Consider the following 56331-nt stretch of genomic DNA (forward strand, 5'->3'; position numbering starts at 1 on the left):
GAAGTTCCAAAAGCGGTAAGAAATCAAGTAAAATCTTAACGAATGTGACATTCAGCGCTCTATTGCCCAATCTTGGTCAACTGTTCGCCGCAGCATGAACACAAAATTGCCACAATCTCCACCTGTGATAGAACCGCCCATCTGACATGCTGATACCAGTGCTGGAACGTCTGTGGACGATTCGTTCAACTGTTTGACAAAGGGTTTACAGCGCCTCGCCCTTTTCCAGCAACTCATCCAGCAACTCGCGATAAATCTCGTTGCTGTCGCCGCCCCCAAAACTCAGCGCGCCACCGGAATATGTCTGACCATACGTGCGTGCGACGTTGATGGTTTGGATAAAAGCCGACAGTAACTGATCCTTCTCAAGTGAGCTGAGCGGATGGATGAACACGCCCCACAACCTGCCCTGCGCCACGGCATAGCGGGCGTCCAGCGCAGTATCGAAATTGGCCTGCATCAGCCGCATCAATTCATCCGCCGCAAGACCTTCGGCCGAGCGGATGGGCACCATGGCGCGCATCCGGTTGGCACCGGGGTCGGCGATGACGACAATCGGAATGTCATCAATGATGAACTGGATGGCATTGCCGGCGGCTTGCGCTTCGGGATCGATGGCGCGGATGATTTCGGCCATGCGCACCATTGTCATCGGCGGTTCGAGCGCGTCCGGGGTCTCGTTTTCCTGAGCGGTGGCGAGGGTTGCGCAGGACAAAAAAGCCGCGGTCGACGCCAAGATGCGTAAAAATCGCAGGGGCATGGGCAAAACCTTTCGTAAGACACCGAAAGGCTAGGCCAACCCGCTTGCAAAATCCACGCACCCTTTGGTGATCAATCCGCGATCACCCGAAGCAATTGCCTCAGACGGCAGCCTTAAGCACGTCCACCAGATCGGTGCGCTCCCAGCTGAACCCGCCATCTGCATCGGGGGTGCGGCCAAAGTGGCCATATGCCGCCGTACGCTGGTAGACTGGCCGGTTCAGTGACAAATGCTCGCGAATGCCGCGCGGTGTGAGGTCCATGACCTGGGCCACGGCTTGCTCAATTGCGGCATTTTCGACTTCAGCGGTGCCGAATGTGTCGCAATAGATAGACAGCGGCTTGGACACGCCGATGGCATAGCTGAGCTGGATCGTGCATTTGTCGGCCAGCCCGGCAGCGACAACATTCTTTGCCAGATAACGCGCCGCATAGGCGGCAGAACGATCAACCTTGGTCGGGTCCTTGCCCGAGAACGCGCCGCCGCCATGCGGGGCAGCACCACCATAGGTGTCGACGATGATCTTGCGGCCTGTCAGACCTGCATCACCGTCAGGGCCGCCGATGACGAACTTGCCCGTCGGGTTCACGTGCCATTCTGTCTCGTCGGTCAACCAGCCATCGGGCAGGACTTCGGCAATGTAGGGCGAGACGATATCGCGGATATCATCGCTGGTCAGGTTTTCATCAAGGTGCTGAGTGGACAGAACCAGAGACGAAACGCCCACAGGTTTGCCATCGCGGTAGATCACGGAAAGCTGGGATTTCGCATCCGGGCCAAGGGTCGGTTCCGTGCCGTCCTTGCGCACCTCCGCAAGGCGGCGCAGGATCGCGTGTGCATAGTGGATCGGGGCTGGCATGAGCTCGGGCGTCTCATTTGTGGCAAAGCCAAACATGATGCCCTGATCACCGGCACCTTCGTCTTTGTTGTCCGCAGCATCCACACCCTGCGCGATATGGGCGGACTGTTCGTGCAACAGGTTGGTGATTTCGCAGGTCTTCCAGTGAAACTTGTCCTGCTCGTACCCGATGTCCTTGATACAGGCGCGCGCGATCTCGTCGATCTTGCCCATATAGTCCTTCAGCTTGTCCTGATCGCTCAGTCCCACTTCACCGCCGATGACGACGCGGTCCGTCGTGGCAAAGGTTTCGCACGCCACGCGGGCTTCGGGCTCTTCTGCCAGAAAGGCGTCCAGAACGGCATCGGAAATGCGGTCACAGACCTTGTCAGGGTGACCCTCGGAAACGGATTCCGACGTGAAGGTATAGTTCTTGCGGGACATAAACGCTCCATTCAAAAGTGCATCCGCCACGTCAGGAAGCCGTTGTGGCGGGATTGGACGCCCTTACGCGCCCGGCTTACGCTCGTCAATGCCCAACGCCCGACGTGCGCGCGCGCGCCGCAACACTGTGACCATCAGGCCCAAAAGCAGCGCCAATGCCCAGGGAACATCCCCGGTCCGTGCATAAAGGGTCACTGCCCCTGGCGCGGGCAGCGCGGCATCAAGGTAGCCTGCAACGTTCAGCCCCAGCGACGCGGTCACGCGACCTTTGGGATCGATCACCGCAGATATTCCGGTATTGGCCGCGCGCACCATCGGCAGCCCTTGTTCGATCGCGCGCATGCGCGCCTGCGCAAAATGCTGTTGCGGCCCGGAGCGCACGCCGAACCACGCGTCATTGGTCAATTGCATGAGGAAGGCAGGACGTTCCGGCGCGCGCCCGACGTCGTGGGCAAAAACGGCCTCATAGCAAATCAGAGGCAACGCCGTGCCCATCGCCCCGAAATCCAGCAATTGTGGTCCCGGCCCGGCTGCATATCCACCCTCTGCCCGTTCGGCGAGGCCACCCACATTGATGTGACGAAACAGCCATTCCGCAGGCATGTATTCGCCAAATGGCACAAGGTGATGTTTGTCATAGGTCTGAACGATCTGGCCTGCCTCATCGAGCACGATCAGACTGTTAAAGTAATCTTCATCCTCGCGGCGCTGAATGCCAAGCACCACAGGCACACCGCGCGCGGCCTCACCGATCACGTCAAAGACGACCTGCGCGTTTTCCGCCAGATAGGGCAGTGCCGTTTCGGGCCAGATGATCAGATCAGGCGTGCCTGCAGCGGCGGTAAAATCGATCTGCCGATTGACAAAGGTCGGGATATTCTCCGGATCCCACTTTTCGTCCTGCGGCGCGTTGGGCTGTATCAGGCGAACGGTGTGCCCGCTGTCAGACACCGGGCGATCCGCGACAGGAACAAAACCGACGGCGGCGATGATGATCACTGGCACGGCCCACACCGCTTTGCCCCTGGGCACGGACATGGCAGCGGCGATAAGCGCCATTAGTATTAATGTCAGCCCGTGTGGTCCCAACCAGGCAAGCCCCTGCCCCGCCCAGACATCGATCAGTGCCTGAACCGGGGTTGCCCACGGAAAGCCTGTAAAGATGTAGGCGCGCAGCATCTCGGCGCTGGTCCATGTCAGGGCAATAATCCACGCTTGTCCCCCCGCCCACTGCGCCAGCGCCAAGGCCCCGGCCCAAAAGCTGCCCAGCAACAGCGCGAGCAAGATCAGCGCGAACGGAGCCATCCAGCCCGTGGTTGCAGCATCGACCTGAAAAGGTTCGGTGATCCACGTGAGGGTCAGCGCGAAGTATCCAGCGCCAAGCGCCCATCCGCGCAACAGGGCTTGGCGCACCGTGGATGCGGTCCCAAGCAGAACAAATCCGGCGACCAGTGGTACAAAGATTACAGGGCCAATCGCAAATGGATCGTGGGCCAGCGCACCGGCACCCCCCAATGCGAGGGCCAGCAACATCAACGCCCATCGCGGAAGGGCCGCGATCCGGGCCGTCAACAGGATCATTCCGCGGCGTCCCGCCCCTGAAGTCGCACGCGCAGCCGCTTGATCCGGCGCGGATCGGCGTCGATCACTTCGAATTCCGGCCCGTCGGGGTGCTGCACAACCTCGCCGCGTCCCGGCACCCGTCCGGCCAGCATGAACACAAGGCCGCCAAGCGTGTCGATTTCCTCTTCGTCCACATCATCATGGGTGGTCAGGGATATGCCGACTTCTTTCTCGAAATCTTCCAGCGGTGTCTTGGCCAGCGCCATGAAGCATCCGGATTTTTCGCGGGTGAACATGACGTCATCATCAACATCATGTTCATCTTCGATCTCGCCAATGACCTGTTCGATCAGGTCCTCGATCGTGACCAGACCGTCCACGCCGCCATATTCATCGATGACAAGGGCCATGTGCCGCCGTTCCGTCTGCATCTTGGTTAACAGCACACCAATGGTCATGGACGGCGGAACAAACAGCAAGGGGCGCAGACCCGCACGTAGATCGAAACTTTTGCCACCGCCGTTAAAACCGTGGTTCAGCGCAATATCCTTGAGGTGGGCAAAGCCGATGGGAGTGTCCAGCGTACCCTCGAACACCGGCAGGCGCGTCAGCCCGCTTTCCTTGAACACGGCGACCAGTTCATCAAGGCTGACCGTGTCGGGCACCGCTGTGATGTCGGCCATCGGCACGGCCACATCCTCGACCCGCATACGACGCAGATTGATCATGCCATGCCCTTGGGGGCGCGGGCTGCTTGGCGTCTCGTCTTCGGTCGCCTCTTCAGACGGGGTAAGCGCGCCAATTACACGCGCAAAAAAACCACCACTCTGGACAGGTTGATCCTTGTCCTTGTCATTGTCTGACTGCGCGCTCAGCGCAGCGCCAGACGATCCGTCGTTTTCGCCCATTGGCTCCTGTCCAGTTCACGCGGTTCCCGGATTCGGGTTCCTGTCGCTGCCGTCTAATATGGGTCAGGGACCCCCATGATGCCAAGTAGTTTGACTTCAAGTGTTTCCATCCGCGTGGCGTCAAGGTCACGGATATGATCATAGCCCAGCAAGTGTAAAGTTCCGTGTACGATCAGGTGTGTAACATGATCGCGCATCGGCTTGCCCTGTTCGGCGGCTTCGCGCGCACAGGTGTCATAGGCAATGGCGATGTCGCCAAGGCTGATGGTGCCGTCCGGGTCCGGTTCGGGGTGGTGCGGAATACCGCCGTCCGTTTCCGCAGAAAGGTCCGCCTCGGGCCAGCTCAACACGTTGGTGGCGCTTGGTTTGCCGCGAAAATCTGTGTTCAGTATGGTGATGTGAGCATCATCGCAGCCGAGGATCGCAACCTCGATCCGTGCGGGGTCAAGATCAAGCCCGCGCAGCGTCGCCGCGACTGCCTGTTCGGCCAACGCCTCAAGGCCAAAAGCGGCCCAGCGTTCATCATCAAGAATCACTTCAATCATGGCTGCGCATACCGCGCCTTGGACCGAGAGTCAGCCGGTTGAGGCGCATCAATACAGGCACACGGGTGCGTATTGTTTCGACTTCCGCACTTATTCGGGGAAGATTTATCGCGATGGTAGAAAGCTGCCAGAAAATGTGGCGATTTTGAGAATTCAATGTGGCAGCATTAATAAACGTTTGTTAATGATTAACGCGAATTTAGATACCAGAATTGGAGTTCGGTAGTGATGAAAAAACTTATTGCAATGACGGCAACAGCGGTTGTCCTGTCGGGGGCGGCGTATGCGGCACCTGTTGATCTGACGGGTTGGGCCGAAAACGGTCGTCCAAACAATGGCGCCGGAACGTGGACTGTTCAGCCAGGCAACGACTCTGTGATCCAGTCGCGCAACGGCAATCCCACGGTTTTCTACGATGCAACCGTCGCAGGTGCCAACGCCCAAGGCAAACAGCTTAGCGGGTCGATCGAAGTCCTCACCGGCGGTGACGATGATTTTATCGGCTTTGTGCTTGGGTATCAGGCGAACGAGATCAACAGCACCAACGCCGATTTTTGGCTGATCGACTGGAAACAGAACGACCAGAACCCGGCCGTTGACGGCCTTGCGCTTAGCCATGTTTCCGGCGATTTGACCGGAACAAGTGGCTCAGGCACAGGCGGTTGGTGGAACCACGCCGCACCGATCAACGAAGTGGCGCGCGGAATCAACCTTGGGTCGACCGGCTGGAACGATCTGCAAGAGTACAACTTTGATCTGACCTTCACCAACAACCTCATCGAGGTTTTTGTCGATGGCGTTCTCGAAATCAGCTATTCGTCGGCAACCCATGGAAGCCTGTTCACCGACGGTGCGTTCGGCTTTTACAACTTCTCGCAGTCGCAAGTTAAGTATGCTGGGATCACAGAAGACACACTGCCCCCCGTGCCACTGCCCGCAGGTCTGCCCCTGCTGCTGGCCGGTCTGGGTGCCTTTGGTCTGATGCGTCGCCGCCAGGCCTGAGCGATCTGAGATCATGACATTGAAACGGACGCCTCTCGGGGCGTCCGTTTTCGTTTGTGCTCAGCCTGCCTCGGTATCGGCCTCGTAGGCCTCGATGATGGCGGCGACCAGCGGGTGACGCACCACATCCTTGGATGTGAAGTAGTTAAAGCTGATCTTGGGCACCGATTTCAGCAACCGCTCCGCATCCCACAATCCCGAAGGCACGCCGCGCGGCAAATCGATCTGCGTGCGATCCCCGGTGATCACCATGCGCGACCCCTCGCCCAGACGGGTCAGGAACATCTTCATCTGCATCGTCGTCGCGTTTTGTGCCTCATCCAGCACCACATAGGCATTCGACAGCGTCCGCCCGCGCATGAAAGCCAGCGGGGCAATCTCGATGGTCTTTTCCTCTTTCAACTTGGCCAGCTGCTTGCCCGGCAGAAAGTCGTTCAGCGCGTCGTAAAGAGGCTGCATATAGGGATCGACCTTTTCCTCCTGCGTGCCGGGCAGAAAGCCGAGGCGCTCTCCCGCCTCAACGGCAGGGCGACACAGGATGATCTTGTCGACATGGCCCTGGATGAACATCGACACGCCCACGGCCACGGCCAGATATGTCTTGCCCGTGCCCGCCGGTCCGATCCCAAAGGCGAGTTCATTGTCAAACAGCGACTGCACATAGGCCTTTTGGGCATCGGTGCGCGGTTCAACCAGCTTTTTGCGGGTCTTGATTTCGATCCGGTTGCCAACAGGCATCTCAAGCTGATCCCCATCGCGCGTGCCGGTGTCCTCTTCGGATCCACCCATGCGCAACTCGCGGTCAACATCTGCCGGGCCCACATCCTTGCCCCCTTCGAGGCGCAGATACAAGGCTTGCAGCACCTCCTTGGCGCGGGACTGCGCGGCCTCTTCGCCCAGCAGCACAAGGACGTTTCCGCGTCGGACAATTTGTATGTCCAGCGCCGTTTCGATGGCTGTCAGGTGCCCGTCATAGGGGCCACATAGATCGATCAACAACCTGTTGTCTGGAAATTCGATAAGAGCTTCGGTCAGGGTGACTGTGCTCAAGTGCAGGCTCCTTTCGGATGAGTCTGTGTGATGGTGCCAAGCCTACGCGCGGGCGACAAGGGATGCGCGCATAAAACAATTAAAAAACCGCGCGAGAAGGTCCCGCGCGGCTCTGTTTGAGGTGAATTTCACCAATGTCAGTGATGCGGCTGTTCGACCGGATGGACCACGTGGCCATGTCCTGCCGTATTGCGCACGGCCACCTGTTCGGTGCGCACATTCGCTGGGCGGCGTGGCACGCGATCCCGAACACCTTGGGTGCCTGAGCGATATGGCCCAAGTACGGTTCCCGGTGCGGCGGCGTCGCTGCACACAGGCAGACCTGACACCGGATCAAGGCGGTTGGACGCACGTGCCTCAACCCCGTCATCAATGTACCACGTCTGGCATCCGTCCGGCGTGATCGCGATGCCTGCATTGTCATTGCGCGATGCGGTGGAATCGACACCCCGGTCCGCTGCGATGGCAATATAGTCGTCCGGGCCGGAATAGGCTTTCAGACCTGTACCTGGTTCTGCACAGGCAGTCACCAGACCTGCGGCCATAGCGAGGGGAATAAATGTTCTGAATGCCATGTTTACCACCTGTAGCAGATTACTTCGACGCGCCGGTTCTTCTTCATCCCGGCTGCCGTTGAGTTGGATGCGCGTGGACGCGTCTCGCCGAACCCGATCTCACGCTCGATGACGGCCCCGACGGAGCGGCCAACATTGGCCACGGCGCGGGCGCGGTGCTCGGACAGGGTTTGGTTGTAGGCGTTGGAGGCACGGCTGTCTGTGTGGCCGTAGACGGCGTATCCAAACACCCCGTTTTGGGCAAACACCTTGCGCAGACGCTCGCGGGCACTGGCGTTCAGGCGCGAGCTGTCCGTGGCAAACATCGTGTCCGCATCACCAACAAAGCATGTGTTCTGACGCACGCAGACCGGCTTGCCCGTCTTGGGATCAAGGCGGTTCACCTGAACCTGTTCGATCCCACCATCGGCCATCCAGTGCATGCACCCATCAGGGTCAATCCAGATCCCCCACTGAATGCGGCCGGACTGTTCGCCCCGCGCTACATTTTGTGCGGACGCACTGTCGCTCAGCATGCCAAGCCCGCAGGCTAGCGCCAATGCGAATTTGAGCATCCCATTTTGTCTAAACATTCACTGACCCCCTTCACCGGCGCGCTCGAATTCATAGGCACGAGCACATCACTGTGTGTTTCTGCGTTCAGGTGTCCCGATATATTGGCAGCACGGCACACCCGCCTCATGGCGCCAAGTGTAGCAAAGAAAACGCGGCTGTGAAGAGAAAACCACCATATATCGTGGCTATGTTCAGGCTTTCAACAAAAACGGGCAGTTAACACCTGATTTTGCGGTTGGGCTCAGGTGTCCACCAACACGCCGGCAAGCGAATTTGTCCCGGCAGAGATGATTCTTACCGGGGCGATATCACCGGCAGACACGTCCGCGTCATCCACGTGGACCGCGTGCAGATACTCGCTTTTTCCGCCCATCTGGCCCGGCAGACGACCGGGTTTTTCAAAAAGAACACGCACCGTGCGGCCGACCATGTTGTCCTGAATGGCGCGTTGCTGTTTCGTGATCAGCGCCTGAAGGCGTTGCAACCGGTCATCCGCCTCGGCGGGATCGACCTGTGCTCGCTCAGCCGCAGGCGTGCCGGGCCGGGTCGAATATTTGAACGAATAGGCATAGCCGTAGTTCACCGCCTCAACCAGATCGAGGGTGGCTTGAAAGTCCGCCTCCGTCTCTTCGGGGAAGCCCACGATAAAGTCGCCGGACATCAAAATATCGGGGCGCGCCGCGCGGATGCGTTCGATCAGGCGCAGATAGCTTTCGGCTGTGTGGCTCCGGTTCATACGCTTGAGGATCTTGTCGCTGCCCGATTGCACGGGCAAATGCAGGTAAGGCATCAGCTTGGAACAGGTGCCATGCGCCTCGATCAGATCGTCACTCATATCGTTGGGGTGTGAGGTGGTGAAACGGATGCGTTCCAGCCCGTCCACCTTGTCCAGATCCCAGATCAATTTGGCCAGCGTATAGTCGGACCCGTCCGCCCCCGCACCGTGATAGGCATTCACGTTCTGGCCCAGCAGAGTGATCTCGCGCACGCCCCGTTCGACCAGATCGCGCGCCTCGCTCAATATGCGGTCGACCGGGCGGCTTACTTCGGCGCCGCGCGTGTAAGGCACCACGCAAAAGGCACAGAACTTGTCGCAGCCTTCCTGCACCGTGAGGAATGCCGTTGGCCCGCGAGCAGCCTTTGGGCGTGATTTCAGCTTCTCGAACTTGTCTTCTTCGGGGAAATCCGTGTCGAGCGCCTTCTCGCCTGCGCGGGTCTTCGCCTCCATCTCGGGCAGGCGGTGATAGCTTTGCGGCCCGACCACCAGATCGACCATCGGCTGACGGCGCATGATCTCGGCCCCTTCGGCCTGCGCGACACAGCCTGCAACACCGATCTTGAGGTCCGGTTTCTCGGCCTTGAGACCCTTAAAGCGCCCAAGCTCGGAATAGACTTTTTCCGCTGCCTTTTCGCGGATGTGGCAGGTGTTCAGCAGGATCATGTCCGCCTCGTCTGCCGACGTCACCTCGACATAGCCCTGCCCGCCCAGCGCCTCGGCCATGCGTTCACTGTCATAGACATTCATCTGGCAGCCATAGGTCTTGATGAAGAGCTTTTTCGGCGTCGTCATGGGGGTATCCGGGTATCAGAAGGGTTGAGAGGGCGATCTAACAGCGCCACCCCTCTCTTGCAATGCACCGCAGATTAACCGAATGAAAGGGAGAAGCCGCGAAGATCACAAACCTGATGCACTTTGACAGCCTGAGCACAATGATCAAGTCGACCGCCGCCGTGCCTCCTCAGGGCCCGTTGGCGCTGGTTCTGGTCGAGGATGAAGTAGAGGTTGCCACCACCCTGCGCCATCATCAGCAGATCGGGTTCAAATCCCTGATCGCCTGCATGCCCGCCGCCTTCAGCCTGCCCCGCGATCTTGAGGATATCGTGATCCGGGTCGATTACGACATGACGGCACCCGCGGCGATGGAGAATGCCGTGAACATGCTGATCACCGCGCTGCCCACGGGGACGTGGATGTATTACTGCTACAACGCCGAATACCTTTTCCATCCTTTCTGCGAGACGCGCACCGTTGGGGAGATGCTGGCCTTTCACTCTGAAGAGCGGCGTGATGCCATGCTTACCTACGTGATCGATCTATATGCCGACGATTTGGCCGAGCATCCCAATGCCGTCACATTGGATCGCGCGCATCTTGACCGCTCGGGTTATTACGCGCTGGCCCGCCCGGATGCGAAGGGGCATCCGAAGGAGCGGCAGTTGGATTTCTTTGGTGGCCTGCGCTGGCGCTATGAGGAACACGTGCCCGCGTCCCGCCGCAAGATCGACCGCATTGCCCTGTTCAAGACCAAGCCGGGGCTGATGCTGCGCGAGGATCACACGTTTTCAGACGAGGAATACAACACCTATGCCTGCAAATGGCACCACAACCTGACCTCGGCGATCTGTTCTTTTCGCACCGCCAAGGCCCTGAAACTGAACCCGGGCAGCACCTTTGATATCGACACCTTCAAATGGCACAATTCGGCCCCGTTCGAGTGGCATTCCCGGCAGTTGCTGGACCTTGGACTGATGGAACCGGGGCAGTGGTTCTGAGGGGTGTCCCAGCGTGGGACAGGCCCCGGCCCACCAAAAATCAATGGGTTACAGAGGCCGGTTCATCACTCGTTAAGGAATGATCCGCCCCGAACCAGCGCGGGAGACGTGAGACAGGGCTCCGTTTTTGCCGATCTGTTGTCACGTCCCGAGTGGCCCGAAGAAAACGAGAACGACACCCGCAAACGGCCTTGGTTTGGGCCAACGCAGGGTTTCGTCAAAACGCGTGCAGCGACGTGACCCGGCGCATGCACATCCGCGACGCCAATCCGTACTGTCGGGCACGCCTGTACCTTAAGCGTCAATCATCCCGTCCGGGTTCGTTCGGATCACTGGAGAACAACGCGATTTTGTTGCCCTGAGGGTCGCGAAGATAGCCCACGTAAAAGTGCGGCCCATATGAGGCGCGAAACCCCGGTTGACCCTCATCAGACCCGCCAGCGGCAAGCGCGGCGGCGTGCAGGTCACGCACCTGCGCCTGGCTGCGCGCCTCGAAGGCGACCATTGCGCCATTCCCGGCAGTGGCGGGGCGACCATCAAAAGTTGGTTTGACGTAGAAATCCGGCAGCATGACGGACTGACCGGGCGCGACGGGCAGAACATAGCTCAGACCCTCCGGCCCCTCCTCTAGCCCGTAATCGAGGGCGGGCAGGAACGCCGAGTAAAACTGTTTCGCGCGTACAATGTCGTCTGCACCAACTGTGACATATGCAATCATGGTCTCGTGGTCCCTTCCGGCCGTCTGGGCCTTGCCGGTGGAGTACTGCAGCATTTCTGATCGACACACAAATGTGCAGGGTCAGGGTGCGTGTCCCGAATGTTTTGATCAAGGCATCATTGCCCGCCTGCTGTCACGACGTATCATGTGTCGTGCGGCCTGATCACAGCCGAAACTGATGGGGTTGTGATCGTGACCAGACAACCGGAACAGTGTGCTCATCCCTGCCAGTATTTCCCAAAATCCCGGTTCCGGACTAGGATGATCGACACCGGTGCCATTGCGGGAGGGGAAGAATGGTCGACACAAGTGATTTCGAAAAGATGGAGCGCGACGGCTGGGGCAGCGCGTCCATTGCCAAAGGCTATGCCGATGGGTTCGAGATGGCCTCACGTCTGGTCGCGCAAAAGCTGGCAGATGCTGTTGATGCAGGGCCGAACACAGAGGTGCTTGATCTGTGCACCGGGCACGGCGTCGTCGCAAAAGAAATGGTCACAAGAGGTGCCAGCGTCACCGGGTTGGATTTTTCGGAGCCCATGATTGCGCTTGCCCGCGCTGGCGTGCCCGATGCCCGATTTGTTCAAGGAGACGCGATGGCGACGGAATTTCCCGACAAGAGTTTTGACGCCGTGACCATCGGCTTTGGTGTGCCGCATTTTCCGGACACGGCCCGAGGATTGGCAGAGGCGGCAAGGGTTCTGAAACCGGGTGGCAAAATCGCATTCTCGATCTGGCACGGAAAGGGATCGGACGGATCGTTTGGCTGGCTTTTCGATGCGGTCGGACGTCTGGCCGATGCATCGATCGCCTTGCCGGAGGGGCCTGATGCCCATGCGCTTGTCGATATGTCCGTTGCCCGGCCAACGGTCGAAGCCGCGGGTTTTGACGATGTCACATTGATCGAAGTTGCGTCCCAATTGTGCGTGCCCAATCCCGAAACGCTGTTTGATGTTTTCGACGGTGGCGCGGTTCGTGCAGCGTCGTTGCTGAGCCGACAACCGGCCGCGCGACGGGATGCCATTCGCGATGATCTGGCCGCGCGCACGCGGGCGGAAGGGGTGAAAGGCGCGCAGGGGTATATCGTCCCTGCACCATCAGTGGTGATTTCTGCCGTGCGGATCTGACATGCTTTGATCCGAGAGAGGCTAAAACGCCCGAAGCGGTGGCCAGCATCGCGCACGCCTTTAGCACAATATCGGAAACCAGTCCTCGCGCAGCCGCTGACCGGCCTGCATCCCGTGCCCGGGAAACGGCGGCGATGTCGGCCCGGGCCGCGTCACATAGCGCGCGTCATCCCCCACCAGCCGCAGTGAGAACGCCCGCCGCCGTGCATCGCTGTGATTGCCGCGTGCGCCGTGCAGGGTGCGGAAATGGAAGGCGACGGCGTCGCCCGGTTCCATCTCGTATTCCACGATGCGCATCCCTTCGGCCTCGGGGTCGGGCACGGGCATGTAATCCCCCTCGAAAAACGCCGTTTCGGAGGCCCAGCGCGTGGGCAGCACATCCTTGGGCCAGAGATGCGAGCCTGCGACACAGCGCAAGGACGCCGCGCGCACCGGATCGAGCGGGGACCAGAAGCTGATCGTGTGTTGCCCTTGCACGAAGTAATAGGGCGCGTCCTGATGCCATGGGGTGGCCATCGAGGTCCCCGGTTCTTTCACCAGCACATGATCGTGGAACATCTGGACGGACTGCGAACCCATCAGGGTCGCCGCAACCTCGGCCACTTGCGGATCGCGCACGACAGGCTGAAATTCGGGGATGCGATCCCAGTTGCAATAGTCGTCAAAGAACAGGCCCGTGTCCCCTGCCCGGTCGTTGGTGGAGGCATAGGGGCCGGGATCAGCCATGTTGCGTGCAATACCGGCGCGCAGGGTTTCGATGTGGTCAGCAAACAGCCCGCGGATCAGGACGACACCGTCCGCTTGATAGGTGGCCGCGTCCTCATCCGTGACGCGCGCCATGGATCAGCCCTTGCGGCGCAGTCGGATCACGACGTCGACCGACGCAATCTCGGCCCCGGCGGGCGCATCGGGCAGTTGCGCGATCACCAGCTGGTCTGACGGTGCATCCGTCAGCTTGGCCTCGTCTTCCCAGAAGAAATGGGGGTGGTCATGGGTGTTGGTGTCAAAGTAGCTTTTGGAGCCGTCCACCATGACTTCCTGCATCAGCCCGGCGTCGCAAAACGCGCGCAGGGTGTTGTAGACCGTGGCCAAGGACACGCCATCGCCTTGGGCCTTGGCCGCCTCGAACAGGCTTTCTGCGGTCACGTGGCGGTGCTGGCCATCGCCGATCAAGAGCGCGGCAAGCGTCACGCGCTGGCGCGTGGGGCGCAAACCTGCCCCTGCCAGCCATGTGGTTCCGACCTCGTTCCGATCCTGTAGCATTGCTATCCTCACCTGTTCCCTCATGCATATAAAGGTTCAAGCCGGTGCAATTCAATTGCAAATCAGGTCAGGCGCATTATGCCACGCGCCGCTCTGTTCCATTTTTGTCATGCTGCGGGAGGGCCATGGCCCCTTTGGGCGCGCCGCCACACGCCCTTGCACATATTGTCCGCGCGATGCTAGACGAAACCGAACCCGGCCCGCCGGACAGTTGCGTGAAGACATGAGGCCGAGGATGGCAGACTACCCTACAAGCTTTGACAAAGAGGGCTTGCTGAAATGCGCGCGCGGAGAGCTGTTTGGCCCCGGAAACGCGCAACTGCCTGCCCCCCCGATGCTGATGATGGACCGCATCACCGACGTGTCAGGCGATGGTGGTGCCCATGGCAAGGGCCACATCACGGCGGAATTCGATATCACCCCGGATCTGTGGTTCTTTGAGTGCCATTTCCCAGGCAACCCGATCATGCCCGGCTGTCTGGGTCTTGATGGTCTTTGGCAGCTGACCGGTTTCAACCTTGGCTGGCGCGGCTGGCAGGGGCGCGGCTATGCCTTGGGTGTGGGCGAGGTCAAGCTGAAGGGCATGGTGCGACCGGACCGCAAAATGCTGACCTACAAGATCGATTTCACCAAGGCGATCCAGACCCGCCGCCTGACCATGGGTGTTGCCGATGGCATCGTCGAAGCGGATGGCGAAGTGATCTATGAGGTCAAGGACATGAAAGTCGCGCTGAGCAAAAGCTGAGCCGGGCCGCACGTCCATTGGTGCGCATGTATTACCAGCTTGCATTGCTGCCGCGCGTGTCCACATGCACAAAGCTCTGATAGCGCCCGATCCCGCCTAGGAACAGCCCGCCGTTTCGCATTGAAACGACCCGCCCGTGCCATTGGGAGGCCTTCTGCCCGTTGGAAATCTTGATGTCTGCGGCGCGGAATTCCATGTGCTGGCTGGCCGACACGCCGCCGATACAGGTATTGTAGGCAGGTGCGCGGTACATGTTGGTGATCACCACGGGCGTGCCAAAACTGATCCGGATGGCCTGAAGCACGCGGGCCAGCTCAATCGCGTTTTCCCATTTGTCGCGCGGCGGGTCCGTATTCAGACCACCGCACGGTCCGGTGCCACCATGCGCCCCGCCTTTGCTCAGAAACTCCTCGATGCTGAAATTCGGCGCGATCGGCGCGATGCGCTGGTCAAAGAACCCCCGGAAATCGTCGGGGGCGACAAGGGCCACCGCAGGTTTGGTCGGTGGGTCGGCCAGGTGCGGAATATCGGTTTCGTTTTCATCGACAGCGGCGAAAAAGCCCCAGTAGCCAAGGTCGTAATTGGCCCCGTGCACCCGTCCGCGCCCGTCGGCAAAGGTAAAGCGGCGCGATTTGACGTCTTCGCGAAAGCGGTCGGACTTGATCTGCTCGGTGAGCTTGCCGGCCAACACTTCGCGCAAAGCCCCCTCGTCCATGTCGGGCTTGGCGGCGCGGGCGGCCTCGACCGCCTTCAGCGTTGTTTCGGACGCGCCACCCTGCTGGATCGCGGCGTCAAACAGCATCCCGAAGCTGAGCGGTTCCTGCAAACCCAGCCGTTCGGCCTGTGGCACTGCCATTGTCTCCCAGAATGCCGCGCGGCTGTGTGCAAGCTGCGCCATCTGGCAGGCGCGGCGACTGCCCAGATCGTCAAACTGGCGCGACCATTCCACCGTCATGCGCTTGTTGCTGTCCAGAAGGTTGGCGCGCGCCCATGCGATCTGATCGTCACGCGATTTGCCCAGCATGTCCTTGATGCTGGCCGCGCGCTGCGCCCCGAACACGTCTGCCAGCGTTCCGGGGCTCGCGGCCTCGGTCCGTTCCAGCACGGCTTGCAGGTGCCCGTATTTGAGCGTGTAGCCGTGATAGCCCCATGTCGCGATGGCCCCGTCGAAATCGCCTGCGGCCTGGGTGAACCCGTGCCCCTCGAAGGCGGCGGTCGCCTGCGCGCACAGATCGAACAGTTCGGGCTGGGGCAGTCCGGTCAGTTCATCCCAGTCGTTGCGCGTCAGGATCGCGAGCGCGCCATCGCGCCCCGTGGCCGTGCGCCACGCCCTGAGGGCCGCCTCGGTATCGGTGCCAAAGAACATGTCGGCACCTTTTGAATCGAACCCTTTGGCCAGCAGCGCCAGTTGAACGTCCCGCACCAGATGGCCATAAACCACGCGGTGATGTTGGGTGCGCCGCATGATGACGGGATCGTCGCTGACCGGGTTCACCACGGCAGGCGGGGCCGGATCGATTGGGGCGGCCACCACTGCCGGTTCATCGGTGATCTCGCGCAGAACAAGTTCGGCGGCGGCAATCGCATCCTCGGCGCTGTCCTTGATGCCTTGCAGGACATTTTGCAGCACGTTGTTGGCGGCTGCCACGGCGGCATCTGCCACTTTCTGTGCTTGGGCCGTGATCTCTGTGGCGGCCAGTCCGGCGCGCGCCTTGTTCAGTTTCTTGATTTCAAACCTGAGTTTCTTCACCCGGTCCTTTTTCTCATCGAGGGACAGTTGCGTACTGTCCTTGATGTCCTGGATCTTGGATTCAATCTCTTTAACCTTGGCGACAAGCTGGGCTTCGGTCGTGGCCATCAAATACCCTTTCTTAAATCACGTGTCAGTTCTCAATAGCGGTCCGTTTAATCATTTCGGCGCGGGCGCGCAGATCGCCCGCAATCACGGCCGTTTCCACAAGGCGGCTTGAGGCAGATTGCGGCGCGTCAATCGCGTTCATCGTCTGTTGCAACAACCCGCGTGACTGCTGGATCATGTAAAGCCAGCTTGCCAGCATCTCGCGTTCCGTCTTGATCCGGTTGCGGATCTCTGCGGCCTGCGCCCCGCTGGCAAAGTCGAGGTCGGCAAAATCGTCCTGCGTGAGCAGATCAAAGGCGATGTCGGATTTCGACACCAGGAGGTCGAGCAGTTTGACAAGTTCGGTGCCCGAGCGGCGCATTTCAGTGCGAAACGCCTCGCGCGATCCGGCCCCTTCGAGTACCGAAAACAGTTCCCTGATCACCCGGACGGATTTGGAAATGTCGGCAAAGTCCGATCCGAGGTTTTCTGCATTCGGGTCGGCAAAGCCGAGGCCTGCATCCCGGATCGACTGGCTTTCGTCCCGCAGCACGATCAATGCGCGCCCGGCGGCATAGCGGCTGAGGATGTCGTTGAATTGCAGGACCGAGTTGATTGCAAACCGGGTCGCAGCCACAAAAGGCGGGTCTGCATCCGGGGCGAAAATCGCGATATTGGCCGGGTCAAAGTCCGAGGACACGCCTTGCGCTGCGGGTCCGTCGATCAGGTCGATCTCTGCCGCCCGTTCGGCTGCCGAGATTTCAGTCAGAATGGCATCCGATGCCTCATAGACCGAATTGAACGCTGCCGTGTAGGTCTGGAATTCGCGGACACCGGCGGTGGTTCCGCAGCCTGCCACCAAAGCGGTGACCGCGCACAATAAACGCCAAGTCATCGGTCATGGCCCCTGAAAGAAATCAATAAATTCTTGTTCAAGTTGCACAGAGTTTTGTTTTCTTGTCAAATATCGGTGCGTGTCACAGCCGATGATTTCGAAGGTGTTGCCCTTGGGTCAACCTGCGCCCGTTGGCCCGGTTTCCGCGCGCCACCGTATGGGTCAACTGCGCAGGTTCCGGCCAAAAATGACAAGACAAGACGGGTCTGGTAACCTACGGTAGTGGCTGAAAGAGGCTGCTTTTCATCGTCTCTTTCCTTGGTCCGCACATCATTTGAGACGCGCATTTGGATTTTGAACACGACCACCTTTTGCCCCCTTACCGCAACGGTGCGACGCGGCATGTCCTGCCTGTGCCCGATGGCGTTTTGAGCCCATGAAGGACAGCATTCCGCCCTTTGTCTTTGTGTCCTATTCCCGTGCTGATTTGCGGCTGGTCATGGATCTGTCGGAACGCTTGCGCGGGCGCGGATGCCAGACGTGGGTGGATGTCGAGAACCTGCGCCCCGGCGATACATGGAAAGCGGCGATTGAATCCGCGCTGCATGCGGCGGATGCCATGGTGCTGATCGTGTCCCGCAAAAGCGTGGAAAGCGTCTGGACCAGTGTCGAGGTCCGGCTGGCGCGCGGGTGTGGCCTGCGCATCATCCCGATCCTGATCGAACCTGTGGCCCTGTCCGAGTTGCCCGATACGGTGACCGAATTTCAGGTGCTCAACCTCAACGGGGCAAGCCGCCGTACGCTTGTGGCCTCGGCCGCGGATGCAGTCGCGGCTTGTCTTGGGCTGGCCCCGCGTGACGACCCTGCCCCTGCAACCGCGCCCCGCCCCCTGTGGATCGAGGCGCATCCCAAAGGTGTGGCCGATCCGTGGCATCACCAGCACGAACCGCACCGGCCCGTGGACAGTCTGCGCCTGCGCCTTGATGTGCCGTTTGATCCGGTGCGCTGGGCAAGCGTGATGGATCTGGCCGACACGGCCCCGCGCGCGACACTGTTGCTGCCCCGCACCGTGGCGTCGCACGAGGCCGTGGTTCTGGCCGCCGCGCTTTCGGGCCGGGTGGGGCCAGAGCGGGTTCAGGTGGTCACGGATTTTCCGACCGACAGCGCGCTGCATCGCTTTGCTCCGATCCTGCAGATCGAGGTTCTGTCGCAGGTTCGCGGCGCGCTTTGTCTTGATGCGAAGGAGGCGATATAGATGCTGCCCACACCCCTGCAAGTGATCCTGTGCCACAAGGACGGCGGCGACACGCTGCGCCGTGCCATTCAAAGCGGGTTTCGCGGGCAGGGCACCGGGTATCTGTCGGGCGGTGATGATCTGAACGTGCCGATCCGGCGGCTGACAGCGGCGCCACCGAGTTCCGCAAGCGCGTTGTTGTCCGGGCCCTTGCACACCCTGCTGGTTGTCCTGATCGACAAGGCCCTGACCGAAGACACCGCCCTGTTGCAGTTCATCAACGATGCCAGTTCCCTGATCGAACAGACTGACCCGCAAAACGCGCTGCTGTTGATCGATATCGACGGCTCCTTTGATGCGTTTTGCGAAGGTGCGCCTGATGCGAGCTGGTCCCAGGCGATTCAGGCGCGGGATTTGGGGGAGGACGCCGTTCAGTCGACGGTGGCCACGCTGATTGCTCTGAACCTTGCCACACAGGCGGTCACGCGCGGCACCGCTTTGGTGCCCGACAAGCTGCAATTCTTTGTCAGCCATGCCAAGATCGACGGGCAGCCTCTGGCCCGCACGCTGGCCGATCAGATCAAACGGTTGCCAGGCTTTGCCGGGTTTTACGATGCGGATGACATTGCGCCGGGCACCAACTGGAAGAAAGTCCTGCAGCAAGGGGTTCAGGACTCCGTCCTGATCGTTCTGCGCTCAAAGGCGTTTGAGGGCCGGGTGTGGTGCCTGCAGGAAGTCCACTGGGCCGAGGAGTTCGGCTCTCCCATCGTTGTGGTGGACCTGCTGCACGATCTGATCCACCCGCCCAGCCAGCTCAACCTTGGGCAAAACTTCTCGATCCGGGTGCCGGATGGGAACATTTACCGCATCATCTTCATTGCACTTCGTGAGGGGCTGCGGGCGCGGTTGCATTTCCGCACGGTGCAGGCGTTTGTCGACACCGGCATTCTTCCAACGGGCGACTTGCGCGTTCTGGTGCGCCGACCGACGATGTTGTCGCTGTTTGCGGCCTGCAAGGCGATGAATGGCGGGACAATCGTCTATCCCGACCCTGCCCTGTCGGACGGTGAATTCCACGCCGCCGCCGCAATCGTGGCCGCAGCAGACGAAGACATCGCCTTGACGACCCCGCAGACGATAATGGCGGACCCCAGCCGCGGAGGGCTGACATGATGAGAGGCACAAAAACACGTCAGTTACAGGGCATGCGCGTCGGGCTGTCGATTTCCAACAGCGAGGATGCCGAAGCCCACGGGTTTGACGATGCCGAGGTCAACCGCGCAACACGCGAAATCGCGCAAGCCGTGCTGGCCCAAGGTGGCAGTCTGGTGTTCGGGCACGACTGGCGCCCCGAGGGCGTTATGGCCAGCCTGTTCCGCTTTGCCATGGATTATCAGATGCCCCGCAAAGACCTGTCCGAAGCCGAAGTGAAGGAGGCGGCCATTCGCAACTATGTCGCGTGGCCGCGCACAACCAACCTGTCGCGGGCCGAGCGGCGCCGGTTCGAGGATGTTCTGGACATCAAGGAAATCCGACCCCCCGATATCCCCCGCACCGCAACGCACACCCCGCTGCGCAACGTGGAAAGCCTGACCTATATGCGCGCGGCTTTGGTCGAGGATTCCGATGCGCGGGTGGCATTGGGTGGCCGCACGTCAGGGTCGGGCGGGCGCTGTTCGGGTGTGGTCGAGGAATGTCTGCTGACCTTGCAGGCGGACAAGCCGCTATACCTGTCGGGCATATTCGGCGGTGCGACGCAGCAGGTCATTGAAGTGATCCGCGGCCAGGACAGTGGCGATCTGAGCGCATTTCGTCCCCGCGCGGATGTGGCCGAGGCGCTTGGAGAGGTCAATCTGGCGGATGGATTCGGGATTAGTCCGAATGCGTTTTTCGACTATCCCGTCTGGCAACTGGCCCAGCGCAACGGCCTGACGGTTGAGCAAAATGAACAGATGTTCGATGCCGTGCATCTGAACGACGTGATTGGCCTGATGCTGATCGGCATGGGACAATTGAGTGATGACAGATACCGGGTGTGACGATCCTGCCCGTAGGAAAAAAGGCTGGGGGCAGCGCAGCAAGCAGTCGATGTCGGATTGCGGGTGCGCCGGGCGTTCGGCACGCGTGCCTGTGTCCAACACCTCAACGCAGCGTTGAAAAAGTAACGTGGCCGTGATACACTCATCCCGAGTATTTGTGACATTGAATTTGAGCCCTGATGGCTTCAAGAGTATTTTTTGGCTTCGGCCTGTTTCTGATTATTTCACTCGCCACGGGCGCGTCTTCTGTAACTGCCACGACCGAGGAGCGGTCGAAAATGAAGCTTGAACTGCACTTTACCGAAGGCTTCAGCGGGCAGCAGATATCAATTCATGTCAACGGACGAACTGTGGCGGAATTTTCCGCGCTCACGAGATTTCAAACAGGTCTTGCACATATTGAGGTGCTCGATCTGCCAGACGGAGAGGAGGTGGTGATAGACTTCAGTGACCCGAAGACCTCAGTACATCTCGACGTTGACGCATCGCACCCGTTTGTGACGTTTGCCTTGGAGCATGGAGTGTTGACCACACACAAGACAAATACGAGACCGGGATACCTTTAGGCACCGCGTTTTCGCCGACGATTTTTTGAAATTACAAAGAATTGGAGCGAGCCATGTCTGACACACCAGAGACACCAGAGAACCCTGATCTGCCCAATGAGGCGGTCACCGTTCCCGATGAAGAACACCCCGATTACATTGCCGGAACGATTTCCGAAGATGGCGAGGCCGAAGACGGTGTCGCCGAGGCCGACGATCCGGAGGCATTTACCCCCAACCCGTTAGGCCCCCTTCCCGGGCCATTGCCCGGACGCCTGCCCCGACCGTTTCCACTGCCCCGTCCCATCCCGATCCCGCAGTTTTGCAGTGCTGTCAGTGGGCGCTATCGTTACACGCCATTCGTGCGGGCGACACCGTTTCCGATCTCTCCGCGCTTGCCGTCACAGCCTATCGTGCCGCGCCCCGGCCCGTTCATCCCCATCAACCTGCTAAGCATCAAGGTGCGCGTGGATGTGGACCGGTTCTATCCCCAACAGCGCATTTCCATCGAAGTGAGCCGCCTGTTCCCCAGGTCAACGGCCCATGCCATTGCCGAGGTGACATCGGATATCTGTTCAGGCTTCAATCGCCGCACGGTGACCGCCGCGATCACGTACAGGGATGGCAATGCGTCCCTCATTCCCGGCAACACCGTCACCTTCAAGGCGACCCGCACGAGCGGATTTAACTATGGCAGCTATTCCCTGCGGCTGTCGGGCGGCGGGATCACCCCGCGCACCTACAATCTGGCCTTTGAGTCCCGCTATTTCGACCCTGTCGAATTCGAGGTCGACCGGGTGTCTAACGCAGGCACAATCGTGACCGCCTATAACACAGGTTCGCACCCCACACGGCCTGCGGCCCTGCCAAGCGAGACCCTTAGCCTTGAAACTGTTTATCAGCGCGCCGGGTTCGACGCGACCCGCTCGGCAGGCAGTGCGACGATCCCGACGGTGGGGGCCGGTGCCAATGGCACGTGGTCTGATGCAGAGATGCACAATGCGATGGTCACCTTCTGGTCGCGCTTTTCCAACCGGCCGCAATGGGCGATGTGGGTCCTTTATGCCGCGCGCCACGATCAGGGGCGCAGTCTGGGCGGTGTGATGTTTGACGACATCGGCACCCAGCACAGGCAGGGCACTGCCGTCTTCACCGACTCGTTCATTCAGGATGTCCCGCCCGGTGATCCAAACCCGGCCGCATGGCGCAACCGGATGCAGTTCTGGACGGCGATTCACGAGATGGGCCATGCCTTCAACCTCGCGCATGCGTGGCAAAAGGCCCTTGGCGCGCCGCAAGCCCCCGGTGATCCGTGGATCCCGCTGGCCAATGAACCCGAGGCACGCAGTTACATGAACTATCCGTTCCGTGTTTCGGGCGGGCAATCCGCGTTCTTCAGTGATTTCCAGTTCCGGTTCTCGGACGACGAACTGATCTTTATGCGCCACGCGCCGCGCAGGTTCGTGCAGATGGGCAATTCGAACTGGTTCGTGAACCACGGGTTTGAACAACCTGACAGCCTGAACCAGACCGGAAACTGGGCCCTTGTCATTCGGCCCAACCGCGACACCAACGCCTATCGCTTCCTCGAACCGGTGACGATGGAACTCAAGCTCACCAACACCGGGGACAGCACGGCAGCCGTGGATCACGAACTGCTAGAAGACGGGCGCCACATCAACGTCTTTATCCAGCGCGAGGGCGGCCTGACCAAGCCGTGGCGCCCCATGATCACCCATTGCCACGAGGAAGAGCAGGAACAGCTTGACCCCGGCGGCTCGATCTATGGCGCGCATATGATCAGCACGTCCACGGATGGCTGGCTGATCGACGAGCCGGGATTTTACAAGGTGCAGGCGGCGGTTGATCTGGGCGACGAGATCGTGGTGTCGAATGTCCTGCGGCTCTTTGTCGGATCACCGGCCTCGCATGGCGAAGAGGCGCTGGCCCCTGACTACTTCACCGAGGATGTCGGGCGGGTCCTGGCCTTTGGTGGCGCGCCGCAGCTTGAAACGGCGGGCACGGCGCTGAAAACGCTGACAGAGACCTGCAAGGACAACCCGGCTGTCAAACATGCCGAAGTTGCCCTGTCCTCGCCCAAGCTGCGCGATTTCAAGGTTCTGGCTGTCGGCGACTCGCGATCCGAACTGAAGGTCAAGACAGAGAATGCCAAGGTCAGTCAGGCCGCCAAGACGCAAAGCACGGCCCTGCTCAAGAGTCCGGACGTGGCTGCCGACACTCTCGGGCATATCCAGTACTTTGGCTATCTGCGGACACTGTCCGAAGCCATGGAGGATGCGGGCGACAAGACCGGCGCTGTCAAAGTCATGGAGGATACCATCAAGGTCATGAAAAAGCGCGATATTCTTGCGTCCGTGATTGACAACATCGAGGCGCGGCTGAAGCGGCGCACCTGAGCTTTGATCTGAAAGCACGACGGAGGCGGCTTTGGTCGCCTCTGTTTTTTTTGCGCCCCGCCGGCGTGCTAGGCTGCAAGGGATAAGAGTGCGGCGTTCCGTATCTGCACTGACAAACAGCGACATGAGGTCGGACCCGCAAGGTCGCGCGCGATACAATGGCTCGCTGTTTCCTTGCACATCCATCCGCTTGCCCCAATAAATCCAGAATGCGCGACAGCCAGACAAGGTGACCCCGATGGATCAGACAGAAATCGACGCTCTGCGTGCGCAGCCGGTGGCCCCGTTCAGGCATCTGATTGATGGCGCGCATGTGCCTGCGTCAGACGGCGGCACGATGGACGTCACCTCGCCCATCGACGGGACGGTGATGACCACGATGGCCGCCGGAAAAGGGGCCGATATGGAGGCGGCTATCGCCTCGGCCCGCGCCGCGTTTGAGGACGGGCGGTGGGCAGGTCAGCCCCCGGCGGCGCGTAAAAAGTCCTGATGAAATGGGCCGATCTGATCGAGGCCCATGCGCTGGAACTGGCGGTGCTGGGCGTGCGCGACAATGGCACGGAAATCAGCATGGCGCTGAAGGCCGAACCGGGGTCGGCGGCGGCAACGATCCGCTATTATGCCGAAGCGCTCGACAAAGTGTACGGAGAGATTGCGCCAACTGCCCCTGACATCCTTGGCCTGATCCACAAGGAACCCGTCGGCGTGGTGGGCGCGATCATCCCGTGGAATTTCCCGATGATGATCGGCGCATGGAAGCTCGGCCCGGCCCTCGCCATGGGCAATTCGGTTGTGCTGAAACCGTCCGAGGCCGCGTCGCTTTCGCTGATGCGCATGGCTGACCTTGCGCTTGAGGCGGGTCTGCCCCCCGGTGTTCTGAACGCGGTCACCGGCGAAGGACACGTTGTGGGCGAGGTGTTGGGTCTGTCCATGGATGTGGACGTTCTGGTGTTCACCGGATCAGGTGCCACGGGGCGGCGGCTGATGGACTATGCCGCGCGCTCGAACATGAAACGGGTCTATCTGGAACTGGGTGGCAAATCCCCCAACATCGTCTTTGCCGATGCCCCCAATCTGGACGAGGCCGCCAAGGTTGCGGCCAGCGGTATCTTTCGCAATGCGGGGCAAGTCTGTGTTGCCGGGTCGCGCCTGTTGGTCGAGGCATCGATCCATGATGAATTCGTCGCCGCCGTCACCAAGGCAAGCCAAGCGATGCGCGTGGGCGACCCGCTGCGCACCGACACCCAGATCGGGGCTGTGAATTCCGCAGCGCAGTTGGACGCAAACCTCGATTTTGTAAAAACCGCCACTGCCGAAGGCGGGCAGATCGTGACTGGAGGCTCCCGCATCTTGCAAGACACGGGCGGTTTTTACATGGCGCCCACGATTGTCACCGGGGTGGGCCACGATGCGACACTGGCACAGAAAGAAGTTTTTGGCCCGGTGCTGGCCGTCACCCCGTTCGCGACGGAGGACGAGGCCATCGCACTGGCGAACTCCACCGTTTACGGGCTGGCCGGGGCGGCGTGGACATCTGATCTGGGCCGTGCCCACCGGATGGTCAGGGGCGTGCGCACAGGCGTGATGCACATCAACACCTATGGTGGCGCGGATGGAACGGTGCCTTTGGGGGGTGTCGGTCAATCGGGGAACGGGTCGGACAAGTCGCTGCATGCCCTTGAAAAATACATCAATCTCAAGACGGCGTGGATCAAGCTTTAGGGGGTTTTCATGACCGACAAAACCATTCTGGTGATCGGCACCTATGACACCAAGGACGACGAGCTTGGCTTTGTTGCGGGCGTGATCCGCGATCAGGGCGGACGTGTTGTGACGATGGATGTGTCTGTGCTGGGTGATCCGTCGGCGCCGACCGATTATTCCAAGCACGACGTGGCACGCGAAGGCGGCAGCACCATTCAGGCGGCCATCGACAGTGGCGATGAGAACCACGCCATGCAGATCATGGCCAAGGGGGCGAGCCTGCTGGCCGCGCGGTTGCACACTGAGGGCAAGTTTGACGGCATGATCGTTCTGGGGGGCACGATGGGCACCGATCTGGCACTTGATGTCGCCGCGGCGCTGCCGCTTGGCGTGCCGAAATACATCGTGTCGACTGTGTCATTCTCTCCGCTCATCCCGGCCGAGCGGCTGGCGGCGGACACGCAGATGATCCTGTGGGCCGGGGGGCTTTATGGGTTGAATTCAGTCTGCAAGGCGTCGTTGAGCCAGGCAGCCGGAGCCGTATTGGGCGCGGCGCGGGCCGTGCAGAAACCGGACCCGGACAAACCGCTGATCGGGATGATGTCACTGGGCACATCGGCCCTGAAATACGTGATCCCGCTGAAACCTGCACTGGAAGAACGCGGGTTCGAAGTGGCGGTGTTTCACGCCACCGGCATGGGCGGGCGCGCGTTCGAAAGTCTGGCGGGCCAGGGCGCGTTTGCCTGCGTGTTTGATTTCTGCACGCAGGAGCTGGGCAATCATGTCAACGGGTCCAACATATCAGCCGGGGCGCATCGGTTGACCAATGCAGGGGCGCACGGCACGCCGCAGATCGTGGCCCCGGGGTGCTATGACCTTGTGGACGTGGTGGGCTGGCAGCCCATTGACGAGAAATGGGCAGATCATATGCAACATGCCCACAATCGCCTTTTGACCTCGATCGTGCTGCAGGCGGACGAGACGAAACGGGTCGCCCGCGCCCACGCGCAGCAACTGGCCACGGCAAAGGCACCGGTCGCGATGATCCTGCCGGAACACGGGCTCGGCGAATGGGACCGCGCCGGGGCGGACCTGCACAATCCAGAGGGCCTTGCCGCCTTTCTGACCGAGCTGGAGGCCACCCTGCCCGCCAATGTCGAAGCCTATCGCATCGCCTGCCACATCAATGATCCGGAATTTGCAGAAAAGGCGCTTGAGATTTTCGATGGCTGGCGCGCAGACGGCACCATCAGCGTCTAACCCTGCGCGCCGGGGTCCAGCCGCGCCAGCAGATCAAGCAGGGTTTCGTAATCTTGCGCGCCCAGCGTGTCCTTGAACCCCGCGACGATCTGCGCGGCCCGCCCCGCGCGGTCGTCAATGATCTTTTGCCCGGCGGCGGTGATTTCGACAAACTGACGCCGCCGGTCCTTGTCATCGCGGGTCTGGGTCACAAGGCCCTTGTCCCGCAGGGTCGCGGCGATGCGCGTGAGGCTGGGAAACAGAAGGCTGGCACGGTCCGCCAGCGTCTTGGCGTCCATCGCCCCGTATTCGGCCAGCACCCGCAGCACCCGCCATTGCTGTTCGGTGATCCCGGTTTCGGACAACATCTCGCGGATCGGGGCCATCACCCCTTCCCTTGCGCGGATCAGCGCGATGGGCAGGGACCGGGACGTCGAGGGGAGCGGTTTTGTCATCTGGGCCTCGGGGTGACGCCGCAACTGCGGCAACAGGGGTGTTGACATCAGACCATAGCGGTACTTAACTTCGCAACAATTAACATGTTAACCAAATATCGAGACGGAGGGAAAGCCATGAGTGCGCTTGAGGACAACGTTGCCAAACTGGACACCCATCTGGCCCGCTTTCGCGACACCGGCATCCTGAACCGCATCGGGGGTGTGGATGTGGCAGGTGCAGGCGGCACGTTCCACACGATCTCTCCGGTCGACAAGTCGGTGATCTGCGATGTTGCGCACGGCACGGCGGCTGACATCGACAAGGCCGCGCACGCCGCCCACGACGCCTTTGCCGCGTGGCGCGACATGCCCGCGACCGAGCGTCGCAAAATCCTGATCCGCATCGCCGAAGGGATCGAGGCCCGCGCCGAGGAAATCGCGCTGTGCGAATGCTGGGACACCGGGCAGGCCTATAAATTCATGTCCAAGGCCGCCCTGCGCGGGGCCGAAAATTTCCGTTATTTCGCCGATCAGGTGGTGCAGGCCCGCGATGGGCAGCATCTGAAATCGCCCACACTCATGAACATCACCACTCGCGTGCCCATTGGCCCGGTGGGGATCATTACGCCGTGGAACACACCCTTCATGCTGTCGACGTGGAAAATCGCGCCTGCGCTGGCCGCAGGATGCACCGTGGTGCACAAACCTGCCGAAGCCTCGCCCGTGACGGCCCGCCTGCTGGTCGAAATCGCCGAAGAGGCGGGCCTGCCCCCCGGTGTGCTGAACACGGTCAACGGGTTTGGCGAGGAGGCAGGCAAGGCGCTGTGCGAACATCCAAAGATCAAGGCGATTGCCTTTGTCGGCGAAAGCCGCACGGGGTCGATGATCACCAAACAGGGGGCCGACACACTCAAGCGCAACCATCTGGAACTGGGGGGCAAGAACCCCGTGATCGTCTTTGACGATGCCGATCTGGAACGCGCGCTGGATGCGGTCATCTTCATGATTTATTCGATCAACGGGGAACGCTGCACATCATCTTCGCGCCTTTTAGTGCAGGACACGATTCGTGAGACGTTCGAGGCAAAGCTGGTGGAGCGTGTGAACAACATCCGCGTCGGTCACCCGCTGGACCCCGCAACCGAGATTGGCCCGCTGGTGAGCGAAGAGCATTTCAACAAGGTCACCGGCTATTTCGACATTGCGCGACAGGACGGCGCGACCATTGCCGCAGGCGGTGAAACCGTGGGTGACACCGGGTATTTCGTGCGCCCGACCCTGTTCACCGGTGCCGACAACAGCATGCGCATCGCGCAAGAGGAAATCTTTGGCCCTGTTCTGACCTCGATCCCCTTTTCGAGCGAGGACGAGGCCTTGCAGATCGCCAATGACAGTCCGTACGGTCTGACCGGTTATGTCTGGACCAACGACCTGACCCGTGCGCTAAGGTTTACCGACAGACTGGAAGCCGGGATGATCTGGGTGAATTCCGAAAACGTGCGCCACCTGCCGACACCCTTTGGCGGTGTCAAAGCCAGCGGCATCGGGCGCGATGGCGGGGACTGGAGTTTCGAGTTCTACATGGAGCAAAAGCACATCGGATTTGCTACCGGACAACACAAGATCACCCGGTTGGGGGCAGGCTGATGGATATCATCTATGGCTCGCCCGCGCAGGTTGGCATCGTGCAGCGCGCCGCCGCGCTCCACAGATTGATCGGGGATGATCCACGCTTTACCTATCAGGGGCGCACGGTATCGCTGGTCGGCGAAACCCCTGAGGCCGCCGGGATTGTCACCGATCTGGTCCGATTGCAGGGCTATTCCAGTGTGCAATTCCTGCCGCGTGCGGCATCCGCCCGCATTCAGGCCCATCTGGCGCAGGCCGGTCTGAACCCGGTGGAATGGGAGCAATTCTGGGGTCAGGACAGCGCGCTTGAAGCGGCCCGCGACTTCCTCGCGGGCTATTCGCCGCCCGATGGGCTTGAGCTGTGTGAGACAGATGCCGACACCGACGACGACACCATTCACCGGATTTGCGCCATGTCGCAGGATCAGGGCGTGCTGACCGTACCGGGATCGGTCATGCGCGGGGCCGGACCACGCGGCGTGATGATGTATGTGCGCGCACCCGACGGCGCGGTTGTGGCCGCAGGCGGCGGGTATATGTCCTATCATCCCGACAGCGTGCGCGCGACTGAGGCGTTCTGGGGGATGCTGGCCACCGCGCCGGACTGGCGCGGCAAACGGCTGGCCTGCTGGGTCGGGGCCACGGTGATCCTGCGTCTGGCCGAACGCTACGGCGCGCGCGGCTTTTCCAGCGGCGTCAAGGCTGACAATGCCGCCTCGCAGGCCATGTGCACCCGCCTTGGCCTGATACAATCCGAATTCGTCTATTCCGGTGCCACCGACCCCGCCATGCTTGGCGATGGGCCGATCACCCGCTGAGGAGAGCACAGATGCCCGTCCCCGCCCCCAACCTGCACCCCGACTTTAACGTCATCCGGCTGAGCCATGTGTGCCTGAACGTGGCCGATCTGAAAGCCTCAAAGACGTTTTACACCGATATCCTTGGCCTTCAGGTCACCGATGAAAGCGACACCCACACCTACCTGCGCGCGATGGAAGAGCGCGGGCACCATTGCGTCATCCTGCAGAAATCCGATCAGCCGGGGACGGTCGAGGTGATGGGGTTCAAGACCTTTGACGAGGATGATCTGGATCGCGGCGAGGCCTATTTCAAAGCCAAGGGCCGCCCGACCGCATGGGTCGAACGCCCCTATCAGGGCCGCACGCTGCTGACCTCGGACAATTTCGGGATCCCGCTGGAGTTTTATCACAAGATGGATCGCCTTACCCCGATCCACCAGAAATATGCGCTCTACCGCGGGGTCAAACCGCTGCGCATCGACCATTTCAACTGTTTCAGCCCGGATGTGGACGCCTCTGTCGCGTTCTATTCCGACTTTGGTTTTCGCGTGACGGAATACACCGAGGATGCGGAGAGCAAGAAGCTGTGGGCGGCGTGGATGCACCGCAAGGGCGGCGTGCACGACATGGCCTTTACCAACGGCACCGGCCCGCGCCTGCATCATGTGGCGTTCTGGGTGCCGACCCCGCTCAACATCATTGATCTGCTCGATCTGATGTCGACGACAGGCTATGTCGGCAATATCGAACGCGGCCCCGGGCGGCACGGCATTTCCAACGCCTTTTTCCTTTATATTCTGGACCCGGACGGGCATCGGATCGAGATTTACTGTTCGGATTATCAGACTGTTGATCCCGACCTTGAGCCCATCAAGTGGGACCTCAAGGACCCGCAGCGCCAGACCCTTTGGGGGGCTCCGGCCCCGGAAAGCTGGTTCAAACACGGCACCACCTTTGTGGGCGTTGACACGCAGGAGTCGGGCATGACCGCCAGCCCGATCATTGCGCCATGAACTGGGACGATTTCGCAGACTGGAGCAAGCAGATCGCCGACTGGGGCGCGCAGTATCACAAGACCCTGCGCGACCGGCCCGTGCGTGCGCAGACCCGCCCCGGTGACATCGCCGCCCAGTTGCCTGCCAGCCCGCCGCAGCATCCCGAAGCGATGGCAGACATCCTGCGCGACTTTGAAGAGATCATGATGCCGGGCATGACCCATTGGCAGCATCCCCGCTTTTTCGCCTATTTTGCAGCCAATGCCGCCCCCCCGTCCATGCTGGCCGAACAACTGGTCAACACGGTGGCGGCACAGTGCATGTTGTGGCAGACATCTCCCGCCGCGACCGAGGTCGAGGGGCTGATGATCGACTGGATGCGTCAGGCGCTGGGGCTTGATGCAGTATTTACCGGCGTCATTCAGGATTCCGCCTCCTCTGCCACCCTGTCTGCGGTGTTGACCATGCGCGAACGCGCGACCGGGTATACGGGCAACCGCGACGGGCTGTCGGGCAAGGGGCAGTTGCGCATCTACTGTTCGGATCAGGTGCATTCATCGATTGACCGGGCGTGTTGGGTGGCCGGGATCGGGCAGGCCAATCTGGTCAAGATCCCCGGCACCGGGCCGCTGCATGGGATGGAGGCGGGCGCATTGGACGCCGCCATCAAGGCGGACCTTGCGGCAGGCCACGTTCCTGCGGGCGTCATTGCGATCACCGGCGGCACCGGGGTCGGCGGGTCGGACGATCTGGCCGCGATCCTTGAGGTCACGCAGGCGCATGACCTTTACACGCATCTGGACGCGGCATGGGCGGGGTCGGCGATGATCTGCCCCGAGTTTCACGCCGCCTTCTGGCGGGGGTGGACGGGTTCGACAGCATCGTCTTCAACCCGCACAAGTGGCTTGGGGCGCAGTTTGACTGCTCCATCCAGTTCCTGCGCGATCCCACACCGCAACTCAACACGCTCAAGATTGAACCGGAATACCTCAAGACAACCGGTGATGCAGTCACCAATTATTCGGAATGGACCATTCCACTGGGCCGCCGCTTTCGCGCGCTGAAGCTGTGGTTTCTGATCCGGTCGTATGGGCTTGACGGCTTGCAGGCCCGCATTCGAAATCATGTCGCATGGGCCGAGGAGCTGTGTGCAGCGCTGCGCACTTTAGACGGGTTCGAGATCACCACCGATCCGATCCTGAGCCTGTTTTCCTTCCGCTGCCCCGGCGATGACGACATGCAGCAAGGGCTGGTCGATGCGATCAACGACGATGGTCGGATTTACCTGACCCAAGGGTCCTTTGCGGGGCGCAAAATCATCCGGGTGCAGGTCGGTCAGTTCGACACCACGCGCGCGGACGTCATGATGGTGCACACCGTCGTGCAAGAGGTTTGGGAGCAGATCAGATGAGATTCGCCACATATACGAGCGGCGGGCAGACCTGCTTTGGTGCTGTCACGGATGCGGGCATGATCGCGCTGAACGATGCGGTGCCACAATGGCCCACGCTGTTTGATGCGGTCCAGTGCCGGGGGCCTTGACGAACTGGCCCGCGCCGCCGAGGGCCGCGCCGTCACCCACACCGAATTTCGCTATGACATGGTGATGCCCAATGCGCGCCGCATCCTGTGCGTCGGTGTGAACTTTCCCGACCGCAATGCGGAGTACAAAGACGGCTCCGAACAGCCGAAATACATGTCCCTCTTTCCCCGCTTTGCCAGCGGCTTCACCGGCCATGACCGCCCATTGATCCGCCCCCCGGAAAGCGCGCAACTGGATTACGAGGGCGAGGTTGCCGTCGTGATTGGCAAGGGGGGCGGCGCATCGCGCAGGCCGACGCCTATGACCACATCGCCGCGCTGACCCTGTGCAACGAAGGCACGATACGCGACTGGGTGCGCCACGCGAAATTCAACGTCACCCAAGGCAAGAACTGGGACAATTCGGGGGCCATTGGCCCGTGGCTTGTCCCGTTCAAGGACGCTGCACAACTGGACGAGGCGCGCATTATCACCCGCGTGAACGGAGAGGTGCGTCAGGACGATGTGCTGTCGCGCATGATGCACCCCATCCGGCGCGAGATCGAATATATCTCGACCTTCATGACGCTGGCACCCGGCGACATCATCGTGACGGGAACCCCCACCGGGTCAGGCGCACGTCTGGACCCGCCGCAGTTCCTCAAACCCGGTGACGTGGTCGAGGTCGAGGTGAACGGCATCGGCACCTTGCGCAATAGGGTCGAGGACGAAATGCCATGACCCCCGAAGATCACGCAAACGCAGCCAACGACCTGCTGGGCGCAGAAGCCTCCGGCGATCAGATCGGCCTTTTGACACGGCGCTTTCCCGATATGGGGATGGATGACGCCTATGCGGTGCAGAACGCGATTTACCGCGCCAAGCTGGCGCAGGGCCGTTCGGTTGTGGGTTGGAAGATCGGGCTGACCTCCAAGGCGATGCAATATGCGCTGAACATCGACATCCCCGACAGCGGCATCCTGTTTGACGATATGGTGTTTGAAGATGGGGCAACCGTGCCCGCAGGTCGCTTTATCCAGCCCCGGATCGAGGCCGAGATCGCATTCGTGATGAAATCCGCAATCGGCGGGGCCGATGTGACACGCGACGATGTGCTGGCCGCGACGGACTATGTCGCGCCCTCCATCGAAATCCTCGACACGCGGATCGTGCGGGTCGATCCGGAGACAGGTCAGACGCGCACAGTGTTTGACACGATCAGCGACAATGCCGCCAATGCGGGCGTGGTGCTGGGGCGCGCTCGTCACGAGGTTGATGCGTTCGATCTGCGCTGGGTCGGTGCGATCACATCGCGCAATGGCGCGGTCGAGGAAACGGGTCTGGGTGCTGGTGTGCTGAACGATCCGGTCGAAAGTGTCGTCTGGCTGGCCCGGCGCATGGCGCAGTATGGCCAAAGCATCGCGCCCGGCCAGATCATCCTGTCGGGCAGTTTCATCCGCCCGGTCGAATGCCCGTCCGGTGCCGAGATCCATGCCGACTTTGGCCCCTTCGGATCAGTCGATATCGCCTTCGCCTGATGGCGCACGCCGGTCACGGGCCACGTCGGCGATCCGCGCCAAAGCCATTCCAGCTTGCACCCCCGCCTCGCCTGCCTTACACGGGTGACAACACAGAACGTGAAGGAGCTCGGCCATGCGCAGGGTCAAACCGGGGGTTGCGGATGAGAAGGGTTGTCGTAACAGGCCTGGGCATCGTCTCATCCATCGGAAACAACGCCGACGAAGTGCTGGCAAGCCTCAAGGCTGGCACGTCCGGTATCGTCGCATCCGAGGAGATGGCCGAACACGGGTTTCGCAGCCAGATCGCCGGCACACTCAAGCTGGATGTGGCCGATCACGTGGAAAAGCGCAGTCTGCGCTTTATGGGTCCGGGTGCCGCCTATGCGCATATCGCCATGACGCAGGCCATCGCGGATGCGGGGCTGGAAGAGGGTGACATCGTGAACCCGCGCACTGGCCTTGTGGCCGGATCGGGCGGGCCATCGACCTCTGCGATGCTTGCCGCCCACCAGACTGTTCTGAAAACCGGTGCTACCAAGCGCATCGGCCCCTTTGCAGTGCCCAAATGCATGTCCTCGACGATCAGCGCGAACCTTGCGACCGGGTTCAAGATCAAGGGCATCAACTATTCCATCACATCCGCCTGCTCGACCTCGCTGCACTGCATCGGCAATGCGGCCGAACAGATCATGCTGGGCAAACAGGACGTGATGTTTGCAGGCGGCGCCGAGGAACTGGATTGGACCCTGTCCTGCCTGTTTGATGCGATGGGCGCGATGTCATCCAAGTACAATGACGCACCCGAAACCGCGAGCCGTGCCTTTGACGCCAATCGCGACGGGTTCGTGATTTCAGGCGGCGGCGGGATTGTCGTGCTTGAGGAACTGGAACACGCCAAGGCGCGCGGTGCCAAGATTTACGCCGAGGTGACCGGGTACGCCGCCACATCCGACGGGCACGACATGGTGGCCCCGTCAGGCGAAGGCGGCGAACGGGCGATGCGCGTGGCCCTTGAAACCCTGCCCGACGGGCGCAGCGTCAGCTACATCAACGCACATGGCACCTCGACCCCCGTGGGCGATGTGGGCGAAATCGAAGCGGTGCGCCGGGTGTTTGGCGAAGGATCAACGCCCCCCGTCAGCTCGACCAAGTCGATGACGGGACATGCGCAGGGGGCAGCCGGCGCGCTTGAGGCGATATTCAGCCTCTTGATGCTGGAAAATGATTTCATCACCCCCTCGATCAACGTCGAAACGCTTGATTCGGCCCTTGATCCGGCCGAAATCGCAACTGCGCTGAAGCTGGACGCGGGGCTGGATTGCGTCATGACCAACTCCTTTGGATTTGGCGGCACGAACGGGTCGATGATCCTTTCGAAATATCACGGGTAAACACTGAATATGTCCGATTTGCTCAAAGGAAAACGCGGTCTGATCATGGGCGTCGCCAATGATCGTTCGATCGCATGGGGCATCGCCAAAGCGCTGCACGAGGCGGGGGCCGAACTGGCCTTCACCTATCAGGGTGAGGCGTTTGGCAAGCGGCTGGAGCCGCTGGCAGCGAGCGTTGGCTCAGACTTTATGGTCGACGTGGATGTCACGGACGACGCCTCGCTTGATGCGGCGTTTGAGGCCCTTGAGGCACGTTGGCCGACCATTGATTTCGTCGTGCACGCCATCGCCTTTTCGGACAAATCCGAACTGACGGGCCGGTTCCTGAACACCAGCCGCGCGAATTTCAAGCATTCGATGGATATCTCGGCCTACAGCTTTATCGAAGTGGCCCGGCGCGCCCATCCGCTGATGATTGAAAACGGTGGCACGCTGTTGACCCTGACCTATCAGGGCAGCAATCGCGTTGTCCCCAATTACAACGTCATGGGCGTGGCCAAGGCCGCACTGGAATCCGCCACGCGGTATCTGGCCAACGATCTGGGCCCCGAAGGCATCCGCGTGAACGCCATTTCGCCGGGGCCGATGAAGACCCTTGCGGGGGCCGCAATCGGTGGTGCGCGCAAGACCTACAAGCACACCGATCTGAACGCGCCCCTGCGCAGCAATGCGACGCTGGAAGCGGTGGGTGGCACCGCCGTCTACCTCTGTTCAGATGCGGGCGCCTGCACCACCGGAGAGATCATTCGCGTCGATGGCGGCTTTCACGTGCTCGGTATGCCGCAACCCGACTACCTCTGAACTTTTTCACGGTATTGCCCAAAAACCGCCAAACTGAGGCGGTAGCGGTTTCGGCATGGATATGGCTGAACTTGATCGCGCCCGCCTGCTGGAGCGCACTTACGAGCGCCGCGCGGCACGCACGCGGCGGGCCAAATGGTTGGGCGGCGTGCTGTTTTCCCTGAGCGGGATGGCACTGACGCTGACGCTGATGCTGAACCCGGATCTGGCGTCACGGGTCGTTGAATGGTCACACGGCACCCACGTGCCCAGCGAATTGCTGGCCGTGGATGAACCGACCGATATCCATGTGCGCAGCATGCCCCGAGACGTGGTGCCCGTGCGCCGCGGCAGCCTGCCCGGCAGCGGGTCATCGCCGTAGCGCTCGACTGATCACCCCTCAACATTCCGGAATATGCGGCCTTCGGCCTTGCCGTGGTCGCTACAGATTTAGGCAAATCGCGTCTTTAGCACCCCGTTAGCGAACCCGCGTTATGCCCCCTCCCAAGACTTTGGGAGCGTGCGATGGCCGAAATCGACGGCGACGAGGGCGACAACACGATCAATGGCGGATCGTCCAACGACAACATTGAAGGCAATGGCGGTCAGGACAGCCTGAATGGGGGCGGCGGAAGCGATACGGTTTCCGGCGGCTCAGGCAACGACTCGATCGATGGCGGCGCGGGCGACGACACTGTTTACGGGGGTGACGGGGATGACACGATCACCGGCGGTTCCGGCGATGACGTCATTGTCGGCGGGCGTGGCGACGACGTCATGTCTGCGGGCAGCGGGTCACGAACGGACACCTACGTTATCCGCGATGGTGACGGCAATGACACGATCACGGATTTCGACCCGAACGAGCCCGACATTATCCGGTTCGATATGGATGAAATGTCGACCTATCAGGACGTGCTTGACCGGATCACGACCGATGGAAACGACACCATCATCACCTATGACAACGGGTCAACCACCCGCCTTCTGAACACTGACCCCGCGACCCTCAGTTCCACGAATTTCGAATTTGGTCCCGGTCCGGTCTGCCTGTGCGAAGGGACGATGATCGAAACGCCCTCCGGTCCGCGCCCGGTTGAGGATTTGAAAGTCGGTGATCTCGTCATCACGCTTGATCATGGGCCGCAGCCCGTCGCCCACGTCATTTTCGAAACGGTCAGGTTTCGCAACCGCCATGACCGGCGCAAGCCCATCATGGTGGCGCAAAGTGCCCTGGGGCCGATGGTTCCGGACTGCACCACTATTCTGTCGCCGCAACACCGCGTTCTGGTGCCGTGCGGCGCGGTCGGGCAGGACGTCCTTGTTCCGGCCGTTAAGCTGACCGGGCGCGCGGGTGTGCGACGGATGAGGGGGCGCAAGTCCGCCCAATACTACAACCTCATTCTGGACCGGCACAGCATCATCATGGCGAACGGGTGTTTTCTGGAAACGCTGCTGGTGAGCGATTTTATCCTGCCAAAGCTGCTGGCCATGGGTGTCGCGCTGAGTGCAGAACAACGCAATATGACGCCTGCTCGCATGTTGGTATCACGCGATCCCATGCAGTCCGTGGATTTTTGGAGCAGGCCCGCCCTGTGCGGATAGGGGATGTTACTACGCGGGCGCACTTCGGAAACCTATGCCCCAAACGGTGCCCAAACCCTATGCCGCGTCGATTGACACCACTTCGAATTCAAACACCAGATCACGGCCCGCCAGCGGGTGGTTGGCGTCCAGCATCACCTGTTCGTCGTCAATCTCCGTCACGGTGACCGGCATCGGCTGGCCCTCGGGGGTTTGCATCTGCAATTGCATGCCAACTTCAAGCGGGATGTCATCGGGGATCGCGTCGCGCGGCACGCCCTGATGCAGGGCCGGATTGATCGGGCCGTAAGCATCCGCGCAGTCGATGCTCACGGTCTTCTTTTCACCTTCCTGCATGCCCGGCAGGGCTGAATCCAGGCCCTTGATGATGTGCCCGGCACCCACGACAAATTCCAGCGGGTCGCGCCCTTCGGAGCTGTCAAAGGTGGTCCCGTCTTTCAGTGTGCCCGTGTAGTGGATCCGCACTGTGTCGCCGTCCTTGATCTCGGCCATGTGGCATGCTCCTTTTGGTTGAGGCATACCCTGCCCGTCTGAGCGCAGGGGGTAAACCCCACATGACCGGTTTTCGCATGTGCCTCCTTTTCGCGCCTCAGCCCCTTTTCGTCCCCGCGCCTCCGTGCCACTCTGATCCGGCAAATCGAAAGGTCCCGCCATGCCCATCACCACCTGCATCTTTGACGCCTATGGCACGTTGTTCGATGTGGCCGCTGCTGCGCGACAGGCCGCGGGTGATCCATCCTTCGCGGCGATCAAGGACGACTGGCCGGGCATCGCCGAACACTGGCGCGCCAAGCAGTTGCAATACACGTGGCTGCGGGCTGTCACCGGCGCGCACACCGATTTCTGGCAGGTCACGCAGGATGGGCTGGACTGGGCGCTGGAAAAGACCGGGCATGACCGCGATCCGGCCTTACGCGAACGCCTGCTTGCGCTTTATTGGGAATTGCAGGCCTATCCCGAAGTGCCCGAGATGCTGCACACCCTCAAGAACGCCGGGCTGAACACCGCCATTCTGTCCAACGGATCGCCTGACATGCTGGACGGGGCCGTGCAGTCCGCAGGGATCTGGGATGTGCTTGACGACAGCCTTTCGGTCCAGTCGGTGGGCATCTTCAAACCCGATGCGCGCGTCTATGATTTGGTGGGCCAGCGCTTTGGCTGTGCCAAGGATGAGGTGCTGTTTGTCTCGTCCAACGGCTGGGATGCCGCCGCCGCGACCGGGTACGGGTTCACCACCGCTTGGGTCAACCGCGCGGGCGACCCGGTGGACCGTTTGCCATGGACACCCGCGAACACCCTCAGTGATCTCACGGGCATTCCCGCATTGGCAGGCGTGTGATGGCAAAATTCACCACGTCTGACGGGCTGGAGCTGTTTTACACCGACGAAGGCGACGGCCTGCCGCTGCTGTGCCTGCCGGGGCTGACCCGCACCACCGAGGATTTTCAATACGTCACACCGCATCTGCCCCCCTGCCGTCTGATCAAGCTGGATTATCGCGGGCGCGGGCAGTCGGATTTTGATCCCGATTGGCAGAATTACACGCTGCCCGTTGAGGTGCGCGATGTGATGGAGTTGATGGATCATCTGTCCCTGTCTTCGGTCGCGATCCTTGGCACGTCGCGTGGGGGTTTGAATGCAATGGGTCTTGCTGCTGCCGCACCGGACCGCCTGATCGGCGCAGCACTCAATGACGTTGGCCCGGAACTGGACCCGGATGGGCTGGCGGGCATCATGGTCTATCTGGGCCGCAAACCCGCAGCGCGCAGCCATGCCGAGGCGGCGATGGCGTTGCCTTATGTGCTCAAAGGGTTCGAAGACGTCCCGCCCGCCCGCTGGATGCAAGAGGCCCGCACCCATTTTGTGGAAGGCGCGAGCGGTCTGGACATCACCTACGACCCGCATCTGCGCGATGCCGTCGAGGCAGGTGGAGAGGTCCCGGATCTGTGGCCCTTCTTTGACGCACTTGCGGGCAAGCCCCTTTGCCTGATCCGCGGGGCGGGGTCCGATTTGCTGAGTGCCGAGACGGCGCAGAAGATGCAGACCCGCCGCCCCGACATGATCCATGCCGAAGTGCCAAAACGCGGGCACGTCCCGTTTCTGGACGAACCCGAAGCAGTGGCCGCCCTGCGCGCCTGGATGGAGCAATTGCAGTGAACATCGACATGATCCGCGCCGCCGCACAGCGCCTTGAGGGCCACGCGCGCGTCACACCCCTGCTCAATTCGCCCTTCATCGACGAGATCGCGGGGCGGCGTGTCTGGGTAAAACCGGAATGCCTGCAACGCACCGGCAGTTTCAAGTTTCGCGGCGGGTGGTCGGCGTTGTCCGCCCTTGATCCTGACATCCGGGCAAGCGGCGTGATCGCCTTTTCCAGCGGCAACCATGCGCAAGGCGTGGCGCACGCGGCCACCTTGCATGGCGTGCCGCCGGTCATCGTCATGCCCTCGGATGCCCCGGCCCTCAAGATCGCCAACACCAAGGCATTGGGGGCAGAAGTCGTCCTGTATGACCGTGGTAGCGAAGACCGCGACCGGATCGGATCGCAGCTGGCCGAGGAACGCGGCCTGACCCTGATCCGCCCCTTTGATGAACCTCAGGTCATTGCGGGCCAAGGCACAACCGGCCTAGAAATCGCTGCGCAAGCCGCCGCCCAAGGGGTGACAAAAGCCGACGTGCTTGTCTGCTGTGGGGGCGGCGGGCTGACGTCGGGCATCGCATTGGCGCTTGAGGCTGACGCGCCGGACATGCGCGTGCGCCCGGTCGAGCCTGAGGGCTTTGACGATGTGACCCGCTCGCTCCGCTCCGGCGGGATCGAGCGGAACAATCGCGTTTCCGGCAACATCTGTGATGCGATCATCACCCCGCAACCCGGCGACATCACCTTTCCGATCATGCAGCGCCTGTGCGGCCCCGGTCTGGTGGTCAGCGAAGAGGACGCCCTGCACGCCATGGCGCAGGCGTTTTTACGCCTCAAGGTGGTGGCCGAACCCGGCGGGGCAGTTGCCCTTGCTGCCGCATTGTGTCGTCAGGATCAAATTGAAGGGGATGATGTGATCGTCACCATATCGGGCGGCAACGTCGACCCCGATATCTTTGCCCGGAGCCTTGCGACCCTCAAATGACAGAATTTTCCATTGCCAGTTTCAACGTCAAGAACCTGATCGGACCAGAGCAGGAATACTATCGGTTTCAAAGCTATACACCCGAGGAATATGCTTGGAAAACCGATTGGCTGGCCGAGCAGGTTCAGGCGATGGATGCCGATATCGTTGGCTTTCAGGAGATATTCGAGGAAAGCGCGCTGCGCGATGTGCTGGCACAGGCCGACGCGGGTGGGATCGAAGACAATGCCGCCCATATCCCCGGCCCGGACAAGCGCTATCGGCGCAAGGCCATCTTTCGCAAACTGGCCTATCGTCCCTACACCGATGCGGCATTGGCTGTCGCCTTGAACGTCAATGATGGCGGTCCCGGCCAGCGTCGCCCCGGCGTTGCGATCCTGTCGCGGTTCGGATTTGTGGGTGCACCTGAGGTCATTCAGGACCTCGCCGAGCCTGTGGATATCGACTTTGGCCCCATGGGGCCGGATGGCGGGGGCAGTTTCCGCCTCACCCGCCTCAGCCGCCCGATCCTGAAGGTCCGCGTGCCTGTCGGAAGGCACGTGGTGACCGTGTTCAACTGTCACCTCAAATCCAAGCTGGGCGAATTCGTGCGCCCCGAAAACGGCGGCGCCCCGCGCGAAGTCGACCTGACGCAATATGATCCCGTCGGTCGGGCTCTCGGGGGTCTGCGGTCTGCCCTGCGCCGGATGGCCGAGGCGTGGGTGCTGCGTCGCGCCATCGTGTCTGAGTTGCAGGCGGGCCACCCGGTGATGGTGCTGGGGGATTTCAACGACGGCGAACACGCGGTCAGCTCGGAAATCATCAGCGGCGAGGTGCCGTTCAAGAACTATGCATGGATGCTGCGCCATGACGCGCAAACTCCGCGCGATCGCTATTCCGAAGAGGAAAACACGCAGATTCAAGAAGACATTGAGGCTGTGCGCCTGCATTCCGCCGAACGCCAGTTTGTGAAGAAATCAGCACGCGACATGGTCTATACGGCAGCGTTTGGCGGTGTTTATGAAAGCATCGACCAGATCTACATGTCCCGCCACTTTCTGCCTGACGCGAAGGGAAGCATCGGGCAGATGGACTATTTCAGCGTGTTGAACGATCATCTGACAGATGGCAGCCATCCCGAGGCGCCGTATAACAAACTGGCTTCTGATCACGGGCAGATCATCGCCCATATGCGACTAAAGGACTGATTTCTGATGCACATGGCAGACCTGGGCGACGTGCGCCTGCATTACCGGATTGATGGGCCTGACGATGGTGCGCCTGTTGTCTTCGCCAACTCGCTTGGCACGGACATGCGCCTTTGGGACCCGATCCTGCCGCTGCTGCCCGCCGGTCTGCGCATCCTGCGCTATGACAAGCGTGGCCATGGGCTGTCGACCTGCCCTACGGGCCCATATGCGATGGGCGCGCTGGTGTCGGATGTGGAAAAACTGATGGACCTGCACGGGTTCCGCGACGCGTTCTTTGTCGGCTTGTCCATTGGCGGGCTGATCGCCCAGGGCCTCGCTGTCAAGCGGCTGGACCTGATGCGCGCGATGGTGCTGTCCAATACCGGGGCCAAGATCGGGACGAAACAGATCTGGGATGACCGGATTGCGGGCGTCAAGGCGGGCGGGATTGAGGCCCTTGGGGATGCCACGATGGAGCGGTGGTTTTCCAAGGCCTTTCTCGAAACGCCCGACCTGGAGTTATGGCGCAACATGCTTGTGCGCCAGCAGGACGACGGATATGCGGGCTGCTCCGCCGCGATCTCGGGCAGCGATTTCTTTGCCACAACGGCCACTTTGCGCCTGCCCACGCTGGGTATTGCCGGGTCCGAGGATGGTGCCACGCCCCCCGATCTGGTGCGCGAGACGGTTGATCTGATCCCCGGCAGCAAGTTCCATCTTATACGCCGCGCAGGCCATCTGCCTTGTGTTGAGCGGCCCGAGGAATATGCAAGTGTTCTCAGTGACTTCATGCGCGCGACGGGACATATCTGAGCGATGGCCGCCAGTGTTTTCGCCTCTGCCCTCTATGGCCAGTTGTTTGGCACCGGAGAGGTGGGGCGGCTGTGGTCTGACAGTGCCGAGGTGCGCGCCATGTTGCTGGTCGAAGGGGCATTGGCCAAGGTGCAGGGCGCGCAAGGCATCATACCCGAACTCAGCGCCGCTTTCATTCATCGATCAAGCCTTGAGGTACAGATCGACCCTGCCGGGCTGGCGGACAGTACGGGTGCAAACGGGGTCAGCGTGCCCGGCCTCGTCACCGCGTTCCGTGCCGCGATGGAGGCCCCGGAACATGCGCAATACGCGCATTGGGGCGCGACCAGTCAGGACATCATCGACACTGCCCTGATGCTGCGCATGCGCCAGACGCTTGCCGCGCAGGAAGACACGTTGCGCGCCGTTCTACAGACCATGGCACGCGAGGCCGAGGCGCATGCCGACACGCCCATGCCCGCTCGCACCTATGGGCAGCATGCGACGGTGACGTCTTGGGGGGCGTGCTTGCGCAGTGGGGACACCCTTTGGCGGACGCGCTGGACCGGTTGGCAGCGCTGTGGGATGCATCGCTTTGGGTCAGCCTCAGTGGCGCTGCGGGCACAGCTTCCGCGTTGGGGTCAGAGGCGGCCGCGACACGCGCCGCATTGGCAGAGGCGCTGGGTCTGAACGATCCGGGGCGCAGTTGGCACACCGACCGCGGCCCCATTCTGCGCATTGCCGAATGGATGAACGACGTGAGCGCGACGCTGGCCGCAATGGGGCACAGCCTGATCGGGCTGGCCGCATCCGACACAGGCGAGGTGCGTCTGGACGGGGCGGGTGCGTCATCGACCATGCCGCAAAAACAGAACCCCGTGGCACCGTCCGTTCTGGTGGCACTGAACCATCAGATGGCAGGCCTGCGGGCCAGCCTGCAATCCGCCGCAGTCCATCAGTATCAGCGCGACGGGGCGGCGTGGTTTACCGAATGGATGGTGCTGCCGCAGATCGCACTTTCAACGGCGGCAAGTCTGGAAACTGCGCGGGGTCTGATCGAGGGGCTCAGCCCCGACACCGCTCGGATGCGCGCGCATGTCGATGGACTGGGCCTGCTGCATGCAGAGGCGCTCAGCTTTGCCCTCGCCCGCCATATGTCACGCCCCGATGCACAGACCGCCACCAAGGCGCTGGTTGCCCACGCCGTCGCAGATAACCGCCCGCTGCGCGAGGTGGCACAAGCCGCTCATCCCGACCTGCCGGATGAACTGTTTGACGCAGACGCGCAGATGGGGCTGGCACCGGCGGATGCGCGCGCCTTTGCCAGACGGGTGAGCAGCCTTTGAAACTGCCGGTCGCATTCATCCTGTTCACGGTGATGCTGGATGCGATGGGTATCGGGCTGATCGTGCCGGTCATGCCTGATCTTATCCAGGAGGTGCGCGGGGCCGATATCGGGTCTGCCGCGCTGTGGGGCGGATTGCTGTCCACGATCTTTGCGCTGATGCAATTCCTGTTCGGCCCAGTCGTCGGGGCACTGTCGGACCGGTTCGGGCGCAGACCGGTGTTGCTGACCTCGCTTGTGGTAATGGCGGCGGACTATCTGGTGATGGCCGTTGCGGGCTCCATCTGGTTGTTGCTGGCGGGCCGGATCGTGGGCGGCATCACGGCCGCGACCCAGTCGACGGCGAACGCCTATATGGCCGACATCTCCAAACCGTCCGAAAAGGCCGCGAATTTCGGGCTGATAGGGGCGGCGTTTGGTATGGGGTTCGTCTTTGGCCCGCTGATCGGGGGCATTCTGGCCGAATATGGCACCCGGGCCCCGTTTTATGCCGCCGCAGCGCTGGCCGCAGCCAACGCAGTGTTCGGGTATTTCGTGCTGCGCGAAACGGTGGATGATCGCATCCGCCGTCCGTTTGAATGGCGGCGCGCCAATCCGTTCGGACTATTCAAACATCTCGCCCGACTGCCGGGTCTGGGCCCGCTTTTGGTGGTCTTTTTTATCTATCAGGTGGCGTTCACCGTCTATCCCGCGATCTGGAGTTTTTACACTCTTGAGCGCTTTGACTGGTCGCCTGGGATGCGGGGGCTGTCACTGGCACTGTTCGGAGTCGCAATGGCCGTGGTGCAGGGTGGGTTGATCCGTCCGATCCTGCGCCTGATCGGGGAACGGGGGTCGGTCATTTACGGGCATATCGCCGATGTCGGTGTGTTCCTGCTGATCGGCTTTGTGAGTTCGGGCACGCTGTTGCTGATCCTGACCCCGCTGGCGGCCTTGCCCGCCGTGATCACGCCCGCGCTTCAGGGCATTATGTCGAAGGCTGTGGATGACAACCAGCAGGGCGAATTGCAGGGCGCGCTGACATCCGTATCTGCGATGGCCATGATCATTGCGCCGATGATCATGACATATGTGTTCTATTCCTTCACCGGGCCGAATGCGCCCGTCTACATGCCGGGGGCGTCGTTCTACCTGTCCGCGATCCTGATGGCGCTGGGGCTGATGGTGTTCCTGCGCGCCGGAAAAATCGGTGTTTCCGCAGATGCTGCCGGTGAACCCCGCCCATAATCTGTCGCAATCGCACTTGCGGGTACGGCGTGCCTGCGCCACCGTTCTACAAAACGCAACGCGAAGCGCGGCACGTGACTGGCGCGCGGCAAAGGACTGATATGCAGACAATCAAAGCGGCCGTGTGCCACGAATTCGGTGCCCCCCTCGTGATCGAGGACATCCACCTGCGCGCGCCCGAGATCGGCGAAGTCGAGGTGACAGTGCACGCGGTGGCCATCTGCCATTCCGACATTTCATTTGCCGACGGCGCCTGGGGTGGCAGCCTGCCTGCCGTCTACGGGCACGAGGCATCGGGCGTGGTCAGTGCAGTTGGTGCCAATGTGAACGGTGTCGCGGTCGGGGACAGCGTGGTGGTCACCCTGATCCGGGCCTGCGGCACCTGTACGTCCTGCGCGGGCGGCAAGCCGACGATCTGCGAAACACCCTATGACGGCGATGCTGGGCCGATCCGGACGACCGACAATGGCATGCTGCATCAGGCGATGGCCTGCGGGGCCTTTGCCGAAAAGGTAGTGGTGGATCAGAGCCAACTGGTCAAAGTCTCGGCCAAGATGCCCAAGGATGCGGCCAGTCTGATCGCCTGCGGTGTCATCACCGGCGTTGGGGCAGTCGTGAACGCCGCCGGACTGCGCGCAGGGCAGGACGTGGTTGTCATTGGCGCAGGCGGCGTTGGCCTCAACGCCATTCAGGGCGCGCGGATTGCAGGGGCGCGGCGCATCGTCGCCGTGGACATGACCGAGGAAAAGCTGGCAGACGCCAAATCCTTCGGGGCCACCCATGGGGTGCTGGCAACCGGCGATACGCCATGGCGGACCGCCTACAAGGCCCTTGGCGGCAAGGGGGCCGAGGCCGTGATCGTCACTGTCGGTGCGATCCCCGCCTATAATCAGGCGCTGCGCTACCTGGGGCGCGGGGGCAAGGTCGTCATGGTCGGCATGCCCCATTCCGGCGCGATGGCGGAATATGAACCCGTCACGGTCGCCTTCATGGGTCAGGGCATGGTTGGCTCAAAAATGGGAGACGTCGTGATCCAGCGCGATATCCCGTGGATGGTCGATCTGTACGAACAGGGGCGGCTGCAACTGGACAGCCTGATTTCGGGACGCTGGTCGCTGGACCAGATCAACGAGGCGATTGCCGATACCAAGGCAGGTGCCGCACGGCGCAATGTGATTGTGTTTGATCATTAAAAGGGGGCTCTGCCCCCGTCCCTGCGGGCCTCCCCCGGGATTACTTCAAATCAGAGAAGATGGGCTCATCATGAAACTTCGGGATCTCGACATTATCGTGACCGCACCGCCGGCCCCGGGCTGGGGCGGGCGGTACTGGATATTGGTCAAGCTGACCACGGATGACGGGATTGTCGGGTGGGGCGAATGCTATGCCTCGTCCGTCGGGCCGGAGGCGATGCGCGCCGTGATCAAGGATGTGTTTGCCCGTCATATGGAGGGCGAGAACCCGGAGAACATCGAATTGATGTTCCGCCGTGCGTATTCCTCGGGCTTTACGCAGCGCCCCGATCTGAGTGTGATGGGTGCGTTTTCGGGCCTTGAGATTGCGTGCTGGGATATTCTGGGCAAAGCGCGGGACCGCCCTGTGCATGCGTTGCTCGGGGGGCGGATGAACGACCGTATTCGCGCCTATACCTACCTTTATCCCCTGCCCCATCACGACCTGAATGACTTCTGGACATCGCCCGAGATGGCGGCGGAGGCCGCGCTGGACTGCGTGGACCGCGGCTATACGGCCGTGAAATTCGACCCCGCGGGCCCCTACACAATGCGCGGCGGCCACATGCCGGGGATGCGCGACATTTCCCAGTCGGTCGCCTTTTGCAAGGCGATCCGCGAGGCCGTCGGGGACCGCGCCGATTTGCTGTTCGGCACCCATGGGCAGTTCACCACGGCAGGGGCAATCCGGCTGGGTCAGGCGTTGGAACCCTATGCGCCGCTTTGGTTCGAAGAACCCATTCCACCGGATGCAATCGGAGAGATGGCCAAGGTGGCGCGCGCCGTGCGTATCCCTGTTGCCACCGGCGAGCGGCTGACGACAAAGGCGGAATTTGCGCCCATCCTGCGCTCTGGTGCGGCAAGCATCCTGCAACCCGCATTGGGCCGCGCTGGCGGCATCTCTGAGATGAAGAAGGTCGCCGCCATTGCCGAAGTCTACAATGCGCAGATGGCCCCGCACCTCTATGCCGGACCGATCGAGTGGGCGGCCAACGTGCAGCTTGCCGCCTCGATCCCCAATATCCTGATGTGTGAAACCATCGAAACGCCGTTCCATGATCAACTGATCAAGGGGACGATCCGCGTCGATGACGGCTTTATCACGCCGCCCGACACACCGGGGCTTGGGATCGACGTGGATGAGGTGCTGGCCCGTGCGCATCGCTATACCGGAGACGGGTTGCACTTGCAGATGCAGGAGGCGCCTTGCGATTATCAGAACGGCAACAATTTTGAAGGCGGTGCGCCTGCACCGCGCGAGGATTAGTCCACCTGCACCACTTCGTAGGTGATGCGCGGGGCATCGCCCGACGCGACACCGCCCAGCGCAATGGAACCGTTGCCAGTCAGTGCCACCGTCTGGCGGCAGATGTAAAACTCGGGCGCGGCACCGATGGCGAGGGTCGTGCCTGCGGACGAGCTGTCCTTGAATTCGACAATCCCGCCCCTCACGGTGATGGCCGCGTGGACACGCGACACCCACGCCTCGGGCACCACAAGACCACAGGCAGACGAGCGGCCAACCGTGATCTGATCGCCCTCGTGAATGTCCTGCGACCAGTTCATCCATGACAGGCGTACAGCGGTTCTGGCCACCTGATCCTTGCGCTGGAACTGAACGACGGTGGGTTGGGCGGCAAAGTTGGTCACGCCGCCATCTTCATCGCCCCCGGCCATCAACGCGAAAATCTCGGTCGGCATGTTGATGCCGCGCAGGCTGTGTTCGCCAAGCGAACGCAGCGTGGCACGGTCCACAGACTTGGTGTAATTGACAAGCGTGCGGCTCATCAGCACTTCGTTTTCCTTGGCTTGCGAGGACAGGCGCGCGGCAATGTTGATCGCATCGCCAAAGAGTTCCGTGCCCCGGTGCACCACCAGGCCCCAGTGCAGACCGGCATGCAAGGACACAGCACCCCGCGCGCCATGTGTCATCATATCGCCTGCCGCCAAGACGGCGGCGTCCGCAGATTCGAAAAGGCAAAGAACGTCGTCACCTTTGGATCGCACGAATTCACCGCCATGAATGGTCGCGATTTTCTGCATGCCCTCGACGCATTCAAACACCAATTGGCTGGCCCGTTCGTCGCCATGTGTGCGATATAGCGCTGTGCTGCCGGACACGTCGGCCAACAAAATCGCGCGCTCAACCCTCATTGCAATGGATCCTCCAACTTCGTCGGTGCCGCCCCAAACCGGGCACTGACGGCAATTCGAAACAGAAATGACTGTCGTTTAAAATATCTGCGCGCATTAAGCGCCAATACGGTCCGGAAATAAAGGGGTTGCGCGCATAGCTGCACGCCCGTTGAGCAAAAGAAGTCGTGAACCTGACTGCCCCGCACCGGATCAGCGGTAAAGCGCAATCGAAGAAACAGCGATATCGGCCTGCATTTCTTGCCCCACGGCCAGAATGCCGATGCGGCGCAAGGTGGCGGGATCGAACGTGGCGTCGGTGCGGTGGGGCACAAGCGCCTTAAAGGGGACGCACACTGTTGTCCATTCTGCGGGGGCTTCGAAATTGGTCCGAAAAGATTGCCATGGTCGGTCCAGTGCGCGGGTGCGCACGCGCAGGTCATATGTTGCGCCATTCCCGCGCACATCGAACGTGATCCCGGCATACGCACTGCCGTCAAAGTCATCGCCACCCGCCAGATCAAAGGCGATCTGGACAAAGCCGCCATTGTTGTCGAGCGACACGTTCCCGGTCAGGCGCGTGGCGTTGCGACCGTCAACAGTTTCGCGCGTGGCCTGCCCGCGCGACACACCGCCCATGACCGTGTCGGCCACATATTCCCAGTTCGTTGACAGGTCCAAAGCAGCCTCCCCAGCGTGCAGCGGTGACCATAGCAGAGCGCACAGTGCGGCCCACACCATTGCTTTACGTTTTGACAAGCGCGGCCCCGGACGAAAGTGCCCCCAACTTTGCATAGGCGATATCCGGATCGACGGCGCCAAAGCCTGCAAATGTGCCAAACCCGCAATCGCTGCCCGCAATGACCCGGTCCGCGCCGACGATATCGGTGAACCGTTCGATGCGTTGTGCGACAACTTGGGGGTGTTCAACGAAATTGGTGGTGGTGTCGACAACGCCGGGGACCAGGACCTTGTCATCCGGGATTTCGGATCGGCGGTCGCGGAATACAGTCCATTCATGCGCGTGGCGCGGGTTCGAGGTTTCAAACAGCACATAGCGCGCCTTGGTCGACATCAGGGTTGGAAAGACCGTGTCCATGTCGATGTCACAGACATGCGGCCCCTCGTAGTTGCCCCAGCAGATATGTACGCGCACCTTGTCCGCCGGCACATCCCGCAGCGCATGGTTCAGCGCCTCGACATGGGCATCGGCGATCTTGACGAATTCGGCATCCGACAGGTCTGCAAACAGCATATGGCGCGACAGGGCAAGGTCGGGGCAGTCCAGTTGCAGATCAAGACCGGAGGCGACGATGGTGTCATATTCCGCCTTCATCGCATCCGCCAGCGCCGCCAGATAGGCGTCACGCGTCGGATAAAAGTCGTTTTGCAGGAACAGGGAAATCACGCCGGGCGAGGCCGCATTCATGAACCCGCGTGTCGCCCCATGCTTGGCCATCGCCGCCTTTAGGTTTGCGATGTCCTTTTCCAACTCACCCTGCCCACGGCTTTTGACCTCGCCCGTGCACATGGGCCGCGCGTATTTCGGGGTTCCGCCATCATCCGCCAGACGTTTGAGAAAGCTGGGGAACTGCTTGAGATCGGCAGGTGCGTTGCGCGGGCTGTCACCGGAAAACCCGGTATAGCGATCTTTGACATAGGTGGCATAGCTGATCTTGGACGTCTCGCCGTCACTGACGATATCAACCCCCGCCGCCACTTGTTTGGCCACCGTGTCATCCACCGCCTGCCCCATGGCCGCATCGAATGCGGCGGCGTCATAGTCGTCGCCATTTTCGCGGGCAAAGATGAAATCCACGACCTCCTGGGTGCGTGGCAGGCTGCCGACATGGGTGGTGAGAATGGTCATCTAAGTCTCCTGATCGTGGTCTTTGCGCGCCATCAGCACGCTGTGTTTGTCTGTCTCCGGGTCTTCGGCCAGAAATCCCGTCAATCGCATACCGTTTTGTTCAAGGCATGTGACGTAATCACCCGGCGAAAGCGAGGCGTGATAGACCGTTTCGCCCCCGACCGTTCCTGCGGATCTCGCCTGCCATGGGACCTACGGTGATCAATACCGAACCGCCCGGCACAAGATGGCGCGCCATATGGGCGATGCAGATGCGTTGTTCATCGGGGCGCAGGTGGAAAAAGCTGTCCCAGGCGATGATGCCATCAAAGCTTTCGCCCAGATCAAGCTGGCGCATGTCCCCCTGCCGCCAGTCACCGTCCGGCCAGCGCGCGCGGGCAAGATCAAGCATGGGCGCGGCGAAATCGACGCCGGTGACGGCAAAGCCTTCGGCCTTGAACCAGCGTGCGATGGGCTCTCCCGCTCCGCAGCCAAGGTCAAGGACGCGCCCGCCCGGCTGCAGGCAGGCGGCAAAGCGGGCGAGCCACCGCGCCTCAAACAGCGCGCGCGACCGGTCGGCGTCATAGGCCGCCGCCTGACGTTCATAGACCTGCTGCGTGTCGTTCGGAGAGGCGTCTATCCCTGCCATGTGGGTCCGGCGGGATCATCAGTGGCGACGATATGGTAAAGGGACGCCTCGCCCGTCATCGACGGAACGGCACTGTGGGGCAGGTTTTCCGGCACGCTCATCGTGTCGCCGGGGGCAAGTGTGGTCGCCCCGCCCTCCCATGTCACGCGCCAGTGTCCGCGCATGGGCATCAGAACCGACGGGCGGTCGTGTTCGTGCATTTCGGGACGCGCACTGCCGCGCGTGATCAGGTCGACTTCGAAGCCCGGCTTGTCGCGGATGATCCCTGTTTCGCCAATCACTTTGCAGGGCGCGTGCTGTCCCAGCGCCATCATGTCATTGTAGCGGCGCACACCCATGCCGACGACCTCCATGGGCGTCATTTCGGGATACGCTTTCAGCTCTTCCTCGCTCAGCACCGGCATCGGCGCGATACCGTCCGGCAGGCTCTGACCCTTCTTGCTGTCATAGAGCTTGCCATTCTCGCCCAGAACCAGCCCATGATCGGCGGCATCCTCGATCACCTGCGGTGCCCAGATGACGCCACCGCCTGCGTCATCCCCACCAAGGATCGCCATGATCATCCCGTAATCCGTACCGATATTCTCGAACCCGCGAAAGATGCCCGTTGGGATGTTGATAATGTCCCCTTCTTCCAGCACAACCTCGCCCGCCGTGCCCCAGCGGCCCCAGAAAAACCGCCAGCGGCCCGACAAGACAAAGAAGACTTCGGCCGTGCGGTGAGAATGCAGCGAGTTGCGGCATTTGGGCGGCTGGCCCGCAGCCCCGATGTTAAAGCCATGGGGGATCGCGATATGGACGTGCTGGTCAGGCGACTCCGATACGCCGCCCCCTATGATGGTGAAGTTTTCCTTTTGATCCGACCCGGGCGTATGCGCGTCAATGAACGCAGTCTTGCAGGGCATCAGATCGCCGTAACGCACGATGCGCGGCTCCATCTCGGCGGGGGTCATGTCGGGGTCCTTTCGGGTGGCAAAAGCGGTGTGGCAAGTGGTGTGCCGGGCACGGTGTCGGTCAGGTCGGCGTGAATCCAGACCATGCGGTCGCAGAACCAGACCTTTGGCAGGATGGTTGCGATAAGGCCCGCCAGAACGGCGAACGGGTTCAGCACAATCAGGCCATAGATCAGCGGGACAAGGCCAATGGCAGAGAGCCCCGTCAACACATGGGCGGCGCGGATATGGTGGGCGGCAACATCGTGGCGCTCGCGGGCCAGAAAGACACGCTCGCCCAGTGTCGCGCGAGACGCCCATGATCCGAAATCGGCGGGCGGTGGGAACAGGCGCGGATTGATCCATGTCCAGAGTGCGCTGAGGATGAACAGCGGCAACGCCCACCACCCGATCCACACACGCGCATAGATGGTCAGCACCATCAGCGGCAGGCAGGAAAACCGCGACCAGACGCTGAGCGGATTTGCATGGCGCTGCCAGTCGGCATCCTGCATTCCCATCAGACGTTCAGCGACGCGGTAGATGTCTGTCACCCGGCACCTCGCAGCGCTGCATTTTCGGCTTCCAGTTCCGCGATACGCGCGTTCAGGTTGTCCATTTCCGGGCCGACCAGTTGCGCGATTTCACCTGCATCAAAACGGGGCGTGATGAATTGCGGGCAGTTCCAGTCAAAGGCCACCAGCTTGATCGTGACCACACGCTCGACCCGGCCCTGACCGTCTGACGCCACCTGTGCGGCAAGGTCGGGGTTGTCCACCGCCTCTTCGAACCGTGCATGGCCCTGCAATTTCATCCGGGCCTTGCGCGGATAGTCCATCAGAAACAGGGATACCCGGTCGTCACTGGCCACATTGCCATGGCTGATATGCTGCTTGTTGCCTTTATAGTCCGCAAAGGCGAGCGTGTGATCATCAATGACCTTGAGGAACCCCGCCGGCCCACCGCGATGCTGCACATAGGGCCAACCGGTTTCTGACACCGAGGCCATGTAGAACGACGTGCGGCTGGTGATGAATCCGATGTCGTCCTCCCCCAGCGGGCGGGTGCGCGCACCATAGCTGCGGGCATACATCTCGCGCGCGCCCTCGACGTCTTGGAGGGCCTGCACAGCCGGGGTGAACATCAATTCGTCATAGCGTTGCATGAGGAAAATCCCTGTAGCCGCCTGCATCATGTGCAGGCATCTGACAGTTAGGAACCGGTTGGTCTTTATGCAAGCGCATGGCGCGGCTATCCCGTCTGCAACAGGATCTGTTTCCAGACCGCCGTCTCGTCAAAAAGCGTGTATTCGCGGCGCAGACCCCATGGCCCGAACTCGGCATGGGATATCCCCAGCACATAGACTTCGGCCCCCGTCGGTGCGCCGAAATAGCCCCAGCCATCATGTTTGCCGTGCAAGGCCCAGCGGATCGCAGCGCGAGGTGGCATCAGCGGATCCTCGCGTCCGATCTGGTGGTCGATGGTGAAGGTCGCATCGGGAAAGGACGCGCGCAGCCCCATCCAGAACCGATCGACCGGGCCATGGGAATGGCCTGTCGCTCCGCCGGGATATTCGGACTGCACCGCGCGATCATATTCGGCGGGGATCACGGCCATGTCCGCGCCCATGATCCGGGTCAGGATATTGGCGTATTTCGCGCCCCATTCATTGTCGTTGCCGCGCCCCTTGTAAGGGCCGGGCTGATCTGTGGCCGGGGTCAGCGGGCGCACGGCCTTTTCAGGCCCGCCCTCGCGGTCGATCAAATCAGCGGCAAAGGCTTTGGCCTCCCATCCGATCTGGTTCACGATGGCGGTTTGGTCGCGGATCAGCCATTCGTCGTTGATCTGGTCGTTGATGGCGTGGCAGTCGGCGATGATCCGGTATTGCAGCTTCTTTCCGCTCGCCTTGCCATAGACTCCGTCCGCCATATGCGTCGCGGTGCTGAACAGACGGTGCGAGGACAACATCCCCTCTTCCGGGGTGCCGGACCAGATCACGTCCTCTCCCAACAAAGTGCGATCCGGGAATTCGGCCAGCGTGGCCATGGTCGCCCCGATTACCTTTTCATTGCCGATCACCACCGATGCGGGCGAGCGGACCACGATGTCGGGGCTGTAATAGTGGTGCAGGGTCGCGATGCCCCGATCTTCCCAAATCTCCTTGGTGATGCCGATGATGTAGTCGGGGAAGTCCTTCCACCGGTTCGAAAAACCTTTCATGAGGTCCATCCTTTGGGAATGCGGGCAGAGCCGCGTATGATCAGGGGGCCGTCGAGTGCAACGCGGCGCGGTTTTGTGTCGGGATCGGCAAGGCGGTCCATCAGAATGCTGACTGTGGCCTCGGCCATTTGCCCGGCGGGTTGGCGCACGGTGGTCAGGTCGTAGCTGGGCCAGGCGGCGAGCGTCACGTCATCATATCCAACGACAGACACATCGCCCGGCACCGACAGTCCCAGTTCGAACCGCAGCACATCCATCACTGCAAAGGCCATGTGGTCATTGGCGCAAAAGACCGCATCGGGACGTTCGGGGCCTGCAAACATCTCGCGTGCAACATCCTTGGCTGTCTCGAATTGAAAATGGCTGACCCCGCGCGCATACAGGTCCTGTCCTGCCGCTGTCAGACCCGCAACAAACCCCGCCTCGCGGTCACGCTGGGTCGAGGCCCCCTCCCATCCCGCAACATGCGCGATGCGTTCATGCCCCCCGGCGATCAGAAACTCAGCCAGTTTGCGCCCGCCATGGTAGTTGTCAGAGGTCACGGCAGACAGGCGGTCGTCATCCTGTGCGCGGTTGAACAGCACGATGGGTATCCCGGCCGCCTCGCAGCGCCGGGTCAGGTCATTGGACATGCCCACGCTGGCCGCAATGATCCCGTCGACCTGATAATCCAGCAATTCCCCCATCACCTCGTCCGCTTCCTCGCCCGAGTTCGAGGCCATGAAGACCAAGACGTGATAGCCCTGTTCCTGCAACGCGCGGCTGAGCCGTTCGATGGCTTCGGGATAGAACTGGTTTTCGAGATAGGCGACGAGCAAGCCGACAATGCGGCTGCGCCCGGTGATCAGGGAGCGCGCAAGGACATTGGGGCGATAGCCAAGGGCCTCGGCGGCAGTGCGCACCTTTTTGGCCGTGCGTTCGGACACAGAGGCACCGGGTGTGAACACGCGGCTGACGGCAGAGCGTGAAACGCCCGCCTTTTCGGCCACATCCAGTGCTGTCACCTTTTCGCCCATCAGTCCGCCGTCCAGCCTCCGTCGATCATCATCGACGTGCCCGTGACCATGGCCGACGCGTCGGAGGCCAGAAACTGCACCGCCCCCATGATGTCGCTGACCTCACCTGCGCGGGGCAGCTTGATCTTGTCCATGATCCACGCGAACCGTTCCGGATTGTCGAAGGTCGGCTGGCTGAGCGGTGTGCGGATGAACGTGGGACAGATCGTGTTGATGCGGATGCCCGACTTGCCCCATTCGATCGCCATGGCCTTGACCATGCCTTCGACCGCATGTTTCGTCGCGCAATAGACGGCACGTTCCACCCCGCCGACATGGCCCATCTGGGACGAGATATGGATGATCGAACCGGGTCTTCCGGTCGTGATCAGTGCGCGCGCAGCGGTGGACGACAGGAAATAGGCGCCCTTTACGTTGATGTCGAAGACGGCGTTGTAATCATCCGGCGTGGTGTCCACCGCCGCACTGTGGCGGGCGAGACCGGCAGAGTTCACCACCACGTCAAAGGGCTGTTCAAAGGCCGCATAGAGCGCCGGGATGTCAGTCTGATCGAGCGGCATCGCCTCTGCCGAGAAGCCTTCGGCCGCCATGGCACTCACGGCATCGTTCAGCACGTCCGCGCGCCGGGCCGCGCAGACCACATGCGCCCCTGCCTCGGCCAGTGCGACAGCGCAGCCCAGACCAATGCCCGACGACGCACCCGTCACCAGCGCGCGTTTGCCCGACAGGTCGAGTGACGGTGTGCGCGGCAGAGTACTCATATCGCCCGCCCTGTCTCAGGGTCAAAACCCGCCCGCGCCGTGTTGAATTCCCGCATCCGTGCAAACACGTCCACGCCGATCTGATCATACATGTGCAGCATATCCACCATCACCCAGTTCTCCCGTATCAGGCCCCCTTCCATACGCCAGAAATCCAGTGAACGCATTGCGATCTTTTTGTCTGTGGGCGGCAGGCCCAGCCAGCCACCGTGGCTGATGGTCTGATACATATTCGGCCAGCCCGTGACCGCGCCGTAAGCCCGATCCCCGAAGAAGTGATAGGTGATCTCGTCCACATATTGCCCGCGATCCGGCATCGCGTTCAGAAACGGAATCTGGTGCCATTTGCGAAAACCCGCAATGCCACGGCCCGTCCCGATGCCGCTGGGCCCGTACCACGTCATGCGCGGATGCCAGAACCGGCCCATCTCCATCACTTCGGGCCCGCCCTGCGCGGGGTGGCGTTTCATATGGTCGAGCATGTCGACAATGTGCTGACAGGTGGCCGCTCCTTGTGTCGCGTCATAGGGGCCGGGCACCAGCCCATCGCAGGTCGCAGGCCCCGGCACATGCCATTCCCGCCCAAGGCTTGGCACCATGGGCCAGGCGCCTGCCTGCATCATCACTTCGGGGATGTCCCACAGCGCCTGCATTTCGACGATCTTGTCGTCCTCAAAGCGGTAGAATTCGTGAAAGCGCATGTGCACGAT

53 protein-coding genes, 4 pseudogenes and 1 riboswitch (1 of these 58 only partly in view) are annotated in these 56331 nt (G+C 61.4%); of the genes and pseudogenes, 30 read left to right on the forward strand and 27 right to left on the reverse strand.

All coding sequences use genetic code 11. The features are described from left to right. Positions 1–205: 205 nt before the first annotated feature. The 5 genes from ACERZ8_RS00095 to ybeY all read right to left on the reverse strand — a co-directional run bounded on the left by ACERZ8_RS00095 (position 206) and on the right by ybeY (position 5058). Positions 206–736: a hypothetical protein gene (locus tag ACERZ8_RS00095; RefSeq protein WP_407590097.1), complete on the reverse strand. Its 531-nt coding sequence runs from the start codon at positions 734–736 to the stop codon at positions 206–208. A 124-nt stretch (positions 737–860) separates the two neighbouring features. Further along, on the reverse strand, positions 861–2042 hold the full coding sequence (gene metK / locus ACERZ8_RS00100; RefSeq protein WP_407590098.1) for a methionine adenosyltransferase: 1182 nt from the start codon (positions 2040–2042) through the stop codon (positions 861–863). A 3-nt stretch (positions 2043–2045) separates the two neighbouring features. Beyond that, positions 2046–2096: riboswitch (SAM-SAH riboswitch) on the reverse strand. Positions 2097–2105: 9 nt separating this feature from the next. Continuing rightward, a complete protein-coding gene (gene lnt / locus ACERZ8_RS00105) occupies positions 2106–3623 on the reverse strand; it encodes an apolipoprotein N-acyltransferase (RefSeq protein ID WP_407590099.1) in 1518 nt (505 codons plus the stop codon). Next, positions 3620–4513: a transporter associated domain-containing protein gene (locus tag ACERZ8_RS00110; RefSeq protein WP_407590100.1), complete on the reverse strand. Its 894-nt coding sequence runs from the start codon at positions 4511–4513 to the stop codon at positions 3620–3622. Before ACERZ8_RS00110 ends, lnt begins: the two co-directional genes overlap by 4 nt. A gap of 53 nt (positions 4514–4566) precedes the next feature. Beyond that, entirely contained in the window at positions 4567–5058 is a 492-nt protein-coding gene (gene ybeY / locus ACERZ8_RS00115) for an rRNA maturation RNase YbeY (RefSeq protein ID WP_407590101.1), read from the reverse strand. A 228-nt stretch (positions 5059–5286) separates the two neighbouring features. On the opposite strand from ybeY, the gene ACERZ8_RS00120 reads away from it, so the two are divergent. Further along, complete coding sequence (locus ACERZ8_RS00120) at positions 5287–6060, forward strand: VPLPA-CTERM sorting domain-containing protein (protein WP_407590102.1); 774 nt, start codon at positions 5287–5289, stop codon at positions 6058–6060. 60 nt (positions 6061–6120) lie between these two features. Here the strand turns inward: ACERZ8_RS00120 and ACERZ8_RS00125 are convergent, their stop codons facing one another. The 4 genes from ACERZ8_RS00125 to miaB form a co-directional block, all read right to left on the reverse strand. Next, on the reverse strand, positions 6121–7110 hold the full coding sequence (locus ACERZ8_RS00125) for a PhoH family protein (RefSeq protein ID WP_407590103.1): 990 nt from the start codon (positions 7108–7110) through the stop codon (positions 6121–6123). A gap of 137 nt (positions 7111–7247) precedes the next feature. Further along, positions 7248–7685 (reverse strand): hypothetical protein, encoded by a 438-nt coding sequence (locus tag ACERZ8_RS00130; protein ID WP_407590104.1) that lies wholly within the window; start codon positions 7683–7685, stop codon positions 7248–7250. 2 nt (positions 7686–7687) lie between these two features. After that, complete coding sequence (locus tag ACERZ8_RS00135) at positions 7688–8257, reverse strand: OmpA family protein (RefSeq protein WP_407590105.1); 570 nt, start codon at positions 8255–8257, stop codon at positions 7688–7690. 224 nt (positions 8258–8481) lie between these two features. Continuing rightward, positions 8482–9810: a tRNA (N6-isopentenyl adenosine(37)-C2)-methylthiotransferase MiaB gene (gene miaB / locus ACERZ8_RS00140; RefSeq protein WP_407590106.1), complete on the reverse strand. Its 1329-nt coding sequence runs from the start codon at positions 9808–9810 to the stop codon at positions 8482–8484. 116 nt (positions 9811–9926) lie between these two features. Here miaB and ACERZ8_RS00145 point away from each other — a divergent pair, with 116 nt between their 5' ends. Next, complete coding sequence (locus tag ACERZ8_RS00145; protein WP_407590107.1) at positions 9927–10793, forward strand: hypothetical protein; 867 nt, start codon at positions 9927–9929, stop codon at positions 10791–10793. A gap of 301 nt (positions 10794–11094) precedes the next feature. On the opposite strand, the gene ACERZ8_RS00150 is transcribed toward ACERZ8_RS00145, so the two are convergent. Further along, complete coding sequence (locus tag ACERZ8_RS00150) at positions 11095–11511, reverse strand: VOC family protein (RefSeq protein WP_407590108.1); 417 nt, start codon at positions 11509–11511, stop codon at positions 11095–11097. A 296-nt stretch (positions 11512–11807) separates the two neighbouring features. On the opposite strand from ACERZ8_RS00150, the gene ACERZ8_RS00155 reads away from it, so the two are divergent. Further along, complete coding sequence (locus ACERZ8_RS00155) at positions 11808–12635, forward strand: methyltransferase domain-containing protein (RefSeq protein ID WP_407590109.1); 828 nt, start codon at positions 11808–11810, stop codon at positions 12633–12635. A gap of 60 nt (positions 12636–12695) precedes the next feature. Here the strand turns inward: ACERZ8_RS00155 and ACERZ8_RS00160 are convergent, their stop codons facing one another. Both ACERZ8_RS00160 and irrA read right to left on the reverse strand, forming a co-directional pair. Next, positions 12696–13475 (reverse strand): phytanoyl-CoA dioxygenase family protein, encoded by a 780-nt coding sequence (locus ACERZ8_RS00160; RefSeq protein WP_407590110.1) that lies wholly within the window; start codon positions 13473–13475, stop codon positions 12696–12698. Between the two features lie 3 nt (positions 13476–13478). Next, a complete protein-coding gene (gene irrA, locus ACERZ8_RS00165; RefSeq protein WP_407590111.1) occupies positions 13479–13898 on the reverse strand; it encodes an iron response transcriptional regulator IrrA in 420 nt (139 codons plus the stop codon). Positions 13899–14133: 235 nt separating this feature from the next. Between irrA and fabA the strand changes: the two genes are divergently transcribed. Next, positions 14134–14643: a bifunctional 3-hydroxydecanoyl-ACP dehydratase/trans-2-decenoyl-ACP isomerase gene (gene fabA, locus ACERZ8_RS00170; RefSeq protein WP_407590112.1), complete on the forward strand. Its 510-nt coding sequence runs from the start codon at positions 14134–14136 to the stop codon at positions 14641–14643. Between the two features lie 31 nt (positions 14644–14674). Here the strand turns inward: fabA and ACERZ8_RS00175 are convergent, their stop codons facing one another. After that, entirely contained in the window at positions 14675–16501 is a 1827-nt protein-coding gene (locus tag ACERZ8_RS00175) for a D-Ala-D-Ala carboxypeptidase family metallohydrolase (RefSeq protein ID WP_407590113.1), read from the reverse strand. Between the two features lie 25 nt (positions 16502–16526). Further along, positions 16527–17375 (reverse strand): hypothetical protein, encoded by an 849-nt coding sequence (locus ACERZ8_RS00180; RefSeq protein WP_407590114.1) that lies wholly within the window; start codon positions 17373–17375, stop codon positions 16527–16529. Between the two features lie 376 nt (positions 17376–17751). Here ACERZ8_RS00180 and ACERZ8_RS00185 point away from each other — a divergent pair, with 376 nt between their 5' ends. From ACERZ8_RS00185 to ACERZ8_RS00215, 7 genes and pseudogenes are all read left to right on the forward strand, one after another. Next, on the forward strand, positions 17752–18570 hold the full coding sequence (locus tag ACERZ8_RS00185; RefSeq protein ID WP_407590115.1) for a toll/interleukin-1 receptor domain-containing protein: 819 nt from the start codon (positions 17752–17754) through the stop codon (positions 18568–18570). Then, positions 18571–19722, forward strand: a complete 1152-nt coding sequence (locus ACERZ8_RS00190) for a toll/interleukin-1 receptor domain-containing protein (RefSeq protein ID WP_407590116.1) — start codon at positions 18571–18573, stop codon at positions 19720–19722. Next, on the forward strand, positions 19719–20588 hold the full coding sequence (locus tag ACERZ8_RS00195; protein WP_407590117.1) for a hypothetical protein: 870 nt from the start codon (positions 19719–19721) through the stop codon (positions 20586–20588). Before ACERZ8_RS00190 ends, ACERZ8_RS00195 begins: the two co-directional genes overlap by 4 nt. A 179-nt stretch (positions 20589–20767) precedes the next feature. Further along, entirely contained in the window at positions 20768–21154 is a 387-nt protein-coding gene (locus ACERZ8_RS00200) for a hypothetical protein (RefSeq protein ID WP_407590118.1), read from the forward strand. Between the two features lie 53 nt (positions 21155–21207). After that, positions 21208–23550: a zinc metalloprotease gene (locus ACERZ8_RS00205; protein ID WP_407590119.1), complete on the forward strand. Its 2343-nt coding sequence runs from the start codon at positions 21208–21210 to the stop codon at positions 23548–23550. A 238-nt stretch (positions 23551–23788) separates the two neighbouring features. Then, positions 23789–25272, forward strand: a pseudogene (locus tag ACERZ8_RS00210) (aldehyde dehydrogenase family protein). A gap of 9 nt (positions 25273–25281) precedes the next feature. Beyond that, positions 25282–26514 carry a Tm-1-like ATP-binding domain-containing protein gene (locus tag ACERZ8_RS00215; RefSeq protein ID WP_407590120.1) on the forward strand — a complete coding sequence of 411 codons (1233 nt, stop codon included), beginning with the start codon at positions 25282–25284 and terminating at the stop codon, positions 26512–26514. On the opposite strand, the gene hpaR is transcribed toward ACERZ8_RS00215, so the two are convergent. Next, positions 26511–26948, reverse strand: coding sequence for a homoprotocatechuate degradation operon regulator HpaR (gene hpaR / locus ACERZ8_RS00220; RefSeq protein ID WP_407590121.1), 438 nt, complete (start codon positions 26946–26948; stop codon positions 26511–26513). The two genes, ACERZ8_RS00215 and hpaR, sit on opposite strands and share 4 nt — an antisense overlap. A 117-nt stretch (positions 26949–27065) precedes the next feature. On the opposite strand from hpaR, the gene hpaE reads away from it, so the two are divergent. The 10 genes and pseudogenes from hpaE to ACERZ8_RS00270 all read left to right on the forward strand — a co-directional run bounded on the left by hpaE (position 27066) and on the right by ACERZ8_RS00270 (position 37171). Then, positions 27066–28577, forward strand: coding sequence for a 5-carboxymethyl-2-hydroxymuconate semialdehyde dehydrogenase (gene hpaE / locus ACERZ8_RS00225; protein ID WP_407590122.1), 1512 nt, complete (start codon positions 27066–27068; stop codon positions 28575–28577). Continuing rightward, positions 28577–29377, forward strand: coding sequence for a GNAT family N-acetyltransferase (locus ACERZ8_RS00230; RefSeq protein ID WP_407590123.1), 801 nt, complete (start codon positions 28577–28579; stop codon positions 29375–29377). Before hpaE ends, ACERZ8_RS00230 begins: the two co-directional genes overlap by 1 nt. 11 nt (positions 29378–29388) lie before the next feature. Further along, positions 29389–30372, forward strand: coding sequence for a 3,4-dihydroxyphenylacetate 2,3-dioxygenase (gene hpaD / locus ACERZ8_RS00235; RefSeq protein WP_407590124.1), 984 nt, complete (start codon positions 29389–29391; stop codon positions 30370–30372). Next, positions 30369–31765 (forward strand): annotated as a pseudogene (locus ACERZ8_RS00240) (pyridoxal phosphate-dependent decarboxylase family protein). The gene hpaD and the pseudogene ACERZ8_RS00240 overlap by 4 nt, the downstream one beginning before the upstream one ends. Beyond that, a pseudogene (locus tag ACERZ8_RS00245) lies at positions 31762–32616 on the forward strand (fumarylacetoacetate hydrolase family protein). The pseudogenes ACERZ8_RS00240 and ACERZ8_RS00245 overlap by 4 nt, the downstream one beginning before the upstream one ends. Next, on the forward strand, positions 32613–33413 hold the full coding sequence (gene hpaH / locus ACERZ8_RS00250) for a 2-oxo-hept-4-ene-1,7-dioate hydratase (protein ID WP_407590125.1): 801 nt from the start codon (positions 32613–32615) through the stop codon (positions 33411–33413). Before ACERZ8_RS00245 ends, hpaH begins: the two are co-directional and overlap by 4 nt. Positions 33414–33556: 143 nt before the next feature. After that, positions 33557–34786, forward strand: a complete 1230-nt coding sequence (gene fabB, locus ACERZ8_RS00255; protein WP_407590126.1) for a beta-ketoacyl-ACP synthase I — start codon at positions 33557–33559, stop codon at positions 34784–34786. A gap of 9 nt (positions 34787–34795) precedes the next feature. Continuing rightward, complete coding sequence (locus ACERZ8_RS00260) at positions 34796–35587, forward strand: enoyl-ACP reductase FabI (RefSeq protein WP_407590127.1); 792 nt, start codon at positions 34796–34798, stop codon at positions 35585–35587. A 61-nt stretch (positions 35588–35648) separates the two neighbouring features. Continuing rightward, positions 35649–35948 carry a hypothetical protein gene (locus tag ACERZ8_RS00265; RefSeq protein WP_407590128.1) on the forward strand — a complete coding sequence of 100 codons (300 nt, stop codon included), beginning with the start codon at positions 35649–35651 and terminating at the stop codon, positions 35946–35948. 143 nt (positions 35949–36091) lie between these two features. Then, positions 36092–37171 carry a Hint domain-containing protein gene (locus ACERZ8_RS00270; protein WP_407590129.1) on the forward strand — a complete coding sequence of 360 codons (1080 nt, stop codon included), beginning with the start codon at positions 36092–36094 and terminating at the stop codon, positions 37169–37171. A 57-nt stretch (positions 37172–37228) separates the two neighbouring features. On the opposite strand, the gene ACERZ8_RS00275 is transcribed toward ACERZ8_RS00270, so the two are convergent. After that, the gene (locus tag ACERZ8_RS00275) at positions 37229–37663 is read right to left on the reverse strand and encodes an FKBP-type peptidyl-prolyl cis-trans isomerase (protein WP_407590130.1); all 435 of its coding nucleotides are present in this window, start codon (positions 37661–37663) and stop codon (positions 37229–37231) included. A 160-nt stretch (positions 37664–37823) separates the two neighbouring features. Between ACERZ8_RS00275 and ACERZ8_RS00280 the strand changes: the two genes are divergently transcribed. The 9 genes and pseudogenes from ACERZ8_RS00280 (at position 37824) to ACERZ8_RS00320 (ending at position 47328) form a co-directional block, all read left to right on the forward strand. Further along, positions 37824–38510, forward strand: a complete 687-nt coding sequence (locus ACERZ8_RS00280) for a haloacid dehalogenase type II (RefSeq protein WP_407590131.1) — start codon at positions 37824–37826, stop codon at positions 38508–38510. Beyond that, on the forward strand, positions 38510–39328 hold the full coding sequence (locus ACERZ8_RS00285; RefSeq protein ID WP_407590132.1) for an alpha/beta fold hydrolase: 819 nt from the start codon (positions 38510–38512) through the stop codon (positions 39326–39328). The genes ACERZ8_RS00280 and ACERZ8_RS00285 overlap by 1 nt, the downstream gene beginning before the upstream one ends. After that, a complete protein-coding gene (locus ACERZ8_RS00290) occupies positions 39325–40296 on the forward strand; it encodes a threonine ammonia-lyase (protein WP_407590133.1) in 972 nt (323 codons plus the stop codon). The genes ACERZ8_RS00285 and ACERZ8_RS00290 overlap by 4 nt, the downstream gene beginning before the upstream one ends. Then, on the forward strand, positions 40293–41483 hold the full coding sequence (locus ACERZ8_RS00295) for an endonuclease/exonuclease/phosphatase family protein (RefSeq protein WP_407590134.1): 1191 nt from the start codon (positions 40293–40295) through the stop codon (positions 41481–41483). The genes ACERZ8_RS00290 and ACERZ8_RS00295 overlap by 4 nt, the downstream gene beginning before the upstream one ends. A 6-nt stretch (positions 41484–41489) precedes the next feature. Continuing rightward, on the forward strand, positions 41490–42278 hold the full coding sequence (gene pcaD, locus ACERZ8_RS00300; RefSeq protein ID WP_407590135.1) for a 3-oxoadipate enol-lactonase: 789 nt from the start codon (positions 41490–41492) through the stop codon (positions 42276–42278). A 3-nt stretch (positions 42279–42281) separates the two neighbouring features. After that, positions 42282–43603: pseudogene (locus tag ACERZ8_RS00305) on the forward strand (lyase family protein). Further along, positions 43600–44829 (forward strand): TCR/Tet family MFS transporter, encoded by a 1230-nt coding sequence (locus ACERZ8_RS00310; RefSeq protein WP_407590136.1) that lies wholly within the window; start codon positions 43600–43602, stop codon positions 44827–44829. Before ACERZ8_RS00305 ends, ACERZ8_RS00310 begins: the two are co-directional and overlap by 4 nt. A 101-nt stretch (positions 44830–44930) precedes the next feature. Continuing rightward, positions 44931–46022, forward strand: coding sequence for a zinc-binding dehydrogenase (locus ACERZ8_RS00315; RefSeq protein WP_407590137.1), 1092 nt, complete (start codon positions 44931–44933; stop codon positions 46020–46022). 70 nt (positions 46023–46092) lie between these two features. After that, positions 46093–47328, forward strand: a complete 1236-nt coding sequence (locus ACERZ8_RS00320; RefSeq protein ID WP_407590138.1) for a mandelate racemase/muconate lactonizing enzyme family protein — start codon at positions 46093–46095, stop codon at positions 47326–47328. Here ACERZ8_RS00320 and ACERZ8_RS00325 read toward each other — a convergent pair. The 11 genes from ACERZ8_RS00325 to ACERZ8_RS00375 all read right to left on the reverse strand — a co-directional run. Then, positions 47325–48215, reverse strand: a complete 891-nt coding sequence (locus tag ACERZ8_RS00325) for an adenylate/guanylate cyclase domain-containing protein (RefSeq protein WP_407590139.1) — start codon at positions 48213–48215, stop codon at positions 47325–47327. The two genes, ACERZ8_RS00320 and ACERZ8_RS00325, sit on opposite strands and share 4 nt — an antisense overlap. Positions 48216–48407: 192 nt before the next feature. Next, complete coding sequence (locus tag ACERZ8_RS00330) at positions 48408–48875, reverse strand: CIA30 family protein (RefSeq protein WP_407590140.1); 468 nt, start codon at positions 48873–48875, stop codon at positions 48408–48410. A gap of 64 nt (positions 48876–48939) precedes the next feature. Further along, the gene (locus ACERZ8_RS00335; RefSeq protein WP_407590141.1) at positions 48940–50064 is read right to left on the reverse strand and encodes a cobalamin-independent methionine synthase II family protein; all 1125 of its coding nucleotides are present in this window, start codon (positions 50062–50064) and stop codon (positions 48940–48942) included. A 118-nt stretch (positions 50065–50182) separates the two neighbouring features. After that, positions 50183–50692, reverse strand: coding sequence for a class I SAM-dependent methyltransferase (locus ACERZ8_RS00340; protein ID WP_407590142.1), 510 nt, complete (start codon positions 50690–50692; stop codon positions 50183–50185). Next, the gene (locus ACERZ8_RS00345; protein WP_407590143.1) at positions 50680–51645 is read right to left on the reverse strand and encodes a cupin domain-containing protein; all 966 of its coding nucleotides are present in this window, start codon (positions 51643–51645) and stop codon (positions 50680–50682) included. Before ACERZ8_RS00345 ends, ACERZ8_RS00340 begins: the two co-directional genes overlap by 13 nt. After that, positions 51642–52178: a DUF6653 family protein gene (locus tag ACERZ8_RS00350; RefSeq protein ID WP_407590144.1), complete on the reverse strand. Its 537-nt coding sequence runs from the start codon at positions 52176–52178 to the stop codon at positions 51642–51644. The genes ACERZ8_RS00345 and ACERZ8_RS00350 overlap by 4 nt, the downstream gene beginning before the upstream one ends. Then, a complete protein-coding gene (locus tag ACERZ8_RS00355; RefSeq protein ID WP_407590145.1) occupies positions 52175–52789 on the reverse strand; it encodes a pyridoxamine 5'-phosphate oxidase family protein in 615 nt (204 codons plus the stop codon). The genes ACERZ8_RS00350 and ACERZ8_RS00355 overlap by 4 nt, the downstream gene beginning before the upstream one ends. 86 nt (positions 52790–52875) lie before the next feature. Further along, on the reverse strand, positions 52876–53844 hold the full coding sequence (locus tag ACERZ8_RS00360; protein ID WP_407590146.1) for a nuclear transport factor 2 family protein: 969 nt from the start codon (positions 53842–53844) through the stop codon (positions 52876–52878). Further along, positions 53841–54860 carry a LacI family DNA-binding transcriptional regulator gene (locus tag ACERZ8_RS00365; protein ID WP_407590147.1) on the reverse strand — a complete coding sequence of 340 codons (1020 nt, stop codon included), beginning with the start codon at positions 54858–54860 and terminating at the stop codon, positions 53841–53843. Before ACERZ8_RS00365 ends, ACERZ8_RS00360 begins: the two co-directional genes overlap by 4 nt. Beyond that, positions 54860–55621, reverse strand: coding sequence for an SDR family NAD(P)-dependent oxidoreductase (locus ACERZ8_RS00370; RefSeq protein ID WP_407590148.1), 762 nt, complete (start codon positions 55619–55621; stop codon positions 54860–54862). The genes ACERZ8_RS00365 and ACERZ8_RS00370 overlap by 1 nt, the downstream gene beginning before the upstream one ends. Beyond that, positions 55618–56331 carry the 3' portion of an ester cyclase gene (locus ACERZ8_RS00375; protein ID WP_407590149.1) on the reverse strand. Its footprint extends 336 nt past the window's final position, so the window shows 714 of its 1050 coding nt (coding positions 337–1050); its start codon lies off the right edge, out of view — the gene reads right to left on this strand; it ends in the stop codon at positions 55618–55620. The genes ACERZ8_RS00370 and ACERZ8_RS00375 overlap by 4 nt, the downstream gene beginning before the upstream one ends.

It is taken from the genome of Tateyamaria armeniaca, assembly GCF_045797845.1.
Taxonomy (GTDB): domain Bacteria; phylum Pseudomonadota; class Alphaproteobacteria; order Rhodobacterales; family Rhodobacteraceae; genus Tateyamaria; species Tateyamaria armeniaca.

Excerpts from the sequence above, each read along its gene's own strand:
- metK (WP_407590098.1), bottom strand. The coding sequence starts at position 2,042 with ATGTCCCGCAAGAACTATACCTTCACGTCGGAATCCGTTTCCGAGGGT.
- lnt (WP_407590099.1), bottom strand. The coding sequence starts at position 3,623 with ATGATCCTGTTGACGGCCCGGATCGCGGCCCTTCCGCGATGGGCGTTG.
- ACERZ8_RS00110 (WP_407590100.1), bottom strand. The coding sequence starts at position 4,513 with ATGGGCGAAAACGACGGATCGTCTGGCGCTGCGCTGAGCGCGCAGTCA.
- ybeY (WP_407590101.1), bottom strand. The coding sequence starts at position 5,058 with ATGATTGAAGTGATTCTTGATGATGAACGCTGGGCCGCTTTTGGCCTT.
- ACERZ8_RS00120 (WP_407590102.1), top strand. The coding sequence starts at position 5,287 with ATGAAAAAACTTATTGCAATGACGGCAACAGCGGTTGTCCTGTCGGGG.
- ACERZ8_RS00130 (WP_407590104.1), bottom strand. The coding sequence starts at position 7,685 with ATGGCATTCAGAACATTTATTCCCCTCGCTATGGCCGCAGGTCTGGTG.
- ACERZ8_RS00135 (WP_407590105.1), bottom strand. The coding sequence starts at position 8,257 with ATGTTTAGACAAAATGGGATGCTCAAATTCGCATTGGCGCTAGCCTGC.
- miaB (WP_407590106.1), bottom strand. The coding sequence starts at position 9,810 with ATGACGACGCCGAAAAAGCTCTTCATCAAGACCTATGGCTGCCAGATG.
- ACERZ8_RS00145 (WP_407590107.1), top strand. The coding sequence starts at position 9,927 with ATGCACTTTGACAGCCTGAGCACAATGATCAAGTCGACCGCCGCCGTG.
- ACERZ8_RS00150 (WP_407590108.1), bottom strand. The coding sequence starts at position 11,511 with ATGATTGCATATGTCACAGTTGGTGCAGACGACATTGTACGCGCGAAA.
- ACERZ8_RS00155 (WP_407590109.1), top strand. The coding sequence starts at position 11,808 with ATGGTCGACACAAGTGATTTCGAAAAGATGGAGCGCGACGGCTGGGGC.
- ACERZ8_RS00160 (WP_407590110.1), bottom strand. The coding sequence starts at position 13,475 with ATGGCGCGCGTCACGGATGAGGACGCGGCCACCTATCAAGCGGACGGT.
- irrA (WP_407590111.1), bottom strand. The coding sequence starts at position 13,898 with ATGCTACAGGATCGGAACGAGGTCGGAACCACATGGCTGGCAGGGGCA.
- fabA (WP_407590112.1), top strand. The coding sequence starts at position 14,134 with ATGGCAGACTACCCTACAAGCTTTGACAAAGAGGGCTTGCTGAAATGC.
- ACERZ8_RS00175 (WP_407590113.1), bottom strand. The coding sequence starts at position 16,501 with ATGGCCACGACCGAAGCCCAGCTTGTCGCCAAGGTTAAAGAGATTGAA.
- ACERZ8_RS00180 (WP_407590114.1), bottom strand. The coding sequence starts at position 17,375 with ATGACTTGGCGTTTATTGTGCGCGGTCACCGCTTTGGTGGCAGGCTGC.
- ACERZ8_RS00185 (WP_407590115.1), top strand. The coding sequence starts at position 17,752 with ATGAAGGACAGCATTCCGCCCTTTGTCTTTGTGTCCTATTCCCGTGCT.
- ACERZ8_RS00190 (WP_407590116.1), top strand. The coding sequence starts at position 18,571 with ATGCTGCCCACACCCCTGCAAGTGATCCTGTGCCACAAGGACGGCGGC.
- ACERZ8_RS00195 (WP_407590117.1), top strand. The coding sequence starts at position 19,719 with ATGATGAGAGGCACAAAAACACGTCAGTTACAGGGCATGCGCGTCGGG.
- ACERZ8_RS00200 (WP_407590118.1), top strand. The coding sequence starts at position 20,768 with ATGGCTTCAAGAGTATTTTTTGGCTTCGGCCTGTTTCTGATTATTTCA.
- ACERZ8_RS00205 (WP_407590119.1), top strand. The coding sequence starts at position 21,208 with ATGTCTGACACACCAGAGACACCAGAGAACCCTGATCTGCCCAATGAG.
- ACERZ8_RS00215 (WP_407590120.1), top strand. The coding sequence starts at position 25,282 with ATGACCGACAAAACCATTCTGGTGATCGGCACCTATGACACCAAGGAC.
- hpaR (WP_407590121.1), bottom strand. The coding sequence starts at position 26,948 with ATGACAAAACCGCTCCCCTCGACGTCCCGGTCCCTGCCCATCGCGCTG.
- hpaE (WP_407590122.1), top strand. The coding sequence starts at position 27,066 with ATGAGTGCGCTTGAGGACAACGTTGCCAAACTGGACACCCATCTGGCC.
- ACERZ8_RS00230 (WP_407590123.1), top strand. The coding sequence starts at position 28,577 with ATGGATATCATCTATGGCTCGCCCGCGCAGGTTGGCATCGTGCAGCGC.
- hpaD (WP_407590124.1), top strand. The coding sequence starts at position 29,389 with ATGCCCGTCCCCGCCCCCAACCTGCACCCCGACTTTAACGTCATCCGG.
- hpaH (WP_407590125.1), top strand. The coding sequence starts at position 32,613 with ATGACCCCCGAAGATCACGCAAACGCAGCCAACGACCTGCTGGGCGCA.
- fabB (WP_407590126.1), top strand. The coding sequence starts at position 33,557 with ATGAGAAGGGTTGTCGTAACAGGCCTGGGCATCGTCTCATCCATCGGA.
- ACERZ8_RS00260 (WP_407590127.1), top strand. The coding sequence starts at position 34,796 with ATGTCCGATTTGCTCAAAGGAAAACGCGGTCTGATCATGGGCGTCGCC.
- ACERZ8_RS00265 (WP_407590128.1), top strand. The coding sequence starts at position 35,649 with ATGGCTGAACTTGATCGCGCCCGCCTGCTGGAGCGCACTTACGAGCGC.
- ACERZ8_RS00270 (WP_407590129.1), top strand. The coding sequence starts at position 36,092 with ATGGCCGAAATCGACGGCGACGAGGGCGACAACACGATCAATGGCGGA.
- ACERZ8_RS00275 (WP_407590130.1), bottom strand. The coding sequence starts at position 37,663 with ATGGCCGAGATCAAGGACGGCGACACAGTGCGGATCCACTACACGGGC.
- ACERZ8_RS00280 (WP_407590131.1), top strand. The coding sequence starts at position 37,824 with ATGCCCATCACCACCTGCATCTTTGACGCCTATGGCACGTTGTTCGAT.
- ACERZ8_RS00285 (WP_407590132.1), top strand. The coding sequence starts at position 38,510 with ATGGCAAAATTCACCACGTCTGACGGGCTGGAGCTGTTTTACACCGAC.
- ACERZ8_RS00295 (WP_407590134.1), top strand. The coding sequence starts at position 40,293 with ATGACAGAATTTTCCATTGCCAGTTTCAACGTCAAGAACCTGATCGGA.
- pcaD (WP_407590135.1), top strand. The coding sequence starts at position 41,490 with ATGCACATGGCAGACCTGGGCGACGTGCGCCTGCATTACCGGATTGAT.
- ACERZ8_RS00315 (WP_407590137.1), top strand. The coding sequence starts at position 44,931 with ATGCAGACAATCAAAGCGGCCGTGTGCCACGAATTCGGTGCCCCCCTC.
- ACERZ8_RS00320 (WP_407590138.1), top strand. The coding sequence starts at position 46,093 with ATGAAACTTCGGGATCTCGACATTATCGTGACCGCACCGCCGGCCCCG.
- ACERZ8_RS00325 (WP_407590139.1), bottom strand. The coding sequence starts at position 48,215 with ATGAGGGTTGAGCGCGCGATTTTGTTGGCCGACGTGTCCGGCAGCACA.
- ACERZ8_RS00335 (WP_407590141.1), bottom strand. The coding sequence starts at position 50,064 with ATGACCATTCTCACCACCCATGTCGGCAGCCTGCCACGCACCCAGGAG.
- ACERZ8_RS00340 (WP_407590142.1), bottom strand. The coding sequence starts at position 50,692 with ATGGCAGGGATAGACGCCTCTCCGAACGACACGCAGCAGGTCTATGAA.
- ACERZ8_RS00345 (WP_407590143.1), bottom strand. The coding sequence starts at position 51,645 with ATGACCCCCGCCGAGATGGAGCCGCGCATCGTGCGTTACGGCGATCTG.
- ACERZ8_RS00355 (WP_407590145.1), bottom strand. The coding sequence starts at position 52,789 with ATGCAACGCTATGACGAATTGATGTTCACCCCGGCTGTGCAGGCCCTC.
- ACERZ8_RS00360 (WP_407590146.1), bottom strand. The coding sequence starts at position 53,844 with ATGAAAGGTTTTTCGAACCGGTGGAAGGACTTCCCCGACTACATCATC.
- ACERZ8_RS00365 (WP_407590147.1), bottom strand. The coding sequence starts at position 54,860 with ATGGGCGAAAAGGTGACAGCACTGGATGTGGCCGAAAAGGCGGGCGTT.
- ACERZ8_RS00370 (WP_407590148.1), bottom strand. The coding sequence starts at position 55,621 with ATGAGTACTCTGCCGCGCACACCGTCACTCGACCTGTCGGGCAAACGC.